The 57,671-nt window shown below is 42.8% G+C and carries 37 protein-coding genes, 4 tRNA genes and 3 rRNA genes; 11 read left to right on the forward strand and 33 right to left on the reverse strand.

Translation table 11 applies throughout. The annotated features are described in order from the left end of the window. Positions 1 to 204: 204 nt before the first annotated feature. From rrf to HXT37_RS00020, 4 genes are all read right to left on the reverse strand, one after another. Positions 205 to 321 (reverse strand): 5S ribosomal RNA (rrf, locus tag HXT37_RS00005). Positions 322 to 500: 179 nt separating this feature from the next. After that, positions 501 to 3,560: ribosomal RNA gene (locus HXT37_RS00010) — 23S ribosomal RNA — on the reverse strand. 378 nt (positions 3,561 to 3,938) lie between these two features. After that, positions 3,939 to 5,465 (reverse strand): 16S ribosomal RNA (locus HXT37_RS00015). The 16S, 23S and 5S rRNA genes sit together here, the layout of an rRNA operon. A gap of 192 nt (positions 5,466 to 5,657) precedes the next feature. Further along, the gene (locus HXT37_RS00020) at positions 5,658 to 5,804 is read right to left on the reverse strand and encodes a hypothetical protein (protein WP_162720529.1); all 147 of its coding nucleotides are present in this window, start codon (positions 5,802 to 5,804) and stop codon (positions 5,658 to 5,660) included. A 425-nt stretch (positions 5,805 to 6,229) separates the two neighbouring features. On the opposite strand from HXT37_RS00020, the gene HXT37_RS00025 reads away from it, so the two are divergent. Next, complete coding sequence (locus HXT37_RS00025) at positions 6,230 to 7,003, forward strand: SIR2 family NAD-dependent protein deacylase (protein WP_119522340.1); 774 nt, start codon at positions 6,230 to 6,232, stop codon at positions 7,001 to 7,003. 25 nt (positions 7,004 to 7,028) lie between these two features. Here HXT37_RS00025 and HXT37_RS00030 read toward each other — a convergent pair whose 3' ends face one another. The 12 genes from HXT37_RS00030 to tgt form a co-directional block, all read right to left on the reverse strand. Further along, positions 7,029 to 8,948: an alpha-glucosidase gene (locus HXT37_RS00030; protein WP_119522341.1), complete on the reverse strand. Its 1,920-nt coding sequence runs from the start codon at positions 8,946 to 8,948 to the stop codon at positions 7,029 to 7,031. A 214-nt stretch (positions 8,949 to 9,162) separates the two neighbouring features. Next, positions 9,163 to 10,131, reverse strand: coding sequence for a ketopantoate reductase family protein (locus HXT37_RS00035; protein ID WP_004109418.1), 969 nt, complete (start codon positions 10,129 to 10,131; stop codon positions 9,163 to 9,165). Positions 10,132 to 10,373: 242 nt separating this feature from the next. Continuing rightward, a complete protein-coding gene (locus tag HXT37_RS00040) occupies positions 10,374 to 11,420 on the reverse strand; it encodes a ribokinase (RefSeq protein ID WP_004109420.1) in 1,047 nt (348 codons plus the stop codon). A gap of 46 nt (positions 11,421 to 11,466) precedes the next feature. Continuing rightward, positions 11,467 to 11,862 carry a D-ribose pyranase gene (gene rbsD / locus HXT37_RS00045; RefSeq protein WP_004109421.1) on the reverse strand — a complete coding sequence of 132 codons (396 nt, stop codon included), beginning with the start codon at positions 11,860 to 11,862 and terminating at the stop codon, positions 11,467 to 11,469. A 295-nt stretch (positions 11,863 to 12,157) separates the two neighbouring features. Beyond that, positions 12,158 to 13,096 (reverse strand): D-ribose ABC transporter substrate-binding protein, encoded by a 939-nt coding sequence (locus HXT37_RS00050; RefSeq protein ID WP_410309431.1) that lies wholly within the window; start codon positions 13,094 to 13,096, stop codon positions 12,158 to 12,160. Positions 13,097 to 13,359: 263 nt separating this feature from the next. Further along, positions 13,360 to 14,361: an ABC transporter permease gene (locus HXT37_RS00055; protein ID WP_004109423.1), complete on the reverse strand. Its 1,002-nt coding sequence runs from the start codon at positions 14,359 to 14,361 to the stop codon at positions 13,360 to 13,362. 171 nt (positions 14,362 to 14,532) lie between these two features. Next, the gene (locus HXT37_RS00060) at positions 14,533 to 16,026 is read right to left on the reverse strand and encodes a sugar ABC transporter ATP-binding protein (protein ID WP_033888531.1); all 1,494 of its coding nucleotides are present in this window, start codon (positions 16,024 to 16,026) and stop codon (positions 14,533 to 14,535) included. A gap of 216 nt (positions 16,027 to 16,242) precedes the next feature. Further along, positions 16,243 to 17,253 (reverse strand): LacI family DNA-binding transcriptional regulator, encoded by a 1,011-nt coding sequence (locus HXT37_RS00065; RefSeq protein ID WP_421779508.1) that lies wholly within the window; start codon positions 17,251 to 17,253, stop codon positions 16,243 to 16,245. 389 nt (positions 17,254 to 17,642) lie between these two features. Continuing rightward, complete coding sequence (locus tag HXT37_RS00070) at positions 17,643 to 18,104, reverse strand: nucleoside deaminase (protein WP_064622043.1); 462 nt, start codon at positions 18,102 to 18,104, stop codon at positions 17,643 to 17,645. 74 nt (positions 18,105 to 18,178) lie between these two features. Next, entirely contained in the window at positions 18,179 to 18,949 is a 771-nt protein-coding gene (locus HXT37_RS00075) for an alpha/beta hydrolase (RefSeq protein ID WP_004109429.1), read from the reverse strand. A 146-nt stretch (positions 18,950 to 19,095) separates the two neighbouring features. After that, positions 19,096 to 19,178, reverse strand: a tRNA-Leu gene (locus HXT37_RS00080). Positions 19,179 to 19,253: 75 nt separating this feature from the next. Next, positions 19,254 to 20,579, reverse strand: a complete 1,326-nt coding sequence (tgt, locus tag HXT37_RS00085) for a tRNA guanosine(34) transglycosylase Tgt (protein ID WP_004109431.1) — start codon at positions 20,577 to 20,579, stop codon at positions 19,254 to 19,256. 185 nt (positions 20,580 to 20,764) lie between these two features. On the opposite strand from tgt, the gene HXT37_RS00090 reads away from it, so the two are divergent. Continuing rightward, the gene (locus tag HXT37_RS00090; RefSeq protein ID WP_421779510.1) at positions 20,765 to 22,558 is read left to right on the forward strand and encodes a S1C family serine protease; all 1,794 of its coding nucleotides are present in this window, start codon (positions 20,765 to 20,767) and stop codon (positions 22,556 to 22,558) included. Between the two features lie 135 nt (positions 22,559 to 22,693). On the opposite strand, the gene HXT37_RS00095 is transcribed toward HXT37_RS00090, so the two are convergent. Both HXT37_RS00095 and rlmB read right to left on the reverse strand, forming a co-directional pair. Further along, a complete protein-coding gene (locus HXT37_RS00095; protein WP_415705437.1) occupies positions 22,694 to 24,499 on the reverse strand; it encodes an ABC transporter ATP-binding protein in 1,806 nt (601 codons plus the stop codon). A 130-nt stretch (positions 24,500 to 24,629) separates the two neighbouring features. Further along, complete coding sequence (rlmB, locus tag HXT37_RS00100) at positions 24,630 to 25,625, reverse strand: 23S rRNA (guanosine(2251)-2'-O)-methyltransferase RlmB (RefSeq protein ID WP_064621762.1); 996 nt, start codon at positions 25,623 to 25,625, stop codon at positions 24,630 to 24,632. Positions 25,626 to 25,851: 226 nt separating this feature from the next. On the opposite strand from rlmB, the gene HXT37_RS00105 reads away from it, so the two are divergent. The 6 genes from HXT37_RS00105 (at position 25,852) to trpB (ending at position 34,328) form a co-directional block, all read left to right on the forward strand. Continuing rightward, complete coding sequence (locus HXT37_RS00105; protein WP_421779512.1) at positions 25,852 to 28,842, forward strand: cation-translocating P-type ATPase; 2,991 nt, start codon at positions 25,852 to 25,854, stop codon at positions 28,840 to 28,842. A gap of 298 nt (positions 28,843 to 29,140) precedes the next feature. Then, complete coding sequence (locus tag HXT37_RS00110) at positions 29,141 to 30,127, forward strand: DNA adenine methylase (RefSeq protein WP_102703278.1); 987 nt, start codon at positions 29,141 to 29,143, stop codon at positions 30,125 to 30,127. A gap of 90 nt (positions 30,128 to 30,217) precedes the next feature. Then, the gene (locus HXT37_RS00115; RefSeq protein WP_180963727.1) at positions 30,218 to 31,096 is read left to right on the forward strand and encodes a type II restriction endonuclease; all 879 of its coding nucleotides are present in this window, start codon (positions 30,218 to 30,220) and stop codon (positions 31,094 to 31,096) included. Next, entirely contained in the window at positions 31,093 to 31,842 is a 750-nt protein-coding gene (locus HXT37_RS00120; RefSeq protein WP_421779514.1) for a TRM11 family SAM-dependent methyltransferase, read from the forward strand. Before HXT37_RS00115 ends, HXT37_RS00120 begins: the two co-directional genes overlap by 4 nt. Positions 31,843 to 31,978: 136 nt before the next feature. Continuing rightward, positions 31,979 to 32,560: a dCTP deaminase gene (gene dcd / locus HXT37_RS00125; RefSeq protein ID WP_004109442.1), complete on the forward strand. Its 582-nt coding sequence runs from the start codon at positions 31,979 to 31,981 to the stop codon at positions 32,558 to 32,560. A 574-nt stretch (positions 32,561 to 33,134) separates the two neighbouring features. Further along, the gene (trpB, locus tag HXT37_RS00130; protein WP_004109446.1) at positions 33,135 to 34,328 is read left to right on the forward strand and encodes a tryptophan synthase subunit beta; all 1,194 of its coding nucleotides are present in this window, start codon (positions 33,135 to 33,137) and stop codon (positions 34,326 to 34,328) included. 178 nt (positions 34,329 to 34,506) lie between these two features. On the opposite strand, the gene HXT37_RS00135 is transcribed toward trpB, so the two are convergent. The 3 genes from HXT37_RS00135 to ahpC form a co-directional block, all read right to left on the reverse strand. Further along, positions 34,507 to 35,409, reverse strand: coding sequence for a LysR substrate-binding domain-containing protein (locus HXT37_RS00135; RefSeq protein ID WP_004109449.1), 903 nt, complete (start codon positions 35,407 to 35,409; stop codon positions 34,507 to 34,509). Between the two features lie 40 nt (positions 35,410 to 35,449). After that, positions 35,450 to 37,123, reverse strand: coding sequence for an alkyl hydroperoxide reductase subunit F (gene ahpF / locus HXT37_RS00140; RefSeq protein WP_102155589.1), 1,674 nt, complete (start codon positions 37,121 to 37,123; stop codon positions 35,450 to 35,452). A gap of 127 nt (positions 37,124 to 37,250) precedes the next feature. Further along, on the reverse strand, positions 37,251 to 37,814 hold the full coding sequence (gene ahpC / locus HXT37_RS00145) for an alkyl hydroperoxide reductase subunit C (RefSeq protein ID WP_004119771.1): 564 nt from the start codon (positions 37,812 to 37,814) through the stop codon (positions 37,251 to 37,253). 353 nt (positions 37,815 to 38,167) lie between these two features. On the opposite strand from ahpC, the gene HXT37_RS00150 reads away from it, so the two are divergent. Then, entirely contained in the window at positions 38,168 to 39,346 is a 1,179-nt protein-coding gene (locus tag HXT37_RS00150; protein ID WP_248893031.1) for a lipase family protein, read from the forward strand. 346 nt (positions 39,347 to 39,692) lie between these two features. Then, positions 39,693 to 42,362 (forward strand): Rib/alpha-like domain-containing protein, encoded by a 2,670-nt coding sequence (locus tag HXT37_RS00155; protein ID WP_421779518.1) that lies wholly within the window; start codon positions 39,693 to 39,695, stop codon positions 42,360 to 42,362. A 68-nt stretch (positions 42,363 to 42,430) separates the two neighbouring features. Here the strand turns inward: HXT37_RS00155 and HXT37_RS00160 are convergent. The 12 genes from HXT37_RS00160 to HXT37_RS00215 form a co-directional block, all read right to left on the reverse strand. Beyond that, positions 42,431 to 42,504, reverse strand: a tRNA-Gly gene (locus HXT37_RS00160). A 131-nt stretch (positions 42,505 to 42,635) separates the two neighbouring features. After that, complete coding sequence (locus tag HXT37_RS00165) at positions 42,636 to 43,514, reverse strand: M48 family metalloprotease (RefSeq protein WP_076002503.1); 879 nt, start codon at positions 43,512 to 43,514, stop codon at positions 42,636 to 42,638. A gap of 105 nt (positions 43,515 to 43,619) precedes the next feature. After that, the gene (locus HXT37_RS00170; RefSeq protein WP_174182707.1) at positions 43,620 to 45,098 is read right to left on the reverse strand and encodes an FAD-dependent oxidoreductase; all 1,479 of its coding nucleotides are present in this window, start codon (positions 45,096 to 45,098) and stop codon (positions 43,620 to 43,622) included. A gap of 308 nt (positions 45,099 to 45,406) precedes the next feature. Then, entirely contained in the window at positions 45,407 to 47,638 is a 2,232-nt protein-coding gene (locus tag HXT37_RS00175; RefSeq protein ID WP_421779520.1) for a heavy metal translocating P-type ATPase, read from the reverse strand. 275 nt (positions 47,639 to 47,913) lie between these two features. Further along, a tRNA-Ala gene (locus tag HXT37_RS00180) sits at positions 47,914 to 47,986 on the reverse strand. 27 nt (positions 47,987 to 48,013) lie between these two features. Continuing rightward, positions 48,014 to 48,087, reverse strand: a tRNA-Ile gene (locus HXT37_RS00185). Between the two features lie 126 nt (positions 48,088 to 48,213). After that, on the reverse strand, positions 48,214 to 48,693 hold the full coding sequence (locus tag HXT37_RS00190) for a Dps family protein (protein ID WP_012913682.1): 480 nt from the start codon (positions 48,691 to 48,693) through the stop codon (positions 48,214 to 48,216). Between the two features lie 57 nt (positions 48,694 to 48,750). After that, positions 48,751 to 50,046 carry a hemolysin family protein gene (locus tag HXT37_RS00195; protein WP_012913683.1) on the reverse strand — a complete coding sequence of 432 codons (1,296 nt, stop codon included), beginning with the start codon at positions 50,044 to 50,046 and terminating at the stop codon, positions 48,751 to 48,753. Positions 50,047 to 50,122: 76 nt separating this feature from the next. Next, positions 50,123 to 50,893: a TIGR03943 family putative permease subunit gene (locus HXT37_RS00200; protein WP_421779522.1), complete on the reverse strand. Its 771-nt coding sequence runs from the start codon at positions 50,891 to 50,893 to the stop codon at positions 50,123 to 50,125. Next, a complete protein-coding gene (locus tag HXT37_RS00205) occupies positions 50,890 to 51,993 on the reverse strand; it encodes a permease (protein ID WP_102155580.1) in 1,104 nt (367 codons plus the stop codon). Before HXT37_RS00205 ends, HXT37_RS00200 begins: the two co-directional genes overlap by 4 nt. Before the next feature lie 55 nt (positions 51,994 to 52,048). Next, the gene (locus tag HXT37_RS00210; RefSeq protein ID WP_421779524.1) at positions 52,049 to 52,708 is read right to left on the reverse strand and encodes a carbonic anhydrase; all 660 of its coding nucleotides are present in this window, start codon (positions 52,706 to 52,708) and stop codon (positions 52,049 to 52,051) included. 228 nt (positions 52,709 to 52,936) lie between these two features. After that, positions 52,937 to 55,693 carry a phosphoenolpyruvate carboxylase gene (locus HXT37_RS00215; protein ID WP_415692854.1) on the reverse strand — a complete coding sequence of 919 codons (2,757 nt, stop codon included), beginning with the start codon at positions 55,691 to 55,693 and terminating at the stop codon, positions 52,937 to 52,939. Between the two features lie 206 nt (positions 55,694 to 55,899). On the opposite strand from HXT37_RS00215, the gene HXT37_RS00220 reads away from it, so the two are divergent. After that, positions 55,900 to 57,621, forward strand: a complete 1,722-nt coding sequence (locus tag HXT37_RS00220) for a threonine/serine ThrE exporter family protein (protein ID WP_076002508.1) — start codon at positions 55,900 to 55,902, stop codon at positions 57,619 to 57,621. The last annotated feature ends 50 nt before the right edge of the window (positions 57,622 to 57,671 follow it).

Genomic DNA, 57,671 nt, shown 5'->3' on the forward strand with positions numbered 1-57,671 from the left:
ACGACCTGCTTGAGCGCAGCATTGCGCGCGCGAAAGCAATTCGGAGCGTGAGCTTGCTCAGACGGAAAGTCCAGTGGACTTTCCGTGCAAGCTCAGCAGTGAGCGCTTATAGCGTGAGCGTTGTCCAGAGTTTGGAGGATTACAAAAACAGTAGTATACGAAAATAAAAAAAGCGGGGAGTGAAAACTCCCCGCTAGAAAAATAATGCGGCAGCGTGCTAGTCTCCCACACCCTATCGAGTGCAGTACCCTCGCCGTGTCAGGCCTTAGCTTCCGGGTTCGGAATGGGACCGGGCGTCTCACCTGAGCCATGACCACCGCAAAACTAGATTATACACTCACGAGCTGTGAGTGGCAACACGTGGCGGTTTGGGAACCGGACATGAACGCGAATAAAAACTCTCTTACCAACTGATCGTTAAGCAAAACATTCAGTACTCATTAACGCTAGAAGAATAATACTCATAAGGAACTCACCCTCCCCACTAGTAAAAGTGAGGAAGAATGTCACCATCGCCCGTTAGTACTAGTCAGCTCCACCCCTTACAGGGCTTCCACATCTAGCCTATCAACCACGTGTTCTACATGGGGGCTCACACACTAAAGTGCAAGGAATGCTTATCTTGGAGCAGGCTTCCCGCTTAGATGCTTTCAGCGGTTATCCCTTCCGAACGTAGCTAACCGGCAGCGCCACTGGCGTGACGACCGGCATACCAGAGGTTCGTCCACCCAGGTCCTCTCGTACTATGGGCAGGTCTCCTCAACATTCCAACGAGCGCAGAGGATAGAGACCAAACTGTCTCACGACGTTCTGAACCCAGCTCGCGTGCCGCTTTAATCGGCGAACAGCCGAACCCTTGGGACCTGCTCCAGCCCCAGGATGCGACGAGCCGACATCGAGGTGCCAAACCATCCCGTCGATATGGACTCTTGGGAATGATCAGCCTGTTATCCCCGGGGTACCTTTTATCCGTTGAGCGATGCCACGTCCGTACGCCGGCACCGGATCACTATCTCCGACTTTCGTCCCTGCTCGACCCGTCAGTCTCACAGTCAAGCCCGCTTGTGCGATTACACTCAACACCCGATTGCCAACCGGGCTGAGCGGACCATTGAGCGCCTCCGTTACTCTTTAGGAGGCAACCGCCCCAGTTAAACTACCCGCCAGGCACTGTCCCTGACACGGATAACGTGTCGAGGTTAGACGCCAGATATGGAAAGAGCGGTATTTCACCTGTCGACTCCACGCAAGCTAGCGCCCACGCTTCACAGCCTCCCGCCTATGCTACACGATCCACACCTAACGACAATACCAAGGTATAGTAAAGGTCCCGGGGTCTTTTCGTCCTTCTGCGCTTAACGAGCATCTTTACTCGTACTGCAATTTCGCCGGGCTCCTGGCCGAGACAGTGGGGAAGTCGTTACGCCATTCGTGCAGGTCGGAACTTACCCGACAAGGAATTTCGCTACCTTAGGATGGTTATAGTTACCACCGCCGTTTACCGGGGCTTAAATTCACCGCTTCACCGAAGCTAACGGATCCTCTTAACCTTCCGGCACCGGGCAGGCGTCAGAGCGTATACAGCGGCTTACGCCTTCGCACGCTCCTGTGTTTTTGGTAAACAGTCGCTACCCCCTAGCTTGTGCCACCCCCAACAGCTCCGCTTGTAAAAAACATCACCATCAGGGGTCTCCCTTATGCCGAAGGCACGGGAGTAATTTGCCGAGTTCCTTGGCCAGGATTCGCCCGATCGCTTCGGTATACTCTACCAGACCACCAGTGTCGGTTTAGGGTACGAGCGGAATCACACCTCACGTTGAAGCTTTTCTTGGCAAGCAGGATCACCGGAATCAGCCTTACAGCCTACCCATCACGCCTCAGCTTTAACATCCCCCGGATTTACCTAGGAGACAGCCCACACGCTTAGCCACGGAAAACCACCTCCGCAGCCGGCTACCTACCCGCGTCACTCCCACGCTAACCTACTACCGATACAGTCCCAACACAAACCAGCCAACAACCCCGAAAGGCAATCAACCAGCAAATGAAGGTTAGTACTCTCAGATTCAGTTCGAACGGTGTAACACCGGTACGGGAATATCAACCCGTTCATCCATTCGACTACGCCTGTCGGCCTCGCCTTAGGACTCGACTCACCCGGGGACGACGAACGTGGCCCCGGAACCCTTAGTCATTCAGCGGACGGGATTCACACCCGTCTCTCGCTACTCATGTCTGCATTCTCACTCCTGTAAAGTCCACGACAAGTTCACACTGCCGCTTCACCCCATACAGGACGCTCTCCTACCCCGCATGAAACAAATCATGCAGCCGCGTCTTCGGTGGCGTGCTTAAGCCCCGCTACATTGTCGGCGCGGAACCACTAGACCAGTGAGCTGTTACGCACTCTTTCAAGGATGGCTGCTTCTGAGCCAACCTCCTGGCTGTCTATGCGACTCCACATCCTTTCCCACTTAGCACGCGCTTCGGGACCTTAGACGACGATCAGGGCTGTTTCCCTTTTGACGACGGAGCTTATCCCCCGCCGACTCACTGCCGTGATAAACCTAACAGGTATTCGGAGTTTGGCTGCTATTGGTACCCGGTATGGGCCCGCAAGCATCCAGTAGCTCTACCCCCTGTAAGCAATAACACGACGCTGCACCTAAATGCATTTCGGAGAGAACCAGCTATCACGGAATTTGATTGGCCTTTCACCCCTAACCCCAAGTCATCCCCCCAGTTTTCAACCTAGGTGGGTTCGGTCCTCCACACGGTCTTACCCGCGCTTCAACCTGCTCAGGGCTAGATCATCCCGCTTCGGGTCCAGGACATGCGACTCAAACGCCTTTTAAAACTCGCTTTCGCTACGGCTCCCCCACCCGGGTTAGCCTCGCCACATACCACTGACTCGCAGACTCATTTTTCGATAGGCACGCCGTCACCCCACAAAGAAGGCTCCGACGGATTGTAAGCGCACGGTTTCAGGAACTATTTCACTCCCCTCCCGGGGTGCTTTTCACCTTTCCCTCACGGTACTAGTACACTATCGGTCAGACAGGAATACTTAGGCTTACCCAACGGTCTGGGCAGATTCACGCGGGATTCCACGAGTCCCGCGCTACTTGGGAATAAACATAAAGAGACATCGCACGACAAGCTACGGGGCCATCACCCTCTACGGCTGGGAATTCAATCCCATTCACCTAGCACGACATTTTATCACTCTCCTCAACCCCGTCAGAGGCTGAACAGTCCATCCCACGACCCCGAATGCGCAACACCTGACGGCTATCACACGCACCCGGTTTAGCCTGATCCGCTTTCGCTCGCCACTACTCACGGAGTATCCTTTCCTGCAGGTACTGAGATGTTTCACTTCCCTGCGTACCCCCCACAAAAACTGTGGTGACCACTCATAACAGTGGCCGGGTCTCCCCATTCGGAAATCCTCGGATCAAAGCCCACTCGGCAGCTCCCCGAGGCATATCGCAGCCCGTCACGTCCTTCATCGGTCCTGTCTACCAAGGCATCCACCATACGCCCTTACCAGTGACAAACACTAAAGTAAGAACCCATCAGCAAAATTCTCTAGACAAAAAATCATCACACTAAACGATCACAAAACGATCAAGCGACTCCAACAAAAGGAGCCGGTTGAAATTGATAAAAGCAAAAAAATCGAAACAAAAAAGTTTCGTATTTTACTCGCGTCCACTATCCAGTTCTCAAACCACCACAACACCACAAAACCCAAGCCAAACACTCAAAAGCATCAACCTGAAATCCTGTGAGTCAAGGACCGCAACCCCAAACAAAAAAGGGGGGTGGCAATCCGGGAACCCAAAAGCATGCCCAACAAACTCATCAAAAACGTTAACTATTGTTTTCCACACCAGTAACCACACTCAAACCGAGCGTGCACAAAAACTCCGTAGAAAGGAGGTGATCCAGCCGCACCTTCCGGTACGGCTACCTTGTTACGACTTAGTCCCAATCACGAGCCTCACCTTAGACGGCTCCATCCCAAAAGGGTTAGGCCACCGGCTTCGGGTGCTGCCCACTTTCATGACTTGACGGGCGGTGTGTACAAGGCCCGGGAACGCATTCACCGCGACGTTGCTGATTCGCGATTACTAGCGACTCCGCCTTCACGTAGTCGAGTTGCAGACTACGATCCGAACTGAGACCGGTTTTAAGGGATCCGCTCCATGTCACCATGTCGCATCCCGTTGTACCGGCCATTGTAGCATGCGTGAAGCCCTGGACGTAAGGGGCATGATGATCTGACGTCATCCCCACCTTCCTCCGAGTTAACCCCGGCGGTCCCCCGTGAGTTCCCGGCATAACCCGCTGGCAACACAGGGCGAGGGTTGCGCTCGTTGCGGGACTTAACCCAACATCTCACGACACGAGCTGACGACGACCATGCACCACCTGTGAACCTGCCCCGAAGGGAAACCACATCTCTGCAGTCGACAGGCACATGTCAAGCCCAGGTAAGGTTCTTCGCGTTGCATCGAATTAATCCGCATGCTCCGCCGCTTGTGCGGGCCCCCGTCAATTTCTTTGAGTTTTAGCCTTGCGGCCGTACTCCCCAGGCGGGACGCTTAACGCGTTAGCTCCGACACGGAACCCGTGGAATGGGCCCCACATCCAGCGTCCACCGTTTACGGCGTGGACTACCAGGGTATCTAATCCTGTTCGCTCCCCACGCTTTCGCTTCTCAGCGTCAGTAACAGCCCAGAGACCTGCCTTCGCCATTGGTGTTCTTCCCGATATCTACACATTCCACCGTTACACCGGGAATTCCAGTCTCCCCTACTGCACTCTAGCCCGCCCGTACCCGGCGCAGACCCACCGTTAAGCGATGGGCTTTCACACCAGACGCGACGAACCGCCTACAAGCTCTTTACGCCCAATAATTCCGGATAACGCTTGCGCCCTACGTATTACCGCGGCTGCTGGCACGTAGTTAGCCGGCGCTTATTCGAAAGGTACACTCACCCGAAAGCTTGCTCCCAATCAAAAGCGGTTTACAACCCGAAGGCCTTCATCCCGCACGCGGCGTCGCTGCGTCAGGGTTTCCCCCATTGCGCAATATTCCCCACTGCTGCCTCCCGTAGGAGTCTGGGCCGTATCTCAGTCCCAATGTGGCCGTCCGCCCTCTCAGGCCGGCTACCCGTCGAAGCCTAGGTGGGCCATTACCCCGCCTACAAGCTGATAGGACGCGACCCCATCCCATGCCACTAAACACTTTCCCAACAAGACATGCGTCAAGTTGGAGCATCCAGCATTACCACCCGTTTCCAAGAGCTATTCTGGAGCATGGGGCAGGTTGGTCACGCATTACTCACCCGTTCGCCACTCTCACCAACCAGCAAGCTGGTCAGATCCCGTTCGACTTGCATGTGTTAAGCACGCCGCCAGCGTTCATCCTGAGCCAGAATCGAACCCTCCACGAAAAACTTCAATGAAGAGCCAACAAAAGGCTCCAATATTAAAAAGAAAAAGACGAGACATTCTTTAAGGAAAGAACATCCCAACAAAAAACCTCACCACCATTTAACCATCTCTCAGGCACCCTGCAATCTGCAAGGCAGGCAATGAACTGGCAATAATTAACTAATAAGTAGTACAGACACGCTCTTGAGTTCTCAAACCACCACCACACCAGCCGGCCCATCAACCTCAACCGAGGAGAACCAGCCGCGCTGAGCAGCAAGAGATAAACTTACACCAACCCACGCTAAAACGCAAACCCACCAAAAACAAACACCCCAAAACCATTGAAAACAAGCCAAAACACCGGCGTGTCGAAAACCACGAAAAAACACCAAAAAACCAACACAAAACCAGGAACAATAATCAAAACCAACAAAAAATAATCAAGAATAGCCCCAAAAACATCAAAACCGGGAGTGTCGCACCGCCATACTCCAAACAAAACAGCAAAAAACGCAATTAATACAGAATCAACGCGAAAAATACACAATAAAAACAGAAAAAATGAGATATACGATTAGATATACACAAAAATATATGAGTGCGATATATGGAATACATACGGAATAAGAAATACCTATATAAATAGATACTTATTAAATAAACTTTTATAAAGCATACAAAGCACATAAAAACACAAAAAGCGTAAAGCGCATAAAAAAAGAAAAATAAGAAAATAAGAATAGGGTATTAACAGACATTAAATAAAAGAAGGAGCAGAAGAATGAGCGACAAGCAATCGAGCAATAAAGCACACCACATTGTTGTGCTCACAGGCGCAGGAATCTCCACAAGCGCAGGCATTCCCGACTTTCGCGGTCCAGATGGAGTTTGGACTAAGCACCCAGAGCAAATGAACGTTTATGACATAGACGCATTTTTAAGCAGTAAAGAGGAACGCGTCTACTCTTGGCGCTGGCAAAAAGAGTCTCCCGTTTGGAACGCACAGCCGGGGACTGCGCACAAAGCACTTGTAAAACTCGAGAAGGCAGGAATGCTCGACCTTATAGCCACCCAAAACTTTGATGCGCTTCACGAAAAAGCTGGCAATAACCCAAATATTATAGTGAACTTGCATGGAAGCATCGGAACTTCGCACTGCATGAGCTGCCACGCGAGCTATAAAACTGCCGATATTATGGCAGATTTAGATGAGCACCCGGATCCGCATTGCAGACGCACTCTGCCGTACCGCAGCAATATGCCTTGTAACGGTCTCATAAAAACAGACGTTGTTTATTTTGGAGAAGCGCTTCCAGAAGGTGCTATGGAACGCAGTGCGCAAGCAATAGTTAAAGCGGACGAGCTGTGGGTTATTGGTTCCACGCTGGAAGTATTTCCAGCTGCCAGCCTCGTGCCGTTAGCTGCGCGCGCTGGAGTGCCGATTACGATAATGAACCTGGGCTCTACGCAATACGACTATTTGGCAGAGCGTATTATTCGCGAAGATATTGCGAAAGCTCTGCCAAAGTTAGTAGACGAAACTATTGCAAAGTGATTATTGCAAATTAATGCTATTAAAACTATTGCAAAGTAACAGCTATACCTTCCCAAGGCGCAAGCGTACCGTTTTTAAGCGATGTAAGCGCGTGATTCACGTCGTAGGTTGTAACCATTACGTCACGCCCCACAAAAGCGTTAGAGGCGCGATTTTGCAATAATTGCGCGCTCTGCGTAGGGATAGGCACAGTTGAGTCAGTCATATTAACCATTACGAGCATGCGTTCTGTAGATTCCGCGGAATTTGCAGCAGATTCCGCAGCAGTCTCTGCAGAATCTTCCTGCTTTTCGCAACCAGATTTAAGCTCGCGCACAAAAGCATACACGCACTCGTCATCTGCATCAACCAAATCCCAAGAACCAGCAGAAACAATCGTCTCCGAATGACGAAGCGCAATCAAATACTTATAGAAAGCGTAAACGGAATCTGAATCTTCCATCTGCTCTGCTGCGTTAATATCCACATAATTAGGATTCACACTAATCCACGGCTCTGCGTTATTTACCGACTGAACATTAAAAGGCATGAATCCCGCGTATTTAGAAGCATTCCACTGCATTGGAGTTCGAGAATTGTCGCGGCCGCGCTTTGCGAGCGCATCCATCATCGACTCAGCAGACTGAATATGCGCTTTTTCTACGCGCTGCTTAAACATATTCAACGCTTCCAAATCGCGATACTGCTCGAGACGCGTAAAGTGCGCGTTAGTCATACCAATTTCCTCGCCTTGGTACACGTAAGGCGTGCCGCGGTGCATGTGAAGAAGCATGGCAATCGCCTTAGCAGAGCGCACGCGCATCTCCTCGCTAGCCTCACTACCCCAGCGAGAAAGCGCACGCGGCTGATCGTGATTATTAAAGAACAGGCTCGCCCAACCAGCATCCACTACCGCTTGTTGCTGCTCTGCCATCACGCTCTTTAATGCCGTAAGCTTTAGCGGCACAGGATTCCACTTAGTACCGTTTTCGCAATCGATATCCACATGATTGAACAGGAATAACATGTCAAGTTCGCTGTGAGCAGGGTCAGTAATATAAGTATTACGGTGCGGAGAAATTCCCGGAGCCTCGCCAACAGTAAGATAACCTTCGCGACCGTCGAAAACTTCTGCACGCATCTCGCGCAAGAATTCGTCTAAACGAGGACCGTCCGAGCAGAACGGGAATGGCGAAGAATAGCCGTCAGCACCAGCTGGCAAATCTTCAATTTGGCAGCCATCTTCACCCGGCAAACGACCTTCAGAATCAACATGCTTGGAAATTTGCGTAATCACATCCATGCGGAAGCCATCAATTCCGCGATCCATCCACCAATTCATCATCTTGTACACGGCAGCGCGAACCGCGGGATTTTCCCAATTCAAATCTGGCTGCTTTGGCGAATACTGGTGAAGGAAGTATTCTCCGCGCTTCGGATCGTAAGTCCACGCGGAACCGCCGAAATACGAACCCCACTTATTCGGCTCCGCACCCGGCTCACCAGGCACACAACCTTCACGCGCAGGCCTCCACCAATACCAATCAGCGTAATCACTAGAAGCATCTCTTGAAGCCTGGAACCAAGCGTGCTCGTCAGAAGTGTGATTTACTACTAAATCCATCACGACTTTAAGACCGCGCTCGTGAGCTCCAGCCAGCAGCTCGTCCATATCTTCCAAAGTTCCGAAAAGCGGATCAATATCTTGATAGTCGGAAATATCGTAACCGTTATCGTCTTGTGGGGACTTGTAAACAGGGCTGAGCCAGAGCACGTCAACGCCTAAATCAGCCAAGTAATCAAGGCGAGAAGTAATTCCCTTCAAATCTCCAATGCCGTCACCGTTTGTGTCCTGGAAGCTTCGCGGATAAATCTGATACACTACTGCATTCGCCCACCAAGGGTTTGGAGTAGCGCCGTTCGTACGCACGGATTCTGGCAAGTTTGCTCTGTCAAAAGTAGTCATTTAATCCCCATTAATTTACATTGATAAGTATTTTTATTGCAGTTTTATTTATTACAAATAATTCTATTTACTTAATAATATTTATGATTTTAGACTCTAAACTTTATCATCATACTAGATGTTACGCGCGGATAATAAAAAGCGGCCCGCAGTAAAAACCGCGAGCCGCGCCTCCTTCTCATTCATTGCAAGAGCTATAGGGATACTCTCTAAATTATTGCTGATTATGAAGTTTGAACGCGAGTTCTGCCAAATGAACTCCATGCGTTAAGAATTCGTGAGTGCGGCAAACGTAATCATTTTCGCGACCGAGCTTTGCTATGTAACCATTAATGTAATCGACTTCAGTCTTTCGTCCGCGACTCATATCTTGGTACATAGAAGGATAGTGCAGAGGATTTGCAACGCGACTTACGTAATCGATAGCCTCTAGCTCCTGCTGACGCGTATTAACCATACGAATTCCGGCACGCTCGCACACGTCGTACGCTTCGTTAATAAGCTGTTGAGCCATATCCATAGCCCCAGGGTACGAAATAAACTGACCCATTTGAATCTGATACATTGTGCACAAAGTGTTAACTACGGAATTGAAAACTACCTTCGCCATGCACGTACCCTTGAAATCTTCCGTAATAGTAGGATTCAATCCGGCAGCTTTAAAGTCGTCTCGCATAGCAAGCTCAACGTCACTCACCTGCTCGTTCAACGCGCACATATTCATAGTTCCAACGCCAACTTTACCAATAAAATCAACGTCGCCTGGACCGTTCAAAACGGTTGCAATCATGGCAGTTCCGCCGTAAATATGATCATCCGGGAAGTACTGCTGCAACTTTTCAAAATGACCCCAGCCATTCATAGCAGCAAACACAACCTGATGCTCTTTAAACAAATGCTTACAACGCTCCAACATTTCCGCAAGCTGCATTTGCTTCATAAACACAATCCACACGTCTGGATCGCCGTCATAATCTTCAGGCGTATACATATTAATCGGTACCAAATGACGGTTTTCATGGTCACGGCTCACCATTACGCCGCCTTGCTCGCGAACTTTATTCACATTCTCATCCCAGGCATCAATGAAATCAACATGAATGCCAGCCGTTTCCTGCAACAAAACGCCATAGCGATATCCCATAGCTCCCGAACCGATCATTGCATATTTCATGCCACTCATAGTGACACCTCCTTTTAGGTAAAAATGTGCTTAGGCGAAATTCGTGCATACATGAAAATTCGTCGAAGCGACTGTAAATATAGTAAAAAGCAGTAAGGCTGATTGTAGTGACTAAAATCAGCCAACTGCTTTTTGGTTTTTATAGCATATTACACAGTTTTAGAAGAATGTCAAAATTCTGCGCATCGGCAAGGCGCGAACGTCAACTGAATATACTTACAATTTATGCATGCATCACCTACTTACAAGTGAAAAAATTGACGAATTTGAGCAACTGTACCGTAAGAAGCTTGTGCACCAAAACCAGTAGCAGCATATGCAGCTACATAAGAAGCGAGTGACGCTGCATCAACCAACCGCATATCCACAGACAAACACGCAAGCACAGTACCCATAAAAGCATCGCCACAACCCGTAGTATCAACGGCATTGACATGCTGAGCCATAATTCGATGCACCGAATTATCAGCATAATCCAAAACCATAGACCCACGTGAGCCAAGTGTTACTATTGCCTCATTAAAGCCAAACTCATGCATTGCATGAAGCGTATGCTTCCAATCAAATGAATCCCAATCACCGCTATCTGGTTCTGAAATATGCAATAGCTGTGCCATTTCATGCTCATTGACCAGTAAGATATCTGCAGATCGTATAAGATCTTGCGGTAATGTATCCAAAAAAGGCGAATTATTAAGCAAAACTTTTACGCCATGCTCATGCGCTAAGCGAGCGCACATCGTAACCGATTCTAATGGACTTTCCAAGCAAAGCCCTAATACTTTTGCATTAGTAATAGCAGCTTGCACAGATGGCGACTGAATATAATCAATATCAACTTGCGAGTTAGACCCAGGCGCATAAACAATAGTATTTTCGCCACTTTGCGCATCCACTGTAATCACTGTTGCGCCACTGTTGCAATTGGGTACATGACGTACATACGTCGTATCAACACCAGATTCTCGCAAAGCACCAGTAAGAAAATCAGCATTAGCATCATCACCTACAGCACCGAACATACATACGTGCGCACCAAGCTTTGCAGCAGATACTGCCTGATTACCTGACTTACCTCCAGGCAGTATTCGTATTTCGTTACCTTTAATGGTCTCACCAGGCATAGGAAGACGATTAGCAACAATAGTATAATCCGCATTCATAGAACCAACTATCGCTACAGTAGGCATCTTCATATTTCGTAACGCAGGCAATGTCTCATGTTGCAAAGCCACGTTAACAGGCTGAATGACTTTAATCTTTTCTAAACTCTCTAACGAGTCAAGCATATGATAACTACACATAATTCTCCCTAAATATTGCGCAAAACAAAGCTTAGAATGGAACGCCACAACGCAGCAACACGTTAGAATACGGAGTAGTCTCACCCGTTCGAATCACGAATTTAGCTTGCGAAACAAGAGCCTTAAACCCTCGTTCGCCATCATGCGGCACATAAGTCAATGGCACACCAAGCAAATCCTTGATCCATGTTTCTGGAACATCATCACAAGCTTCTTCCGCCATAATACCAGACTCAAGAACAAGATCATCCTTTATTGACGCAAGCACATCAGGAAATCGCGGTATTCCAAAAACCAAAGCTAAATCAATAACTTCTACGCCCGCTGGGACAGGCAAGCCACAGTCAGAAACAACAAATTGATCCTTATGCCTCAATTTTGCAATAGCAGCTGCTAATTGTGCGTTCAAAATACCATGAGTTAACATAATTCACCCCATATCGTGGCTCATGAAAGTGACATCAACAATGATCATCACCTTCATAACAAGTGCGCCACCACGAACATATATGATAAAAAATCTTATTAAGAAAACAATGGCGTTGAGAACACTAAAGCATACGGTATTAATAAATTTTACTGTTGCGATTATTTTCACGAAAGCATCATGAATGCTCTCAACACCATATAAATTTTGCATTAGCTATATTAATCCATAAAACTACTCAACATAAACTTTAATGTTTATATACAGAATTACATAGTTTTATGCAAAATATGTATTACTCAAAATCACCCACATTCTTTACTGTCACTGTTTTCACAGTAATTGGTTCAGTCTTTGGAACACTTTGCCCTTTAATAGCTTTTACAGCAGCAGCAACGGCAGAACGACCAAGTTCCTTTGGCTGCTGAGCAATTGTTCCAGCCATTGCGCCGGCCTTAATAGCTTTCATACCGTCAGCAGTGCCATCGAAACCGACTACTTTAATTTCTTTACCAGCTTTAGCTCCTAATGCTTGAATGGCACCTAATGCCATCTCGTCATTTTCGGCGTAAATGCCGGTTGCATTCGGGTGCGATTGCAACAAATTAGTAGCCACATTTAATGCTTCAGCACGGTCAAAGTTAGCAGTTTGTTCTGCTACAACTTTAATATTTGAATATTTCTTAATACGATCTTTGAATCCTTTGCCACGGTCGCGAGTAGAAGCCGCTCCAGGAATACCTTGCAAAATCAAAACTTCACCCTTTTCGCCCATACTATTAGCTAGCGTGTCAGCAGCCTGAGCACCACCAGCAACGTTATCGGAAGCAATATGCGAAGTAACTTTTTCACCAGTTACAGAACGGTCAACAGAAATCACAGGCAAGTTCGCGCTTAGCAACGGGGCAACTGCAGGACCAGCAGCATCAGAATCTACAGGGTTAATAATAACAACTTTTGCACCTTGTGATTGAGCATTCTGCGCTTGATCCTGCTGCTTTGCAGAATCATTCTGAGCGTCGGAAACTTGCAAATCAACACCAAGTTTCTTTGCTTCAGCTTGGGCACCATCACGCAAATCCACAAAGAACGGATTGTTCAAAGTAGAAACTAGCAATGCGACTTTATCGCCACCATTAGTACTACCACATGCACTCATGCTGACAATAAGTGCAGATGCTGCTGCAACCGCGCAAGCAATCTTTACGCCTCGACGCATAATTGGATAATTCATCATATCTCCTTTGATTATTGCCCTGTGCTACCGCAAGTTTTAGTTCGATAAATCCACAATGTTGCAGTGACATAAGGCTGATGTTTCACCATCTCTTTACCTTATTGTTACGTAGTTTTGAGTTATAAAGTTCAGTTATAATATTCCAAATCGTCTCAATTCTTGCTGAAAATATTGATTACTCGCCACTTACGAATCAACATTTGCAAGATTCACCTCCTTCCTACGAGAAGATCAAGTTTATAAAAAGTATTAATTTGCTGTCAGTGCGTATCTTCCTTGCGGCGCAAAGTGTCAAGGCTCACAGCAAAGGCAATAACCAAACCAATAACTACTTGCTGCCAGAAGGAGGAAACATTCAAAATATTCAAGCCATTACGAATTACAGCCAGCAAAATTGCTCCTACGAAAGTGCCAGAAATCTTACCTTTACCGCCCGAAAGCGAAGCACCACCGATAACAACAGAAGCAATAGCATCCATTTCATAGCCAGCGGCAGCCTGAGGCTGAGCGGAATGTAAACGACCGGCAATAACTAAACCAGCGATGGCAGCGAAAATACCGGAAAAAACAAACACCATAATTTGCGTTTTATGAATATTGATACCAGAAAGGCGAGAAGCCTCCATATTTCCACCAACAGCATACATAGAACGACCAGTAGTGGTGAAGTTCAGTATTACTGCAGCAATAACACCCATGATAATCATCATCACAATTGGCATTGGAATACCTAATATCTTGGCACCAAAGAAATTCACCATGCCAGAAGTGGAAATAGGACGACCGTCTGAAACAACAAGGGTAAGTCCACGCGCAACAGACATCATTGCCAATGTAGCAATAAACGACGGTAACTTAAGAAAAGCGTTTGCAACACCTGAAATAAGACCAAAAAGCGCACCGGTTACTATGCCTACAACAACAGTTAACACTGGTGGCAAACCCATAGAAACGCCTGTATACGCAACCAACATACTAGAAATTGCAGCCACCGCACCTACTGACAAATCAATACCAGCGGACACGATAACAAAGGTTTGACCGAATGCCAAAATAGCAACTGTCGCAGCTTGAATACCCACATTGAGAATATTCACACTTGTCAAAAATGCTGGCGTGGCGCACGAAAGCGCAGCACACAAGATAATCAAGCCGATAAGAGCGCCATTGCGTGATGCAAACTTTTTCGCTGCAGGCAAAAATCCTTTATCAACTGCACCGTATCCCAAATGCTCAGATTTTGCACTACTCGTAGCAGCCATAATTTATACTCCTTTAACAAATTTTGCTATAACTCACTGCACTGCTGTGTGCAATAAATTGTTGTATGCAAGTTTTACGTTTGATTGGTAACTTTAATTTTTAAGATTTCAATATGGCTCATGTATCAGTTTCATATTGAAAGCAGTAAGGTTTTACTCATTCCTGTATGCTCAAATACCAGATGTATTAAGGTGAGTCACTGCAAGTTCCATCACACTTTCCTGCGTAGCCTCGCTTGCAGCTAATTCACCGCTGATTCTGCCGTTCGACATCACCAATACGCGATCTGACATGCCAAGCACTTCAGGCAAATCTGAGGATGCCATCAGCACAGCACCTCCATTTTCTACGATACTGTTAATCAACTCGTAAATTTCTACACGAGCACCAACATCAACACCACGAGTAGGCTCATCCAGCAATAGCACTTTCACGTTCGCCATAGACCATTTGCCGAACACGATTTTTTGTTGATTACCGCCAGATAGCGAACCAGCGAGTTGATCAATGTTTGCCATACGAATACGCAATTTTTTTGCAGTTTCTTCCTCGCGAGTACGCTGCCCTTTCAAATCCGCAAATCCTGCATGTGCTGTAGGAACTAATGTAGAAATTCCCAAATTTTCTGCAACAGATGCTTCAAGAATCAACCCTTGTACTCGACGATCTTCTGGGACTAAACCAAGACCAGCTGCGATGCTTCCTGCAATATTCGCTTTTGCAATAGATTTACCATCAACAGTTATTGAACCTGAATCATAACTATCTGCACCAAATATTGCACGAAGAACTTCGGTACGACCAGCACCTACCAAACCTGCAAGACCCACAACTTCGCCAGCATGAACGCTGAAGGATACATTTTCTAACGTACCTTTTCGCGTTAAGCCTTCTACTTTTAGCAGCTCTTTGCCTTGACTACGTTTGCCATGAGGGAATTGATTTGTAATATCACGACCTACCATGAGTTTTACAAGTTCCTTCTCAGGAACTTGCGCATCAACAGTATCGACGTATTTGCCATCGCGAAGTACGGTTACAACATCACCAATACGCGCAATTTCATCTAAATGATGAGAAATAAACACCATTCCAACATTTTTGGATTTTAAATCTTCCATAATGTTAAATAACTGTTCACATTCTGGTTTTGTTAGAGCAGCTGTTGGTTCATCAAGAATAAGGATAGATGCATGCTGCATAAGTGCTTTGGCTATTTCTACCATCTGTTGACGAGCTACACCAAGTTGTCCCATTGGCTTATTGACATCTTCATCTAAACCGATAACTTGCAATGCAGATTCCGCACGAGCACGCATCGTCGCGCGACTAACAAAACCAGCTTTCGTAGGAAGCATACCAAGGAACAAATTTTCCATAATAGAAAGTTCTGGCACCAAATTTAACTCTTGGTGAATCACAGCAATGCCCAATTTGCGAGCAGTATCCACATTAGGAATTCGCGCTGTTTCACCATTGATCTCAATATGACCTTTATCTGGCTGATAAATGCCGCTCATCATCTTAATAACTGTTGACTTGCCCGCACCATTTTCACCAAGGAGAACATGCACTTCACCTGGTTTTACTGTTACAGACACATTGTCAACTACCGTAGAATTACCGAATATTTTCGATACTCCTACTAGCGATAGTTCCGTCATGTCTTACCTCTTTCTTCGCTACAGCACCACTGCTGCCACGAAAATGCAATAAATTACGCTACATTACGCTTGTACTTTGGATGAGAATTATGCCGCAATGTGCATGCAAAAACGTAACAACAACGGTACGCTCAGGTGATTGCTGCACACGCTTACAAAGTCACGGTACAAAAATCAATAACAATAGTGTCAAGCTATAGAATAACAGCCTTACAGCTACGCATTTCCTAACGATTCACGCGGAATATACATAGTTTCTACTCGCTGCGATTGAACATCAACATTATGTTCTAACATATCCAAAAAAAGTGCAGCACTAGTACGACCAATGCGCTGAACTTGTTGCGAAATAGTAGAAATACGCGGCGTTGCTAAGCGGAATATTTCAACATCATCAAACGAGATAAGTGAAATGTCACTGCCTATCACTAATCCTTCACGAGCCATTACATCCATCACTCGCAGCGCATCTGGCGAATAACCGACAATAAGTGCTTTTACACCAACGCTAATCATGCGATGCAACACGCTAGCGCATGAGGATTGTTCAAATCCCGTAGATTCTACAAATACATGTTCTTCGCCAAATATCTCCGAAGCCACTGTACGAAATACTTGTTCACGTTCTTGCAGTGACGGTGAAGCGATAATTGGACCCGACACGTAGCCAACTGAGCAAAAACCATGTTGTTTAACATCCAATAATGCTTCACGAATACCTTGCTCTGGATCCGAATCCAAAACTGGCACATGCGTCAAATCGCCAGTCCGAGACTCCACATGTCGATCCATAAACATAAGTGGAAGATGCTGCTCCATCAACATTCTCATAGCATCAGTTTCCTCACCTTGAGGCACAATAATCGCACCATCAATGCGTTGAGAAAGAATACTTGTAATGAATGAATCTTGACGAGCTGCACTCTCAGAAGATGTTCCAATAAACGCACAATAGCCGGCATCAAACAACGAGTCTTGCACAGTATACGCAAGCTCAGCAAAATACGCATTGCGTATATCTGGCACAAGTAGCCCCACTGTCTTAGTACGAGATGACCGCATCGCCTGAGCGCGAGAATCTGGTATATAACCTAGTTCCGCAACTGCACGCTCAACTTTCGCCTTAGTGTTTGCCGATATACGACCCGTATTATTCAATGCGCGAGAAACAGTTGATACTGATATACCAGCACGTTGCGCAACATCGCGAATCGTAATGTACGACATGACACCTCCAGCTCATCTCTTATGCTCAACCAGTGTTAACAATTTTGCACTGTTATCGATATGTTTTGATTTTAGCTTGTACTCCATGTTTTATACTACGTTTTTCCATATACTCCTCTCGTTGGAGAAAAACAGCACTATGCAACCATGCATAAGAGCCTCTGTGCAATCTTATTCTCAATGAGCAGCTTCATCAGCGCTGAATAGAATCCGCAATTGAGATAACGTTCCCACAATTGTCGGTTTCTTCAACTTACCTCATGCGGTAACGTTACCGCAACTATAACATTTTGCTAGAATGAACACAAGGGGAACACGCTAAAAATTACTTTTCATGCACTGCGTTATCTTGAATTAAACGCAACATTAAAAAATAATGCAACACTTATCTAACGTTGATGCGCAAAAAAGTTTCGCAAGGGTTGAGCACACTCAGATTCGCATACTGAACCAATGACTTCCGGACGTGAGCCAACATGAGGATCTCGCAAAATATCCCATACAGAACCACACGCACCAAGTTTGGCATCCCACGCCCCGAAAATCACGCGTTTAAGGCGCGTTTGCAGCACAGCTCCAGCACACATAGGGCAAGGTTCAAGAGTTACTACCAGAGTACAGTCAGATAGATTCCAAGATTTACGCGAGGTAGCAGCATCTTTCATAGCAAGCACTTCAGCATGAGCCAAAGGATCAGCGCTCTGCTCTCGCATATTTGCGCCTTTGCCAATAATATTACCGCTACCATCAAGCACAACTGCTCCAACTGGGACTTCGCCTGCAGAAGCAGACTCTCGAGCCAAATTCAAGGCTTGATTCATTGCAAATACTATCTCATCGCGCATATTCATGAAATCACTTTACAAATTAATTTACAGATTAAGAAAAAACAAAATCGAATAAATTTACATAAATCTAAGTAAATTTACATAAGCCCAGAAGAAATATCGTGAGTTACGAACCACTTGCGAATATCGCCAATTTCGTTCATATCAACAGCGTGATCCAACCCGCGATAACGACGTTCTTCAAGCCAAGTGTGCTCCTCAAGCCACGCTGCAGCAGCCGAGAATTCGTAAGGAGGAATCACGCCATCCTCTAATCCGTAGCCGAAAAATACAGGAGTATTACGCTCAGCTAAATCGTTATCTTGTAATGCGATTTCTTCCGAGGAAGCAGGAACACTAGGCGCTATGAACCCGGAAAGCGAAACGGCCGCACGGTAGCGCGAAGGATTCAAACGCAAAACGTGCACCGCGAGCGCAGCGCCTTGCGAAAAACCAAATGGCACAATGTCGCGATTCGCTGGAATATTTTCATGCACCCATTCGTCAATTGCTACAGCAGCAGCATACATATCGTAATCTAAATCTTCTCGCTGCGGCACAGCATCGTGGAACCAACTGTAAGCGCCTTCTGCCAGCTTAAGTGGAGCACGTAAAGCGATTGCATCATTATATGGTGCAACTACTCGCAACAAATCCAATAAATCTTCCTCGTTAGAACCCCAACCGTGAAGGAGCAAAAGCAGCGGATGCGTTGGATGAGCTGAAGCATTCCCTTGCGAATACTGTGCATTCATAACTTTTAAAGGCTCACCAAAACGACCCGGCACAACGTGAGATTCGCGACCAATATGTGGATCGTAAGAATTGTCACCTACATTATTGATATTTAGTTCATCGTTAGTGTTCATTACATCACCGTCGCTTGTAATAAATAAAAGTTTGTACAATACTCGCACTTTTTTGCATTGCAGTTGCAATATAGTTGCCTTATATTTGCACAAAAGGCCAGAATAGTAAGAGGCAAAGCCCTTGCAATTCCAGCCTTTTTAACTAGTGCGAACGGCGGGACTTGAACCCGCACGAGCATACGCTCACTGCCACCTGAAGACAGCGCGTCTACCATTCCGCCACGTTCGCATACAAAGTGCAAGGCTATCATATTTAACATAAATTCGCAATATTTAACCTAGCATTTTGCGCTCAAAACTACTCTCAGCCTTTAGAACCGTTTTCGTAATAGTGTGCAAGAGTCTCATCGCGGAACTCTTCAAAATATCCGCCGTCAATAGAAGCTCGAATATCGTCGAGCAGCTTCACAAAGAAACGCTCATTATGAATGGTTGCAAGCGTAAATCCATTCATTTCACTAGCGCGCAACAAATGATCCACATACATTCTGGAATAATGCGTGCAAGTGTAGCAATCGCAGCCTTCTTCAAGCGGACGCTGATCATGCTTAAACTCTGCACGTTTTACGTTGTAGCGACCATGACGAGTAAAAATTGCTCCGTTTCTTCCGCAGCGAGCTGGAGCCACGCAGTCGAAAGTATCTCCGCCGTTTTCAACGCAAGCAAAAATATCATCCACGGCTGCAATACCAAGCACGTGGCGTGGGCGATTTTCCGGCATAGCATCGCAAATCCAAGCGCAAGTATCACCAATAATTCGCTTCTCAATAGCGCCACCAATGCCTACGCCATCAAAATCTAAAGAAGCAATCTGCTCGGCCGCATGCCTACGCAAATCCTCATAATTAGCACCCTGCACAACGCCATACAATGCTTGATACGGCTTGCCTACACGCTCCTCGGTTAAACGCTGATGCTCTGCAACACAACGCTTTGCCCAGCGGAAAGTGCGCTCTACAGATTCCTCTTGATATCGGCGAGTATTCATCAAAGTAGTAAGCTCGTCGAAAGAAAACATAATATCCGCGCCCAGCTTATGCTGGATTCCCATAGAAATTTCAGCACTAAAACGGTGCTTAGCTCCGTTAAGAGGAGACTTAAAAGTTACGCCATCCTCGTCAACAAAAGCCATACGCTCCTTACCGGCTGCAATAACATCATCCGACTTCATGCCAGTAACGTCCATTGCAAGGGTCTTCTTAAAACCAGCACCCAAAGAAAGAACCTGAAAACCGCCAGAATCCGTAAAGGTTGGCTTATCCCAGTTCATAAACTTTCCCAATCCGCCAGCTTCGTCAAGAACATCCGCGCCAGGACGTTCGTACAAATGAAAAGCGTTTGAAAGCATGCACTGAGCGCCCAAATCCTTAATGCTTTCTGGCAACACTGCCTTCATTGCAGCTTGCGTTGCAACAGGTACAAATGCTGGGGTCTGAATATCTCCGTGAGGCGTGTGAATTACGCCGGTGCGCCCATAGCGAGCACCGTCACGACCTTTACCTTCAGCAGTATTGGAAAGTCGCGTTTTAGTTGTAAACGAAAATTCTTTGCGGTCACCAGGCTTCCCAGGCTCAGCTCCGCGTGGATGTTCAAGAAGACTTGTCATAGCATTTACTTTATTAGAAGGCATGACGAGTATAAATAAAAAACACACACAATTTATATTTTTCTGTGACAATATCCAAATTAATTTGCAAAATTTATGAAATTTACAAGGCAAATTATTTAAAAAATTATAAAAAAACATACTATCTCTTACATAGATAATGGCATGGTTTATTATGGTGTGTTAAGAGTCTTTTGTAAGGAGGATGAATGGCTGACGATATGTATGGTGCAAATCAGCAGGAATCCAATGAAACTGCAAATAATGGATATTACGAGCAGCAGGAACAACCGACGCAACCAGCACAACCAACGCAAACAACGCAACCAGCACAAACATATAGCCCAGCTCCTGAATTCGGAGCTTACGGCCCAACAAATAACGAAAATGAAGTTGGTACAAACACTACACAGTATCCAGCTAACAATTACGCCGTAAACCAAAATAACGATGCGGATAATACAAATATCAACAATGCTCCTACGCAATACATTGGATCACAAAATTACTACGGAAATAATAATTTTAACGGCTTCGGAAATCCGTATAATTACGGCACAGACAATAATTCTTACCCAAATAATGAAGTTGGCAATCAAACACCAGCGCAACAGAATTTTAACAATAATGCAAGTAACGAAGAAAATGAAAATATAGCAAAAACAAGCATTATTAGCACAAATGCAGCAAATACAAACGACACAAACAAAAAAGGTAACAAAAGAAAAACAAAAAGCTCTTCGTCAACTGCTTTTGTTGCCATTTTATCCTCCGCAATTTCTGCAATAGTTTGCGTAGTTGTAGTTCTATTTGTAATCTCGCAAGGTCTTATTTCAATTCCACAAAGCGGCTCTTTCGCAAACATCGGCTCTCATTCTTCTGGCCCTGGGACCGCAGTAGTTAAAGGCGGACAATCTCCGGATTGGCAAGGAGTTGCAAAAAATGTTTCCGGAGCCGTTGTTTCTATACAAACTCGTTTAGAGAAAGGCATGGGGAAGGGTTCTGGAGCAATTATTGATTCAAAAGGTTATGTTGTAACAAACAATCACGTAATTGCTAATGCAAAAGAAATTCAAGTAACCCTTTCTAATGGTCAAATTTATTCAGCTACATTAGTCGGAGCAGATAAAACTACTGATTTGGCAGTACTTAAATTAGACAATTCACCAAATAATTTAAAGACAGTCCAATTTGCAGATTCTAATCTGCTTTCCGTTGGCGAACCGGTTATGGCAATCGGAAATCCGCTTGGATATGACGATACAGCTACCACAGGCATTGTTTCGGCTTTAAATCGTCCAGTATCAGTTATGGACGACCAAAGCCGCTCTGAAATTGTAACTAATGCAGTACAAATTGATGCAGCTATTAATCCAGGAAATTCAGGCGGCCCAACTTTTAACGCTGCCGGAAAGGTCATAGGTATTAATTCTTCTATTGCAGCGACATCAGCTCAAGGGGAGACTACAGGATCTATCGGCATCGGCTTTGCAATTCCAGCAAATCTGGTGAAACGAGTAGTTACAGAAATTATTAAGAATGGTTCTGTAAAGCACGTAGCACTAGGGATCATGATTAAAAGCACAGCAGTTGAGTCCGAAGGAATTACTCGCGGAGGAGCTCAAATTGTTTCTGTCAATCAAGGAAGCCCTGCTGAAAAAGCCGGACTCAAAGCCAATGACACTATTGTTGCCTTTGACGATAAGCCTGTATCCAATAATTACGCACTCCTCGGGTATGTGAGAGCAACAGCGTTCAATCAAAAAGCTACGCTCACAATAGTTCGTAACGGCAACACACTTAAGTTGCAAGTTACATTCAACCAAGAAGAAACTGCTGTTAATGGCACAAATAAGCAAGAAAAGAAATTAAAGAAAAACCAAAAGAAGCCTAGTAAAAAACGCGGAAGTAACTCGTACGATGGTGACGATGACGATTTACAACAACGTGGAGATGACGATGGTGACGATGGTGGAATATTTGATCCATTCGGTTTCTGGTAAATAAAACCGAATGTTTTACTATTAAAAAGTAAGACGCTGTAATAAAAATGCCCCTAAATAAGTTAGTTAACTTACGCAGGGGCATTTTCATAATGTAATTAAATATATTTAAATATAATTATATAAATGCGCTAATTATTTTTTGCGCTCATATACAATAATTCTTCCTTCTGAGACTCCTGCTTTCCAAGATGATTTTGTTTTAGCAATAGTATGCTCAGTATAATGGTCGATATTGTAGTTTAAATACACAAAATAATACCAAGGCTTATCTGATTCTGTGACAAAGAATTTAGGTTCTTTCTTTGCTTTGCAAGCACCCATTTCATTTGATGCCTGTTCTTGAGATGGCTGCTCATTTGTAATAAACGAGCTATTCTTATAACTGCAATCAATAAGATTCTTCGAGAAATAAGGATTTGCTGTAATAAGCTGCCACGAATATTGATGAATATCTTCAAATTCAGGAACAATAACATTACCTTGTTTATCCGTTTTTTCATCTTGATGTAGCCAAGACGTTACGAATCGCATGTTTTCAGCATGATTTTGCTTAATAAATTGCGCAAGTGCGCGCGAACCTGAATAGTCGAATCGAATATCGTTAACGCAAGAATACCCGTTCCAAATCAAGCTTGGGGATAATAAAACAACAATAATAATGCCAGCAATAACTTTGCTTCCGGCAGATTTACTTGCAGATTTACTATTGCTATTTTCAGCTTTATTTGCAGCTTTGAACAACCTAAAAATAATCGCCGGAATATCTTTAGATTCCAGTGGCTTACGCGCAATACACATCCAAAGTTGAGATACGAAGAATGCAAAAACGATTCCTGCGTGATGCAAAGTGAAATATTGCGTGGCAATTGCCGCAAAAGTCAAGTAAGGAAGTATCAAAGAAACAAGCATGCCTCTTCGATAAGCGATTCTTACAGCGAAAGACCATATTAAAATCGAAATAATAACGCAAATAATCGCGGAAGGTACGCTTAGCATAAGTCTACGTAAAGAAACATCGTCGGCAAATTGAGTGAACATACTTTCTGATGGCATAACGAAAATAAATGACAAGAATTGCGTAAGAGGAGAATTTCCGTCGAATGTTTCACGCGATGCGAAAGCGTTAGCAGCAGGCCAAATGCAAATAATGCTTGCAATTCCAACTAAAGCAAGGATTATCCAGCTTACTAATCTGTTAGTGTTAGAGACTATTTCAGCGAAAGCTTTTTTAATTCCTGCAGATTTTACAACTCTCCAAATCCACGCAAAAGCAAAACCTGCTGCTAAAGCAATGCCATACGCGCTGATTGCACATAAAAGTACAAGACTTAAAGCGAGTTTCCAAGTATCAGAAGACTTAGAATCAGATTGTTTCCAATAATGCGCAACCATGAACAAAGCCGCGCAAAGAAGAGCATACGGGCGTGAAGTAACGCCATATTGGAAGCACAAAAAATACGTAAACGGAAGCAAAAACACAGCCAATTTACTAAAAGGCGCGCGAAAAATAAGCCAGCCACCCAAAAGCGCAGTGCATAGAAGTTGCACGCCTTTAAGACCAATTTCGTATGGAACTCCTGTTTTTGCAGGTATGGAAAGAAGCAAAGTCCAAAGCGGCGGATGGCCTTCATAATGTGGGCGAAGAGTTAACAAATCAGCAAACGAAGAATCGCGTGCAATAAGCCAACTTTGAGCTTCATCAAACCAAGGCTCGTGGAAGCACATAACTGCTACGACGACAGATAGGTATGCAATAAAAATAAGTGAACGAGCATTCTTTACGAACCATAATTTATTTGTTGTTTTTAAAGTTTTTGTCACATTTAAAGTTTTTTTTGTTTTTGACGTACTTGTGTTCGTATTTGTACCTGTATTTGTAACAGTATTTTCGTTCATAAGTGTTTTATTTTCTTCTATAGTATTTTCGCTAATATGCATATTTCTATTTAATTATTTCTTTCAAAATTGCGTAAGTACTAAACTTCAGCAAATCCAAAGCCCCAACCAAATAAAATCACGCTAACACCGTAACAATACAGTGCAAGCGTGATTTTAAAGTTTGAAAATTTCAGTTTTGATTCAATGCAGCCAAACGACGAGCGTTAGCAACAGCGTACAAACTGATGCCTGCTGCAACAGAAGCGTTAAGAGATTCAACCGCGCTAGAAATTGGGATTCCAGCAATAGCATCGCACGCTTCTCTCGTAAGGCGACTCATGCCCTTACCTTCAGAGCCGAGCACAACAACTAACGGATCAGTTTCAAAGCCAGTTTCTCCAACAAGCTTATCGCCGCCGCCATCAAGACCAATTGCATACCATCCGCGCTCTCGCAAACCTTGAATTGCCTTATTTAAATTAACAACTCTAGCAACTGGCAAATGAGCTGCAGCACCAGCAGAAACCTTCCAAGCAGCAGCAGTTACGGAAGCACTTCTGCGCTCAGGCAAAATCACACCATTAGCACCGAAAGCTGCTGCAGAACGAATAACAGCACCCAAATTTTGAGGATCCGTAACGCCATCCAAAGCAATAAACAATGGTCGAGCATTAATGCGAGCAGAATCTGAATCAGCAGCTTCCATTGCGCGCGCCTTCTTTTCCGCTCGTTCAACCAATTCTTGCAAAGAGTGATACTGGTAAGGCTGAACTTTCAAAATAATGCCCTGATGATTCGTACTATGCGCAATACGATCCATTTCAAGGCGATCCGCTTCAAGCAAACGCAAACCCTGCATGCCTGCTAACTTCACGATTTCGCGCGTGCGATCGTCATGCTCAATGCGATTAGCCACATACAATTGAGTGCTTGGAACTCCAACTCTTAACGCCTCTAAAGCAGCATTGCGACCAATTACTAACTCATCTGAATCACTACCAAGCTTATCCACTCTGCGGCGCGCAGCCAAACGCGGATCTGCAAATGTGCGCTTAATAGCAGCTTTCTTAGCAAAATAAGCTTTGTGATACACGCGATCTTCAGCCTTCGGAGTAGGACCTTTTCCGCGCAAAGCATTGCGATGTTTTCCACCCGACCCCTTGGTCGGCCCTTTTTTCGTAGTCATACTCCTATTCTCACATGCCCCCAAGGCATTGTTTAATAGCTTTCTGAAGCTGGCAAAGTCTGCTGATTCTAAGCTCGGCGCGTTGTATGGCATAATAGAACGGTACTTAATTGTTGCAAACTATTGCAATATTCCACAACCGCGCAATAGTTACAATACGAAGCGCTAAAAATAGCGTTAGCATTGCGATTATTGACTACTCCGCGGCACTCCCAAGGGGGAAGATATGGTTGATCACGCTCTTGATCAATCCAATAAAACAGCTGACTCTTCAGCTAATAGCAAAGATCCATCATTGTGCGATGTTCAGCAAGTAGCTAAATCACTTAACGTAGATATTACATGCGGTTTAAGCTCTGAGGAAGCTGCAAAAAGACTTAATCAATTCGGTCCAAATGCACTTGCTGCTGCTCCTAAAATTCCAGCATGGAAACGGTTCCTTGATCAATTTAAAGATCCGCTCGTTTACTTGCTTATTGCAGCAACTATTATTTCTGCAATTGCGTGGTTTGTTGAGCGCGCACAACATAAAGGAAACAGCGGTGGAGAGATTCTGCCGTTTGATTCAATCGTAATTATCATTATTTTGATTGCAAACGCAGTGCTTGGCTACATTCAAGAGTCGCGAGCAGAAGAAGCAGTCGAAGCTTTAGCTAGAATGAGTGCTCCGCAAACTTCAGTTTTGCGCGATGGTAGCGTGGTGCGCATTAATACTGCAGAAGTTGTGCCAGGCGATATCTTAGTGCTTGGCGAAGGAGATGCCGTGTCTGCAGACGGTCGACTTATAGCAGCGGCTTCATTACGCGTAGCTGAGGCAAGTCTTACAGGCGAATCTGTTGCAGTAAGCAAACGTCCGAATACGCTTTCGTCTGCAAAAGCTTTAGGCGATCGCACAAATATGGTTTTCAACGGAACTGCTGTTACGCAAGGAACCGGTCGCGCTGTAGTCACCTCTACAGGTATGCGCACACAAGTTGGCAAAATCGCGGATATGCTTTCAAAATCAGATGACGAAGCAACACCTCTCGAGAAAGAAATGGTACACGTTTCTAAAGTTCTTGGAATTGCGGTGTGCATTATTGCAGCTGTTGTTCTTGCTTCCATGTGGCTGATTGAAGGCTTCCACAGTATTCAAGATATTATTGATTCTCTGCTGCTTTCTGTTTCCCTAGCTGTTGCTGCTGTTCCAGAAGGTTTAGCTGCGATTTTGACAGTAGTTCTTGCGCTTGGCGTGCAACGAATGGTGAAGCATCATGCTGTTGTAAAAAAGCTTTCATCCGTGGAAACACTTGGTTCTGCTTCTGTTATTTGCTCCGATAAAACAGGCACCTTAACTCGAAACGAGATGACTGTTGAACGCGTAGTAACACCTAGCGGCGAAGTTCAGCTTACAGGAAGTGGTTACAAGCCTGAAGGACGCATGATATTAATTGGTTCTGCGGACGCAGATTTAGCAGTACCGCAAAATCTTGCTACAGAAGTATTAGGCGCGTTAGGCTCCGGATGTTTGGCTAACGACGGCGATTTACATTATGACGAAACTACTAAAAGTTGGCAGCCAGTTGGAGACCCTACAGAAGTTTCGCTAGTAGTAGCAGCTCGTAAAACAAAAGCGGACAAACGTTACGCTCATTTGACTCGAGTTGCGGAAGTACCTTTTACTTCTGAACGCAAACGTATGTCTGTTGTTGTTAAAGATGGTTCGGATTCTGGAAATCTGATTGTTTGCGCTAAGGGCGCTCCGGACGTGTTGCTTTCTTATTGCACGCGTATTGCAGTAGCTGGTGCCGTGCGTCCGCTTACTGACGGCGATCGCGAAGATATTTTAGCAACTGTTGAACGTCTTTCTGGAGAAGCCTACCGCACGCTTGGAATGGCTTATAGGCCGCTTGGAGTCGATAGTCTTTCAAAAGTTGATGGCATAGTTTCTAACGCTGCAGGTCAAATCGCGGACGTTGCGGAACAAAGTGACGTACTAGAATCTGATTTGATTTGGAATGGCATGGTTGGAATTATTGATCCTCCGCGAATTGAAGTTCGAGATAGTGTAGCTCAAGCTCATCGCGCTGGAATCCGCACTGTTATGATTACAGGCGACCATCCTCTTACGGCTACGCGTATTGCTCGAGATCTTGGGATTATTGGAAAAGATGAGCATGCACTTACAGGCGACGAACTTGACGAATTGCTTTCACGCAACGACGATAATATTGCTTTTGATGAAGCTATCAGTAAAACTAGCGTGTACGCGCGAGTAGCCCCTGAGCACAAGTTAGCTATCGTTTCTTCGCTTCAACGTCAAGGAAACATTGTTGCTATGACTGGTGACGGCGTAAACGATGCTCCAGCCGTAAAGTCTGCCGATATTGGCGTTGCTATGGGCATTACTGGTACAGAAGTAACTAAAGAGTCTGCCAAGATGATTTTGGCTGACGATAACTTCTCTACAATTGTTGCAGCAGTGCGCGAAGGTCGCGGAATTTTCGACAATATTCGTAAATTCTTGCGATACTTGCTCAGTTCTAACGTTGGCGAAGTCTGTACTGTTTTCGGCGGCGTTGTTTTCGCTGGCGCACTGGGAATTACACAGCCAAACTCTGTTGGCGTAACTTTGCCTTTGCTTGCAACTCAGCTTTTGTGGATTAACTTGCTTACGGATGCAGCTCCTGCACTCGCGATGGGCGTTGATCCGCAAACTGACGACGTAATGGATCGAAAGCCTCGAAAGCTTACCGATAGCGTTATTGACCGACGAATGTGGGGAGATATTGTATTTATCGGCATAATCATGGCTGCTATTACGTTAATCGGTATGGATATGCATTTGGCAGGTGGATTCTTTACGGACCGTTCTGTTGGAATTATGGATCACGCTGCTCAGCTTACTCACGCTCGCACAATGGGCTTCACAATTCTTGTGTTTGCGCAAATGCTGAATGCGTTAGCATCTCGTTCAGACTCACAAAGCGTATTTGTAGGCTTATTTGCAAATCGTTGGCTTTGGGGTGCTATAGCAGTTTCTGTTGTGCTCCAGTTGGCTGTAATTTACATACCGTTCTTGAATGAACCATTTGGCACTGTTCCTTTGAGCGTAACGGAATGGTTCGAGTGCCTCGGTCTTTCAATGGTCGTGTTAATTGCTTCCGAATTGCGTAAATGCGTGCTTCGTTTCATTGCAAAACGTAAAGCAGCAAACGCCTTAACTATTGCCGCTTAATAAAATACATTATTAAGCTGTTTTACAAATACGCGGTACAGTACGTAGTTTTCTTACATAACCTACGTTTCTGTGCCGCGTTTTGTGTTTTTATTGTTTTCATATTTCTTTATAAACTACAGATATAAAAACTAAAGTTATCCACAATTTTTATATTTTATTGATATTGAAACATTTACTTATAAAGTAATATTCAACAATTGAATTTAAAGGGAAATATTTTTACATAAAACATATTCTATTGTGAAATATCTGATATAGGGAAAATAAAACGTATGCTTTTGGGGGAGAAACAATTATGAGTGTTGGAAATAAGCTAAATCTTATTTGTAAAGCTGATAGTACAATAGTTGAACAAGGGAAATTGAATATATTAGGCTTGGAGAATTTGATTAAAGTGGCACAACTAAAACCTTTTTTGAAGTGGGCCGGTGGGAAAAGTCAACTTCTTAATGAAATTAAGAAGTACTATAGATTTACAAATTCAGAAGTTACCAAGTATGCAGAACCATTTATTGGCGGCGGAGCTGTGCTATTTGATATTTTAAGCCTGTACGATTTACAAGAAGTGTACATAAGCGACATTAACGCTGATCTTATTAATACTTATAAAGTAATTCGAGATAATATCGAGGAGCTGATTATTTCTCTTAAAAAGTTATCAAACGAATTTTTGCCATTAAATACGCCTGCACGCAAGGAATATTACTTAAGTAAGCGAGAATTATTTAATTCTATCGGTTCTGGAGATTCGTCAGAAAATACCCTAAAAGCAGCACTAATGATTTTCCTTAATAAAACTTGCTTTAATGGATTATTTAGAGTGAATAAAAAAGGACATTTTAATGTCCCAATGGGTATGTACAAAAATCCGCTAATTTGCGACGAAGATAATTTAAGGGCGATTTCTAAAAAATTGCAAAATGTAACAATCGTGTGCGGAGATTACAAGGAATCAGCCGATTTTATTGATGAGCATACTTTTGTTTACTTTGATCCACCATACAGACCAATTACAAAAACAGCGAATTTTACAGCATATACAAGCCAATCTTTTGATGATAAAAATCAGGTAGAGCTTGCTAATTTTGTATCTCTTTTAGATAAAAAAGGCGCGAAAATAGTTGTTAGCAATTCAGATCCAAAAAATACTAATTACGCAGATAACTTCTTTGACGAAATTTACTCTTCATGCTCTATTAAACGCGTTGACGCTACCAGGATGATTAACAGCAAATCGGAAGGTCGCGGAAAAATAAAAGAACTATTGATATCGAATTTCTAGTTAATTTTGTTGAACAATAATTTGGTTCATAAAAGTAATTGCGCTTACGGAAATAATCGTTATCACAAGAAATAGTTATGGAGAAACATTATGGAACGAAATTTTAACAATTGGCTTTCAACATTTCGCGAAAGCATTGCAACATATGATTTTTATGTAGATTTTCACAAAGTCTACTCTAATGTTGATTCAATAAAAGTTGAATTAAATATATTGAATTCACTTATTGGTTCACAAAATATCGAAAAAGATTTTGACGGATTACTAGTTAAATATCCAGAAGTAATAAAGTGTGTGCCAATACTTTTGGCTGTTAGATCCTACGAAATATACTGCCAAGATAATAGTGAAAATAATACTTTTTATTTTGATCCTAAAAGATTCAGTTCATTATCACAACTTGAACGCGAAAAATATAAATACTTTATGCGTAAAACTGGATTATTTGAGCTTTTACAGCATCATATTGTTACAAATCTAGTTGATTATGTCACGGGTATTGAAACAGGTCTTGATTCTAATGGAAGAAAGAATCGAGGCGGTCATCTTATGGAAGATCTTGTGGAAAGCTTCATACAATCTGCAGGATTCGTAAAAAATGAAAATTATTTTAAAGAAATGTATATTCATGAAATTTCTGATAAATGGAATGTCGATCTTTCATCAATTTCAAATCAAGGAAAAATGGAAAAACGATTTGATTTTATTGTAAAAACAGACAGAACAGTGTACGGGATAGAGACAAATTTCTACAGCACAGGAGGAAGCAAACTAAATGAAACTTCTAGAAGCTATAAAACACTCGCACTAGAAAGCAAAGATATAAAAGGCTTTACATTCGTATGGTTTACAGACGGCAAGGGGTGGGAAAGCGCGCGTAATAATCTTGAAGAAACCTTTGATGTCATGCCAAATCTTTACAACATTTACGATATGGAACATAACATTATGAAGGAGATTTTTAGGTGACTCAGAATCATATAGCGCGCTGGGAACCAGATGATTTTGAACTGGGAATGACCACTCACTGGTCATTCCCGAACAGAGGAAACTGGGCTACTCATGACGCAAAGTGGCGCGGGAACTGGTCGCCTTATGTTGTTAGGAATCTTCTTTTGAGATACTCTTCAGAAAACGATTTAGTACTAGATCAATTCGTTGGCGGAGGCACAACACTTGTGGAAGCAAAGTTGCTTAACAGGAATATCATCGGTGTGGATGTTAATGATTTAGCGCTTAATAGGTGCAACGAAAAAGTAGATTTTGAACACGAAGGAGCTAACGGAAAGGTTTTCATTAAAAAAGGAGACGCTAGAAATCTAGATTTTCTAGATAATGAAAGCATTGATTTTGTCTGCACTCACCCACCATATGCAAATATAATTAAATATAGCGAATGCATTCCAGATGATTTATCGCTTTTGGACATTAATCCATTTTTAGACGAAATGAAAAAAGTAGCATCTGAAAGCTATAGAGTTCTAAAGTCTGGGAAGTTTTGTGCGATATTGATGGGAGACACAAGGCGAAAAGGTTGCATGATACCTATGTCGTTTGAAGTAATGAAAATATTTCAAAATGTAGGATTTACGCTCAAAGAAATAATCATTAAGGAACAGCATAACTGTAAAGCAACTGGGTATTGGAAGACAAATAGTATCAAGTATAATTTTTTGCTGATTGCTCATGAATATTTATTTGTTTTCAGGAAATAGCTTGCAGAATACTCACAGACCGCGGCACGCGCTACAATTGTGCGTATTGTATTTTTCGCGCAAAATAGCAATAAATATTTCGTGCGAACAATGAAGTTACTGATGTATAAGCTTTATTGCAAGGAGATTTGACGTCATGCTGTTGTCTGATCACGACATTCTCAAAGCTCATGATGAGGGTCATATTGATTTGACCCCATGGACCCCGGAAATGGTACAGCCTGCGTCGATTGACGTGCGCCTCGACCGTTTTTTCCGCTTATTTAACAACCATGCTTACACGTATGTTGATCCTGCAGAAAATCAGGGTGAACTTACAGAACAGTTCGAGGTAGCTCCTGACGAGCCATGGATTCTTCATCCTGGAGAGTTCGCACTCGGCGCTACGTGGGAGTATGTAAAACTTGACGCTACTATTGCTGCACGTTTGGAAGGCAAAAGCTCGCTTGGTCGTCTTGGTATTTTGACACATTCCACAGCTGGCTTCATTGATCCAGGTTTTGAAGGTCATATTACTTTGGAGCTTTCAAACGTTAGCACTTTGCCAGTTAAACTTTGGCCTGGCATGAAGATTGGTCAAATGTGTTTCTTCCAGTTAAGCTCACCATGTGAAAACCCATACGGTTCAGCCGTTAACGGATCGCACTATCAAGGTCAGCGCGGTCCAACTCCATCACGTTCGTATGAGCATTTCTATCGCGCTGATTTAAGCGAATAATATTTTTAGAAAAATGATTCCGTTTTTAGAAAAGTAATTCCTAAAATAGCAAGATTTAGAAGAAAAGTAGATAATTCTCAGGTAATTATCAGTTAGCGTTACTGTTCTGCTCAGAATAGTGTGATTATATAATATTGTCGACAAAAAGGCAGGTGCAGAGCACCTAAAACTTATTCTTTTCTTCTCTCCTTTATTTCCCCGGCGCATAGACGCCGGGGTTAAATTTTTTCTGCACGAAACGCCGAATTAACACTAAAAGGTTGACATTGTCACAGCTAAGGCTAAACTTGTGCAACAAGATTGGAGGTTGATGAACATGAATACTCGTTTCTGGCGCAGCTGGCGTAGTTAAAAGCGAGTTCACATATCGGTGTGGGCTTGCTGATTTTAAACAATCAACGGGGCTATGCCGGATTCATCATCAACATTATTTGAGCTGAATGGCATATAAGCTGCCATCCAGCTTTTTGTTATCTGAGCACACGCCCTTCAAATTTACAAAATAATCGACATAAAAATAATAAAGAACAAACTTAATGCCGATTTCCTCGGCACGCACAAGAAGGGCAAAATTATGGTAAACGCAGTTGAACAAAACATGTATTACGGTGAATTTGGCGGACAGTACGTACCAGATATGATTCGTCCAGCACTCGACGCAGTAGCAGCAGCTTACTTACAATACAAAGACGATCCAGAGTTCCGCAATGAATTAGCTGGATTATTAAAAGATTACGACGGTCGCGAAACACCTTTATACTATGCTGAATCTTTCACAAAATATTTAGGCGGCGCAAAAGTATATTTAAAGCGCGAAGATTTAAACCATCTCGGCGCTCACAAAATGAATAATGTTCTCGGACAAATTTTACTCGCTCAACGCATGGGTAAAAAGCGCATTATCGCTGAAACCGGAGCCGGTCAGCATGGCGTTGCCACTGCTGCTGCAGCAGCACGATTCGGCATGGAATGCGAAATTTTTATGGGCGCACTTGATTGCGAACGCCAAAAACTTAACGTTTTTAGAATGACTTTGCTCGGTGCAAAAGTTCATGCTGTTCAAGAAGGCACAAAAACTTTAAAAGATGCTGTAACTGCAGCATTTATGGATTATGCACAGCACTTGGATGATACCTTCTACATCGTTGGCTCCGCAGTGGGACCTTACCCTTATCCACAAATGGTTCGCGATTTTCAAAGCGTTATTAGCAAAGAGTCGAGAAGGCAAATCCTAGAAAAGGAAGGCAGATTGCCGAATGCTGTAATTGCTTGCATTGGTGGCGGTTCTAATGCAATTGGTTCTTTTGCAGCATATATTGATGATCTGTCTGTACGATTGATTGGTGCTGAAGGCGCAGGTAAAGGCGCTGATACTCCTCAAAATGCTGCTACTATGACGAATGGAAAAGTTGGCATTACGGATGGCATGAAAACTTATGTTCTTATGGATGATGACGGTAACGAGCTTCCAGCCTACTCTATTTCTGCGGGATTGGATTACCCTGGAGTCGGCCCAGAACACTCATATTTAAAGGATTCTGGTCGCGCAGAATACTACGCAATCACTGATGATGAAGCAGTTCAAGCTTTTCGCGCACTTTCTAGAGTTGAAGGAATCATCCCAGCTTTGGAAAGCTCACATGCAATAGCACAAGCTATGAAGATGGTTCCAAAGATGAGTAAGGATGACATTGTTTTAGTAACAGTTTCCGGCCGTGGAGATAAGGATGTGAATCAAGTAGCACGCTATCTTGGAATTGAATTATAAATCATTAATTTAGCAACAAATAAAACACAGCAAATAAAACGAGGCAGATAATTCTCAAAATAAAGTGAGAATAAAAAGTAAGAGAAGAAGAACATGGCACTTCTGTAGCTAACATAGCATACAGAAGTGCCTATTTTTATTTTTATTTTTATTTTTATTTTTAAGCAGAATATCCCACTTATTTTTTATGCAAATCAGAGCATGCTGAACTAATTATTGTGCACAATCCTTCCATAATTTTGTCTACTGGAGAAGCTGCGCGCCAATTCAAATATAACGATCGATAAGGTTTAGGATTCTTAAACTCACGCAACATCAAACCAACTGGTTGCACAATTGGAGGTACAGTTGCAAGACGCGGCAATAATGTCACATCTTTGCTACCTACAACCATATATCGCAAAGTTTCTAACGACGTTGCCCTAAATTCTGATTGCTTCGCCCCCACTTTTTGGCATACATCGAGCATGCTTCTACGCATACAATGCCCATCTTCTAGTAAAAGCACTTTCTGAGTAGACAAATCTGAAAGTTCAATTGGTTTACTCTCGTGTCCTAGCAAAGAATTTGTAGAAGTCGCAAGAAGAAAATCTTCGTCAAAAACATGACACACTTTTATTGAAGGCGCATTCAAACTTTCGCTTAATATAACTGCGTCGACTTGACCACTATCTAGCAAATCAATAAGTTTCGCTGATTTTTCTTCTATAAAACGAATAGTAAGTTTTGGTTTTAAACGCCTGAGTGCAGGCATAATTCTTGGAAGTAAGTATGGTCCTAACGTTGGGAACACACCCAAAACTACTGTAGATGACCATGGATCTTCTGAGCGTCTTGCAGCTTGTCGAATACGTGACATATCTGCCTGAATACGTTTAGCGTAATAAACCACTTCCCTCCCAGCAGGAGTTAAGATTTGTTTCCCGGGAGTGCGCTCAATAAGTTCTACGTCTAAAGTCTCTTCAAGTTTTTTAATTTGCGTTGAAAGAGTAGGCTGAGAGACGCGCATACGAACAGCCGCCTTGGTAAAGCTTCCTTCTTGTGCAAAAGCTATTAGATATTCTAACGCTCTAATATTCATAAGACGCCCCCATTGTTTATTGCATAATAAATTTTATAAATTATTTATTTTGCGGGCTGCGGATAAGATAGTCAAATGCAGATAACGCAGCATTGGCTCCAGAACCATACGCTGTAACAATCTGCTTATACGGTTCGTCTGAACAATCTCCAGCAGCAAAAACACCCGGAGTATCAGTGCATCCAGCGCGATTCGTAATAATTTCTCCTCGATTATTGAGAGAAATATTATTTACAAGCCAACGAGTATTCGGAGCTAAACCAATTTGCACAAAAACCCCATCAGTTTCAACAATATGTTCTCTGTTTTCATCATCGTCTGCTTTATTGCGATCTATGTAACGTATTGCAGTAACTTTACTACCATTACCTTCAATACTACTTACGGCAGCACTTGTAATAACTTCAGTGTTAGGTAATTTATGCAAAGCATTAAGCAATACTTGATCCGCTTTAAGTACATCCATGAACTCAACCACCGTCACATGTTTTGCAACTCCTGCTAAATCGATAGCAGCTTCAACGCCAGAATTTCCGCCGCCAACAACGACAACATTCTTATCTTTGAAAAGTGGACCGTCGCAATGAGGGCAGAATGATACGCCTCTATTCCTATACTCATCTTCTCCTGGAATACCCAACGTACGCCAAGTCGCACCAGTTGCAATAATCACTGCACGCGCTTTCAAAGATCCACCAGAACGCGCATGAATAGTATGCAACCCATATGGTTCCTTAGATAAATCGAGCGAGTCTGCCCAATCAGGAGTAAATACGTCAATATCGTATTGCGAAATATGCTTAGTTAAATCTGCTGCTAGTTGAGAACCAGTCGTATGCGTTTGGGAAATATGATTTTCAATACTTTCAGTTTCTACAACCTGTCCGCCACGATGATCCATAATCATAGCTGTACGCAAACCCTTACGAGCAGTGTAAATTGCGGCAGCAGAAGCAGCAGGACCGCCGCCAGCAATAACAATATCGTATGGATTTTGCGAATTCATTTTTTCTGCGAGCGCAACATTTGCCGAAGAAACGCTATTACCATTATTGCCATTCTCATTTTGCTCAACAGATTTTTCTTGTTCTGCGAGCACAGATACAAGTTCGTCAATTCCTGCCCGTCCGGAGGAAATAAGTTTGCCATTTTCAAAAACTGCTGGCACGCTCATTACACCGAGTTTATCTACTTCTTCACGGAAAGCGCTACCTTCAACTACAGTATGCTGGATTTTAGGGTTAATAATAGAAATGGTGTTAAGCGATTGCACAACTTCTGGGCAATTCAGGCAAATTACCGACATGTATGTTGTCACATTGTGTGAACCAAGCTTTAGTATTGCATCGCGTTGCTCATCACTAATTTTTGGCGCATAGCCACTTACTTGTAGAAGTGCTAGTACTAAAGAGCTGAATTCGTGCCCTAAAGGCAATCCCGCAAAACTAACCGATACAGTAGATTCTCCATTTACTGGATTATCTAGTTTTCTACGCAATTCAAAGCTTGGCTTACGCTTTACATTGCTAATTTCATTATTATTTACTTCAGAAATACTGATTTTGTCACTTTGCTGAGATACTTCTTCCAGTAAGGATTTAACTTTTTGAGATGTTTCAGAATTATCAACGTAAGAAATGATTTCTATTTTAGATACCATCTTTTTTAGTAATTCTGAAAGCTGAGCAGTTAATGATGCATTCAACAAAGACATAATTTACTTCCTTCGGTAATTTTAGTCACAAGTAAAAATAAGCGAATGCGTAGGAAACTATGAACGTAGCTCCCTACGCATTGAGAATATTCTTTAAAAAAGATTCTTTAATATTTAATTGCAAAAATCAGATTTTGCCGACTAAATCGATAGAAGGTTCCAAGGTTTCTTCGCCCTGCTCCCATTTTGCTGGGCAAACTTCGCCTGGGTGCGCTGCAATATACTGTGCTGCTTTAACTTTACGAAGGAGCTCGTCGGCGTTACGACCAATTCCGTCTGCGGTCATCTCAAAGAACTGAATCATACCTTGCGGATCTACGAGGAACGTAGCACGGTGAGCTAAACCGGATTCTTGATTCCAAGCGTCAAAATTACGCGAAAGAGCTCCAGAAGGATCACCCAACATAGTGTACTTTACTTTTGCAATTGCTTCAGAATCGTCATGCCATGCTTTGTGTACAAAATGTGTATCCGTAGAAACTGAGTAAACTTCGACGCCTAGCTTTTGCAATTCCTCATAGTGGTTTGCAAGATCTTCCAATTCAGTTGGGCATACGAATGAAAAATCAGCTGGATAGAAGAAGAAAATTGCCCATTTGCCAAGAACATCAGTATCGCTTACTTCAACAAATTCGCCATTCTTATAACCATTTACTTTGAATGGAAGAATATGTGTGTTCATTAAACTCATATCATTCTCCTAAATAGGTCATTTGCGCCTTCGTTGCGCTTTTATTTTCATTATTAAGAATAGATTATGGCTATTGATAATTCTAGTTATATAGATGTTTTCTATGGCTCTTATACACATCGTCAATGATTTTAGTAAACAAAAAGGAGCAACAACATTTATTTAGAAGTATGGACTTTTGTTTATGTAGACTATACAATTGACGAATTGTGTAGAATAGCAATTGTGGCGGCAAAATAAATTTCGATTAATTTATATAACGCACGTAGTTAACAAAGAGGTGCTACAAATCGTAAACAGTCGTCCTATACATTTGTTGACTACAAAACTAAACAAAAATATAGGAGGATACTATGAAACGCAATGCAGTAACAGGGTTCTTAACTAGTCTATGCATGCTCTTGAGCCTATCTGCTTTCGCAACGCCAGCAATGGCAACAACCGCAGATAATTATGCAAAAACTCCACTTACTGCTGAAACAGCTAAACAAATCGCAAATGGAACTATAGGCTTAGATTTACCTGGGGCTTTGGATATGTCTTTATATCACAAGAAGCCTCTTGATCCGCAAGCTGATTTAGATGGTGACGGCTTAACTAATAGCCAGGAAATTTACACTTACACTAAAGACGGTAAGACTTATTATGGGTACAATTCTCACCCTATGATGAACGATGCCGATGGCGATGGTATTCCAGATAATCAAGACAGCAATCCTCGCAGGTGGGATATTAGTCCCCGAGACATGGCTTTATTCTCTGAACTTTCTTATCGAGATGATAATTACATAAATAAGGTACTCGATTACACTAAACCGCTTCACAACATTTACAAAAATCGCAATGAGTACCGCCTTATGCACAACGAGCTCGCGCCATTCTGGAAAGTCAAGGAAACATACCACAAAAGGGGAGGATTTGATGCTATTTTGTTTGAAAATGTAAGTCCATACCCATTCTTAGAACAAGGCACTGTTCAAGTACTAGCAATTCGTGGAACTTCCCAATTTAATGATTACGATGATGATTTTGCAATAGCTGTAGGTCATAACCCAGATCAAGCTAAAGATGTTGAGCAGTTGATTGAGCGTTATGGTCGCGAAAATACTGTTAGCAATTTGTATATTACCGGACATTCCCTCGGAGGATATCTTGCACAGCGTGCTTTAATTCGCGCTAAAGGCAAAGGCTACAACTGGATTAAGAAAATTTACACATTCAATTCACCACAAATTTGGGGAAATATTTTCAACCGTTGGTTACGTACCGCCGCCAATACTGGCAATAAGCTCACTCGAGAAGGTTACGCTGTTCATTACAAAGTAGACAACGACAAGGTTATTCGTTCTGTTGGCAATTTTGCTGGAGCTATAAGCGTCGGCAATTCTGCGCAAGGACATAGCTCTCGAAGCTATCTTGAGGCTCGTATGAACAATTTCCCAGGTTTCACCGTAGGTACTAGAGGAGATATTTCTGGCACTGGACGTTGGATGGAAGAACTTAACAACTTCTACGATGTTCGCACGTTCTAATTATTGCTAATTAATGATTATTAATTAGCACCAGCAATAGATAGCTATCTCGTGTAATTTATTAACAATAAGCTAAGCGCTGATTTACCAATGATTCATTAATATCACAAGTAGCTCAGCGCTTTTTCTATATCAATTAATCTAATGAAATTCTTTTCTATTACACCGCATAAGCTTAAGTATTAACTTTTGGTACTTATTAAAATTATCTGATTCAACTAGATACAATTTTATAAAGTTGTTAAAACTGATAGAATCAACAAGTTGAGCTAAATCTGTTGCGCTGCTCGCAAAAATATTTTCAAAATAAAGTAGAAGTCTGTACAAAAAAGTAAGGAATAGCAGTATGAGAAAAGTAAGTACCATTCACACAATTAGTGGAATTGTATTAACTTTTGGTTTGATCATTTCATCGCTGGTTTACATACCTTCGTTAGCAACAACCGCAGCGGCAGAAGAAACGTCACCAGTGCACATACCTCTTACCGCACAAACCGCTCACGACATTTCTACTGGTCGAATTCGTTTGGAAAATAATCAGATTGACTCATTGCTATATCACAAGCCCGAGCTAGATCCAAATGCAGATAGCGACGGCGACGGTCTGAAGAACAGCGAAGAACTTTACACTTACGTGAAAGACGGAAGAACATATTACGGATATAATTCACATCCGCTTATTAAGGACACCGACGGCGATGGCTTAGACGACAAAAACGATAACAATCCTCGCAGGTGGGATATTAGTCCCCGAGACATGGCGCTGTTTATGGAACTTGTGTACAGGGATGACGATTATGTCAAAAAAGTACTTGACTATTCAAAACCACTCACTGACATTTACAAAAATCGCAATGAGTACCGCCTTATGCACAACGAGCTCGCGCCATTCTGGAAAGTCAAGGAAACATACCATTATAGGGGTGGATTTGATGCCATATTGTTTGAAAATGTAAATCCTGCGTATCCATTTATTGAGCAAAACGGCGTGCAAGTTCTCGGAATCCGCGGAACTGAAGGCAGCGCTGACGTATGGAATGACGTATTGCTTGGAACTGGCTCAAACCCAGGCCAAGCTGCTGATATAGATAAATTAATTGATGAATATAAACAAAAGAACACTGTAAGCAATTTATATGTTACAGGTCACTCTTTAGGCGGATACTTAGCACAAAGAGCCTTAATTCGAGCTAAAAGCAGCGGTGCCATTTTTAACATTAAAGCTTATACTTTTAACGCCCCAAGGATTAAAGGAAATATATTCAACAAATGGCTTTGGGAAACATCTAATTTTGGCGATAAACTAACTAAAGAAGGTTATGCCGTTCACTACAAAGTGGATAACGATAAAGTAATAGGACCAATAGGAAACCTTAACGGCGCAATAAGCATAGGAAAATCTGGAGAAGGTCACGGATCTCGTAGTTACTTTGAGCCTAGAATGGATAGTTTCAAAGGATTCACAGTTGGCGAACGCAATAAAATTGAAGGAACCGGTCGCAAAATTGATGCACTCGACGGATTAGTTAACGAACCAGTTATTAAAACTGACGAACAAGCTTTCGAACCTAAAATTACGAATATTGACATTATGGAAAATGATCCATTGCCAAAAGGCACAACAATAAAGCATCTTCTTAATCCTAACGATATACCGCAAGGCTCTACCATTACAGACATTACAGAATACGACAAAATTGACACTTCTCAATGCGGCAACTACGAAGGAAAAATACTACTCGTACTATCTGGTAGAATATTAGAAACTATTATAGTTCCAATAACTATTCATAAACGATTGGCTAATATCGAGGAACTTCCAAATGTTACTGCTGAATCCGGCAAGAAAATAGAAGTCAAAAAAGACAATAAAATCCCCGATAATTTCGACTTCAAACCATATTTAAAAAACTTACCAGAAAACAGCACAGTACAAGTTGTAAAACAACCAAACACAACAAACACTGGAGAAACAACATTTATTGTAGAAATAACCTTTGCAAACAAAGCAAAACAGAAAGTAACTCTTAAAGCTCACGTTGTAGAAATCATTCCAGCAACACCACTAAACCCAGCTAAAAAGAGTATTACGTGGTTCGAGTTAATTCCTGCAAAGAAATCAACACCATGGGTCGAGCTAACACCAGCGACGCCAGTGACACCAACTCCAACACCAACTCCCGTACCTCCGACACCTGTACCACCAACACCGGAACCAACGCCTGCGCCTAAACCAGAGTCACAACCTGTTCCACCAACACCAGAATCTCATTCTGACAACAGTGAACACTCTAGCAATGGCGAACCTGATAAGTCTGCAAATAGCACAACCCCACAGACTAATAAGTTCGATCAAGACCATAAGGAAATTCCAAGCATGGGATTTCCCGAACCAACACATCCTTCCAAAACTCTACAAACTCCTGCAGTTAGTAACGATTCTATGCGCGAAAACCACATAGAGCTTAACGCAAACTCAGAATCACACACATTACAGCAACAGATTCCATCAGCACCAAAGAGTATTGCAGATTTACTTCCAGCGTTGTGCAACACTCTCACCGTCGGGAATAATAACATTGCTTATGCGGGAAAAAATAACCATATCACTGTTACAGTAAATGCAACATCAGAATTCATGCGCAGATTACAACTAGAAAAAGCAGTAAAAGCTTATGCCTACATATATTCCAACCCTAAACTTCTTTATAGCGCAAATGGAATGAAATATGTAACAGTTCACATTAATGAATATGGCAGAATTGTATTCGACGTAGTTATCCCAGAAGAATATAAAGGCAATCATACGATTGTCCTTATTGACGAAAACGGTAAACAAGTTGCGTGGACGAATACTTTAGTAAAGAAAGACCCTCATTTACACAAACAATCCACAATAGCCAATAATGCACTCCCTCGTACTGGAATACAAATAATTCCAATTGTACTTAGCGTTGCATTAATGCTGTTTGCTAGCACAATCGTGACAATTGCAAGAAAAAGAAAGTTTAACTAACGCGTAAGTTGTAGTTTTTATACATCCAATGTACAAAAACTACAACTTATACAATTTTACAATCTGAATGGAGCGGATGACGGGAGTCGAACCCGCCTCTGAAGCTTGGGAAGCTTCCATTCTACCGATGAACTACATCCGCATGCTGTAACTTAAAAGCAAACTAGTTTCAACAACCATCTAAGGGTATCATGCACAGCTTACCGCTTCAATATTTAGGAATCAGTTTATGAACTCAATAAACAAGACAAGCAAGTTCAACAAACAAAATATTCATGCAGCAATGCTCATTAAACGCCCAATCCTATCCTGAACAGTAGGACGCGCAGTACACAAACGCACAAGCGCAGGAGCGTTATTATTCCATGGACAAATAATCATCAAAGAAGCAACAGCCTGCAATCCAGCAGTAGATTTCATCTCGTGAAGCTGCATGCCGTAAGTAATTTTATTAAGTGCGGAAGCAAGCGCAGCAAAATCTCCAGTAATTTCACTACTTCCCTTATCTGCGTCAAATTCACGCGAACCAGGAATAATTGCATTGATAATAACAGAAGCAATAGGAGCGAATAAAATATTCAAAAACTTACCAATAAATTTGCAATACTTGCGAATATCACGACGATATGTATCACCGACATAAACAAGCCAAGAACCAACGTACGTTAATACTGTTGCTGTAGCAGTAGCCAGCGAAGAAGCGAGAATATCATGATTATAAATATGAGTTAATTCATGACCAATAACACTACGTAACTCGCGCTCGTTAAGAATATTAATCAAACCACGAGTACAACATATACTCGCATGACGCTCACTTCTACCAGTTGCAAAAGCATTAGGACTTTCGTAGGGAGAAACCATTACTCGCGGCATAGGTTTACCAATTCGAGCAGACAAATCTCTGACCATTGCGTAAAGCACAGGCTCTTCTTCTTCACTAACCTCTGTAGCATGCATAGCAATAATCGCAAGCTTACTTGAGCACCAATAAGCAAAAACACTAAATGCAATACCAGGAATAATGAACCATATTAGTGAAGACAGATGCGAGCCAGTAAGAACCCAACATAAGGCAAGAAAAAGCCACACAACAACAAAAAATAGTGCGGCTTTTAAGCTGCCATAGTGTATTCTCAAGCCTTTCAACATATGAGCTATCTTAATAATGCGAACTTAAATTTTTCTGAATATATACTGCGTATTTACTAACTACAAACTTAAATACTAAGTGATATTTTCAGTTTATTTAGGGCATTATTTGCTACCTAAAGCAATATTTACAAGTTCAGAAGCTGAAACAACTTTCTTTCGAGTTCTCTGCTCATTGGCTCCAAGTTCACGCTCATAAGAGTCAACTCGCTTCCAACCGGCGTAATCAATTGGTTTAATGCCCTTTTCTGCCAATAATTTATCTATAGAATTTTCATCGCGATCAGGTGCGATTCGCCCAGCATTGCCAGCTTTAGATAAATCTTCAAGCATATTATTAACAATCAAAAGAGCATCAGATTTTGTAGAGCCGATTAATCCTACCGGCCCACGCTTAGCCCAGCCAGTTGCATACAATCGCTCACGAACTTCGCCATTTTCTACAGACTCCACTAAGCGCCCATCAATATTTGCAAGCAAAGTACGCTTTTCGTCGTAAGCAATACCTGCAACTTCTGCAGGATGGTAGCCAATGGCATGGTATACAGCTTGAACGGCGTATTCCTCGAACTCTCCAGTACGAGTCATTTTGCCATCGGCGCTTGTAGTCGTGCGCTCAACTCGTATTGCCTTCACATGTCCATCTTCACCAAGAATTTCTACCGGCGCACAGTTGAAGTGGATAATATAGCGTTTGTTGGCTGGCTTCCCCTCAAAATCAACGTTTCCGCCATCTTCCATATCTTCAGCCATATCGCGAATAGCGAAAAGCTCCTCAACCATTTGACGCGTGAGCTTATCGTTACCGGCTACTTCAATAGTCTCATCGTCAAGTTCAAAATCATCTTCGTTAATAATTATTTGCACACCCTGTAACTTTTCCATTTCACGCAATTCTTGCACTGAGAATTTCGCTTGAGCTACACCTCGTCGAATAAATAGATGTAAAGTTTGAGTGCGATTTTGTTTCAATCCTTCATACACATCGTCTGGAATATCCGTATGAGCGCGCAAATAATCAGGATCTCGTAAAAGCTCACGAGCAACATCCATTGCCACATTTCCGCCACCAATAACAGCTACTTCCTTGGCTTCAAGCGGCCATTCTCGATTGCTAGTTGGGTATCCATCGTACCATTCTACGAATTTTGCAGCTCCGTACACTCCGTCTAAATCGGCACCTGGAACTCCTCGAAGAGGCCTATCTTTCACAGCACCCGTTGCAAATAACACAGCATCATATCTATGAAGTAAATCTTCTAATGCAATATCTTTACCAAATTCAACATTTGCATAAAGATGAATATTTGGATTATCAAGCGTCTTTTCAAGCGCATCCGCAATAAATTTGATACTTGGATGGTCAGGAGCTACTCCGTAACGCACTAAGCCGAAAGGCACTGGCAATTTTTCAAAAAGATCAATGCGAGCGCTAGAGCCTAATCCCAATTCTTCTCCACGCTTTGCAATCTGACGTAAGAAGATATCGGAAGAGTACACTCCTGCAGGGCCTGCTCCTATTACAGCAATACGCAGTTGAGATGTTTCTCGTGAAATATTTTCGCTTAAATTATTTTTTTTCATTATTATCCCCATATTGAGCTGTATTATACGGCACTTTTCGCCGTTTTCGCGCTATTTAGCGCGGCCTACAAGCATAGGTTGCCTCAATCACTCAGCAGCGTAACTGTAAAGCGTTTATATGTAATTCTTCGCCAGAAATAAGTTACGTACAAGCTTGAGTCGTTACCGTTTGCAGCTAACTCGTATGCTTTCATAATTAGACTAGCGCATTACTTCGTCTTACAACATGCTCAAACGATAAAATACTCAAACGAATATTATTAAAGGTGTCGTAATGAATATCGTAAAAATATTGCCAAAAAATATTTTTATTTTCGTCCGCGCAATGCTGTTAAAGCCCACATAATAGCAACAACATCAATTGCTTCTTGCATCATTGCGCCAATAACTGCTGGAATAAAACCGAAAGCCGCAAAAATCATACTTATAATTGCTAATCCAATGCCCATCAATACTGACTGAACCATAACGCGTTTAGTATGTTTTGCTACTCTTATTGCGCTTGCAACAGAAGAAATATCGTTGTTCATAATAACTACCTGTGCGCATTCAGATGCTGCCGTATCTGTGCCATCCGTTACTGCTACGCCAATATCGGCAGCTGCAAGCACTGGAGCATCGTTTACACCATCTCCAACCATCATTGTTACAGTTGAATTTTGCTTATTTTTATACGCATTGTAATTATGTTTTTTTACATGCGCTAATTTATCTTGCGGAAGTAAATCTGCATATATTGTTTCAATTCCAACACTTTTACCAATTGTTGTTGCAGCTTGCAAACTATCGCCAGTAAGAATAGATATTGAGCGCGCACCAAGTGTACACAATGCGTCAATGGTTGATTTCGCGTTATCGCGCGGCACGTCTTTTAATACGATTCTTCCTACCAGCACGCCGTCAAAAGACACGTAGGTTGCCATTTCGTCTGCTGCAAGAGATTTGCCTATAGTTTGATTCGCGTTTTGCTCTGTAACGTACTTGCGTCTGCCTACACGTACTAAAATACCGTCTACAACGCCCTGAATACCCTGACCTGCAGTTTCTTTAACACTGTGCACTACAGGGTATTCTCGCACGCTAGGAAGCTGCGGAACCGACGATGGGTGAGCATTTTCCCACAAGCTTGCTCCCGCTTTAGCAATACCACCTGCAAGTATGTGCTGAGAATACGTCTCTAGAACACCTGCGAGCATTACAATACGATCAGCCTTCTGCGTAGTATCGATTACGTCTACGTTTACAACTTGCGGCTGTTTTACAGTCAACGTGCCAGTTTTGTCAAAAAATACATCTGTTACACGACTTAATTGCTCAAGCACATCCTGACTTTTAACAACAATTCCAAGTTTCGCTAAACGCCCAGTTCCAGCCATGCACGCAACCGGCACCGCAATAAGCAGCGGGCAAGGAGTTGCCAAAACTAGCACTTGCGCAAATCTAAGAGCATCTCCAGAAAAGCCCCAAGCAAAACCAGCAATTACAAAAGACAAAACAGTAAATGGCACAGATAACATGTCTGCAAATCTAACTACTGCAGCTTTAGAAGACCTAGCAGACTCAACAAGCTGCATGATTTTCTGATACTGCGAGTTTTTAGACAGCTTTGTTACGCGCATAATAAGCACAACTCCACCGTTTACACAGCCTGAAAGCACTGCAGCTCCCGCATAGACTTCTCTAGGAACGGATTCTCCGTTAATAGCACTTGTGTCTAAAATTGCAGAACCGCTTAACAGCTCACCATCAACTGGCACAGTTTCGCCAGGAAGCACAATAATTACGTTTCCAATATTTAATTCATCAACTGGAACCGTTTTGTAACGCTGCAAATTTGAGGAGATTTCGCCGTCTGTAGACGCTTGCAAAAATGAACAAATATTGTGTTTATAGTCGCAATTTTGCTCGCTAATATTAGATTGCTTAGAATTAGCGGCATCTACTTTTCTAAATTCAGCATGCTGGCACAGCACACACGAGCTAGGCTTGCACTGATTTTCACTCAAACATGGCGGTTCGTATGATTCATCATTTGCTTGATTATTATCCATTCCATGCTCAAGGCCTGGCAAAGTCATAAGGTGAGCAGTTTTTGGTGCTGCGCTTACTAAAAGAGATAGATTGCGCTGGGCTTTCATATGCGCAAAATCTTCAATTGCCTCTCCCGTCCAAACCATTACAACAATCAAATAGCTTGCCCAAAACTCACCAATACAAAGCGTTGCAAGTAATGCAACAAAAGCTAGCAAATCAATGCCTAAAGTTCCGCGCAATAAATTTTTAATCATGTTGCGCAAAGAAATAAGGCTGGTATATAAAACGAGAATAGCGATAATAGTTTTCCCGATACTAAGACTTATGGAAATATCGCAACCAAGATTTAAGAAATCAAAGATTTGCTGCGAAAGATTAGATATTTGCTCACAGAAAGTAGTTAATATAGGCAAATTATACGAGTACAAAGCCGCAATAAACGGAAAAGCAAGAATTACGACTGTTAATTGAGGTGCACGACGGCAATATGCTAAAAGTTTACGCATACACTTTCCTTACGCTGATCAGGTTAACCGCTTAAGACGCTGCTAACACACGATTTCACGCCTTGTTAACCCATTGAGAGCAGATTTGATTTAGCTGCACTCAATACACGGCGTAAAGATACTTATGTTTATTTATATGTAATTATTGTACCAATAGGCCTTGATGAGAAGCATTCTCATAAACGCAAGCTTAAACAATAAAAACTAAAGCAAACTCAAAAAATAAATTAATAAACAAAAAGTTCTGATTGAAAAATCAATCAGAACCCTGTTCGTGGAGCTAAGGAGACTCGAACTCCTGACCCTCTGCTTGCAAAGCAGATGCGCTACCAGCTGCGCCATAGCCCCATTTAAAAGAATGATGTCATTCTATCGTGGGCCCGGGAGGACTTGAACCTCCGACCTCATCCTTATCAGGGATGCGCTCTAACCACCTGAGCTACGGGCCCAACTCGTATGCCTAAAACATACAAGTAGTTACATTAGCACAGACACAGAAAATGTCAAACCGCAACACGCCATAAAAAGAAAACAGCGTGTTGCGGTTTGAATCAAAAAAATTAAACAGAGAATAATTAATCAAGATGGCTACGCATGAACCACTGGAACTTTTCCAACTGTTGAACATGATCTTGAATAATATTTGAGCTAACTAAATCAAGCTCATCAAGTTCCGCGATAGCCTTGCGATCGTCTGCAATCATATCGTTATAGTACTCAATAAGTGCTTGCAAATACTCCTTTGTAGACTTGCGACCAGTCAAAGCAAAACGCTTCCATGTGCGAGCTGCAACAACATCGTCTGCGCGGCCAAGTGGAGAGCCACCCAAAGTTGCAATTCGCTCAGCAGTTTCATCCGCCTGCGCCAAAACTTCAGCAACCTGCGGATCAAGCATTTCGTGCACAGCAATAAAATCTGGGCCAGTAACATTCCAATGCGCATGCTTAAGCACCAAAGCAGCCTCCTGCTCGTGGCTTAAACGATTCTGTAAAATGGCAACAGCCTTTTCACTGGCCGCTTCGTCGAGACCTGGCAAAATATGCAACAAAGCCATGTTCTATCCTTCCTTAGGTTTGTTAATACCGTTATTATTCTACTGCTATGGCTTAAACTACGCACGGCGACGCACTTCAATCGTCGCAATACGCCTACCATCAACCGCAGTTACAGTCATATCGTAACCATCCGCATCATGCAAAACAGCTCCAACACTTCCCATTGAGCCAGTATGCGCTAAAAAGTAGCCTGCAACAGTCTCATACGGACCGTCCTCAAGCTCAATGCCGGTAATGTCAGCAAAATCTTCAATGGTCATACCGCCATCAATTTTTGCAACACCATTTACAAAAGCAGTTGTTTTATTCACATTATTTTGCTCAGTTTCACCAGGCAAATCATATTCATCGCGAATATCTCCAACTAGCTCTTCTGTCATGTCCTCGAGCGTAACAATACCGTCAGTTCCACCATATTCATCGATGACAACAGCCAAATGAATACCACGTTTACGAAGAAGTTCCAGGCTCGGCAATAGTTTGGAAGTTCCAGGAAGACTAATTCCTTCGCGAGTTACATCTGCAACAGTTTTTGCATTTGGATCACGCACATCTAGCAAATCACGAACATGCACAAAACCTATAACATCATCAAAATCTTTGCCAATAACAGGGTAGCGAGAATACGGAAGCTCACGAATTTTCGCGGCAGCTTCTTCAAGGCTCAATGAACCATCCAAAAACTCAACATCAGCACGAGGACGCATTACTTCAGCAACAATAGTTTCAGACGCATCAAACACATCATCCAAAATAGTGCGCTCATCTTGACTTAAACGCTTATTGCTATTGACAAGCACGCGCAATTCTTCGTCAGAAACTTCGCTTTCCTTCTCATTAGGATCAAAGCCAAGAATGCGCACAAAACCGTTAGTATTCTTTCCAATAAGCCAAATTAAAGGCTTGCAAATCTTTGAGAAAACATCAACCGCCGGCACAACCGCTCGCGCAATCTGCTCAGCACGCTGCATAGCAATACGTTTTGGAACTAATTCAGAAATAACAATAGAACAGTAAGAAATAACAAGAGTTAGAAAGATTGTTGTAAGTGGACCAGCAACGTGCGAAGAAACACCCCATGAACATACAACCGGCACAACATACGGAGCTAAAGCAGACTCACCAAACGATGCAGAAAGAAAGCCAGAAAGAGTTACTCCAATTTGTAGAGCAGATAGAAAAGTGTTAGGATCGCGGGCAATTTTTGCAACTCTAGCACCACGCGCATCCTGCAATTCCATGCGATCAATTTGCGAACTTCTCAAGCTCACTAAAGCTAATTCGGTTGCCGCAAATACGGAACCAAATAGCAAAAAAATCATAATGAGTAGAATATTAAAACCAATCGCCATACTTGTTATCTTAGTTTACTTCTATGCGATATCAACAATTCTAAAATAATTATCACCATTAACGAAGATAAATTATTTATGGGCGATAAAAATATCCAGTTGGAGCTTGAGCTGTTTGCATTGATATAACGTGCAGCACAACTCCAGGATGCTGATATCCAGGAATGCCAATATTGCCTCTAGAAACGCGTGCACGAACACGCACCCATTCATGATCTTGAATTTCGCCAATATTTGATTTTTCGGCAACTAATCCAAACGGAGACATGTCGAGAATACAGCATGACATAAGCTGACGAGATACCCTAAATTGATTTGCATTCAACGTAGAATCTCTGCTGACAAAACCTGTAAGAGTAATCGCGTATCCATCATATTTTGCAGCATTATGATCGATTTCGTCATACCAGGAGCCGAAATCATCATCATCAACTGTTATCTCATGAGATTTTTCATACAATCCTGGCAAAGGATAATTTTGGCTACGAATAGCAATAGCACGACCGCCAGCATACTGGTCGAATCCATCTACACTAATATTTTGAGCGTAACGCAAAGGAACAATAATAAGTAGCGCAGGAACAACGAAAGCTACAAACATACGCCAAACATCGCGCGAAGAAACAAAAAACCATCCAATCGCAGCACATATAGACAAAATAAATAGCAAAATAGCAGTAATTAACAAATAATAATATGCTCTAGGCGTAGTAAAAAGCGTATATCTACCGCTTAAAGTAACTTTCGCAATTATGACTGCAAAAAATAGCAATAAAATAGCTTCTACCAATTGAGCTAAAGTGATTTTTTTACAAGCATTATGCTCAACACATTTTTGCTTTTTCATGCGATGAACCCCCAAGCCCAGTGAGCTAATAATGACGCTAGGAAGCACGCAAAAGCAATAGTTAATGTTAAGCGCCACACAAATTTACCACGGCAATCCTCAACGAGCATAAGCGTATTCTTTAAATCAAGCATAGGACCAAACAGCAGAAATACTAGCACCGACGACATAGGCAATGATGTTGCTAAACTTCTTGCAATTACAGCATCTGAGCTGGAGCATAGAGAGCTTGCGTACGCAATAGCCATCATTACAGGAATAGCAATGAAAACATTACTCACTTGCACGCGAGAAGCAGGATCAGCTCCGAGCCATGCGCGAATTACAGAAGCAACTATAGTTCCACATACAATAATTGGAATTAATTTTATTAAATCCTGATGTATATGCTGCACATATTTGCGAATTTGCGCAGAAATACTATGCTTTTCAATATTACTTTTTGTGAGATCACTTTCGTTATTCAATTCGCAAGAACAATGTAAAGAAGATTCGCTTTCTACTAAAATTTTCTTACGCAAAATATTGGTTTTCGAAGGGAATATAACAAAACTTAATCCAACTAATAATGCAATACCAACACCTAGAGCAATACGCATAATAGCAACAGCTGGAGCGTCAGAAAACGCATAAAATGTTGCCAATACAGATACTGGATTTACAACAGGAACTGCACATAGAAAAGTTATGGCGCACGGCAATGGTAGTTTTCTTGCAACTAAACGAGAAAACGTTGGAACGACTACACAATCACAAACCGGCATACAGACGCCGGCTAATATGGCAGCCAAGAAACCATTTGCTGTAGATTTTGGAACATGTTTCTCAATAAAATCAGCAGTTACCCAAGTTTCTACTGCAGCAGAAACAAGCACACCTATGAGCGTAAAAGGTATAGCTTGTAGCAACAATCCGGAAACACCTCGAATTGTTGTATCAACGAGAAACCAAGGATGTTGCCCTTGTAAAGCAGGAGCAGCTGCAATAATAAAAGCTACTAAAGGAGCTCCGACAAGCAAGAAAAGATAGTTCGCAGAATTAGCGGAATTTGCAGAATTTGCAGAATTTGCATCAAGCGTATCTTTAGATGATTGATTCATATCTGTAACCTAACAACGTATTAATAATTCTGTTAAAAATGCGACTACATGCTACTTAGCATGAAAGAACCTCTACTAAACCATCACTCATTCTATACCTAGCGCCAACTAGCATAAGGTTATCGTTAAAAGCGGCTTCACGAATAATTTGAGATTTATCGCAAATTTCAGCCAACATATTAGACACGTGAATGCGCTCAATATCGTCCGTGCTCAAGTCTTCTTCAATACCTGCGAGCGCAGCCGGCCCTAAAGAACGAAGCAATATTGACCCGCTAGACTCAATTATTTCGCTTGTTTCATCTTCGCCGTATTTAGAAACCAGCTTTTGCACATTCGGCAAAACGGCTTGTACAGCACCGCAATGCTCGTGTCCAAGAACAACAAGCACTTTTACTCCCAAATCGCTTACAGCGTATTCTAAAGATGCAATTACAGCATCATCAAGCACTTCGCCTGCAGTGCGGACAGAAAAAATATCACCTAAACCAGCACCAAACACAAATTCTGGAGCCACGCGCGAGTCAGCACAGGAAAGAACAACAGCTCCAGGATGCTGACCTTCAATAAGAGATAATCTCGTTTCTTCACTAAGTCCATGGCAATTTAATGAGCCTTCTGCAAACTTACGATTACCAGCTAGCATCGCGCTCCACACAGATGTAGCCAAAAGTGGATCTTCTTTTAAAAGATCTTCTTTGACTGTCTCGTGCATTATTACCTCCTTGTATTGATGCGCTTGCGCAAAGATGACAAATACAAGCTATCAACAAATTTTGAAAAACACTTCGACTTATAAAACATATTCTATCGTTACTGTGTTAAATAGAAAATATGCTATAAAAGCTAACAAAATTTATAAAATATGATTATAAAAAGAAAAGCCAACGCACAGCTAATAAAGCAGTACGAAGGCTTTTCTTAATCACATAAACTTATAAAATCATCCAGTATTCTGCAAGCCTGCAGCAACACCAGAAACAGTGCAAAGAATAAGGTAGATGAACTCTGCCTGTTGGCTTTCGCTAAGCTCTTCTTTGTCTACCTTGTTGCGAAGCTTGTGCAATGCAAGCGACTGGATTACAGACAGCGCGTCAACATAAGGCGAGCGCACGCGGATTGCCTGACCGAGCACGTGACGATGTTGCAAAGGCCACTTGTCGTCAACAATTTGCAAAACCCACTTGCGAGTAAGCTGCATTTCTGAAAGTACTTTATCACTCAAATCTTCGCGATCTCCAAGGCTTAAGTACATGCGAGCAATACGCTCATCCGTTTTAGCCAAAGACATCTCAATATTGTCAATAAAAGTACTAAACAGCGGCCACTCTTCGTAAGCGCGACGCAAAGTTTCCAAATCGCCAAACTTTTCGCAAGCAGTACCCAATCCGTACCATGCTGCTAAGTTAATGCGAGCCTGAGCCCAGGAGAACACCCACGGGATTGTGCGCAAATCATCCAACGACTTCGCACCCAAACCGCGCTTAGCTGGGCGAGAACCGATTGGAAGCAAACCAATCTCACTAAGCGGCGTAACCGTAGAGAACCATGGAGTAAAGTCATCCGTTTGCAGCAAATCAAGGAAACGCTCATGAGCTGCAACATCAAGTTTTGCAGCCATATCCGCATACTTCTTCGTCATATCAGTGTTAGTTTTCTCAACACTTGGCGAAGACTGAAGCAAAGTTGCAGAAGCAACGGATTCAACGTGACGAATAGCAAGAATTGGATTGCCATATCGTGCGAAAATAACTTCGCCCTGCTCAGTAAGCTTGAAGCGGCAGTTGACGGAACCAACTGGCTGAGCAAGCACTGCACGGTTTGCAGGACCGCCACCGCGACCAACAGCACCGCCGCGGCCGTGGAACAGTGTCAAATCAATATCGTGCTTCTTAGCCCACTGAGCAATGCGCTCCTGAGCAGAATGCAAAGCAAGCGTTGCGGAAGTAGGACCAGCATCCTTGGAAGAATCCGAGTAGCCAAGCATAACTTCCATCTTGCGGCCAGTAGCCTTAAGACGAGCTTGCACTTCAGGAATTTTAATAATCTCCTCAAGCACATTTACAGAGTTTTGCAAATCTTCCAACTGCTCAAACAGCGGAATGACGTCGATTGTTGGCGCATCCTGTGGGTGAGCGAAAGCAAGACGATTTAGCTCAAATACGTCACGTACATGCTGAGCAGATTTTGCGAAGGAAATAATATAACGTCGAGCAGCGCGCATACCGTTGCGCTTTTGAATTGCTCCTAAGGCGCGGAACGTATCGAGTACTTCACGAGTCATTGGCTGAAGCGGACCGCGTTCGCCATGCAATCCATGTTCGCGAATATCTTCCAAAGCGCGAGAATGCACGAGAGAATGCTGACGGAATTCCATTTCAACCATGTGGAATCCAAAGGTTTGCGCTTGCCAAATCAAATCCTGCAAAGGACCATATGCAGCACGAGGATCTCCGCCTTCTGCCAAAGAGCGTTGCACAATTTGCAAATCCTCAATGAAATCTTCGCAAGAATGATACATCAAATCCGTATCGCGGCTAATAGTGCGATGCAAACGGTCAGCCATTACCAACATTACTGCACGATGTGGCTCACTATTAGAAACGTCTGAAGCGTTTTCTGTAAGCTGTTCGCTCATTTCGCGCTGACGATTCCATAATTCAAGCAACTCCACGCTTGGAGGAGTTGTGCGAGTTTCCATAGTTAAGCACTTGCCAACTTCGCGCGTGCGATTCTCCAAAGCTGCAAGCACGTGATCGCTAAACTTTCGAGCGACTTGACGGCTCACTTTAGCTGTCACATTAGGATTGCCATCTCGATCTGAACCAATCCAGCTTCCTGGATGGAAGAATGCAGGGCAACGCGGAGGAACTAATCCAGCCTTCTTACCAAGCAGCCAATCGTCAAATCGACGATACACGACTGGAATCGTGTCAAACAAAGTGGCGTCAAAAATGTCAAGAATAGTATCCGCTTCTTCAACCGGAGTCGGCTTCTTTAAAGCAATCGGAGAAGTACGAAGAAGCGCATCAATTTCGTTATAGAGACGACGATAATTTTCGCGCTTATCAGATCCACCTAAACGATGATGTTCGCTTAATAATTGCGAAATTCTGCGAATCTTACCTGCAACGGCTTTACGACGAGCTTCGGTTGGGTGCGCGGTAAATACAGGATGAAACTCAAGCTTTGCAAGCAATTCTTTCGCTTCAGCAGGGCTCATTTCAGTGAGCAACTTGTGATAAGCACAAGTTAGTTCGTTAACTGGATCAACAGGCAATGAATCTTCAACTTCACATTCACGCTGATGAAGTACAGAAACACGATAATTTTCCTCGCACAAATTTGCCAAGTGGAAATATGTTGCGAAAGCACGAGCTAAAAGCTGCGTATCGTGCAAATTCATTCCGTTGAGCCTGCTAACAGCTTTACTTAAGCCATCATCTGCAGTTACTTTTGCGTCTACCATTTGCGCAAAATGAGCCGCACTAGCTTCTACAGCATTCAAACGCACATCGTCGAATACTGCTAATAATTTTTCATCGAATTCGCCAAGAACATCGCGAAGAATATGCAAGCACAAATCCATGTCTTGCTTAAGTGATGCTGGAAGGTCACGCTCCTCTGGGCCTTTTCGCCCTAAACCAGACGTAACAATAGTTGCGTCTGCCGGAGTAACCTGCTGATTTTCTGTTGCCATCAGACCTCCTTACGCCAGACTAAGGTTGCTTGGTCGTCTGACTTCCGCAGCTCCTCCGCGGTTATGTAGGTCAGAAGTTGCAAGCCCACAGCCTTGTTTCCAGCGAGATACCAAGTTAATTGTGAAACTACCACCGGACGTAGTAAAGAATGCTGATTTATCAACAAAATATAACTCGGCAACGGGGTTGCGTATACTAAAAAATTGTGAGTACAGCAGAGAATAATATTGAGAATAATGAATACGACAACAGCATCAACAACTGCGATTGCGATAAGCCTGAAATTCTTTCGACTGGTCATATAGTCGGAAAACCTTCTGGGCGTTTTCATACTCATGCTATTCCACTCGATATGGACGATGTTGAGCGAGATTGGGATAAGCCAGTTACACAAGCAGGAATTGCTGCAAAATCGAGTATTATTATTCGCGTCGGTGCGCTCGGCTTAGGAGCAGGCACAGGAAGCTACCGAGTTCGCGAGCTTATGCACAGAATCGGCGAACCAATGGGTGTACATGTGCGCGCGGACGTGAATCTCACAGATATTGAAGCAACTTGTACTGATAAGCATGAGCGAATTACTGAAGTTGTAGATCTTCCAACCACAGGTGTTAACACTGAGCGCATTTGGCTTCTAGAACATTTTGCAGATTGGTTTAACGTCAAGCTTGGAAACGATTCTTTATATCACTCTAAAGCTGCTGTTTCTAAGGAATTAGTTGACACATTGCAAGCGAGCGACGACGAACATACCATTGTACAAACAGCTAAGCAGTCTGAAGAAAATGCTACTAAAATTGCAAAAAAGAAAGCGTTGCAAGAAGCTATAAAAAAAGAAAAACCACGCGGCATTTTTGCATTACAGCCAGAAAGTGCTTATGCTGAACATTTTTCACACGTAAACACATCCAGTAGTAATGGCGAGCCTAAAAATAATCATCCTCTTACGGTTAGAGAAGTACATGACCGTCTTGATTTGATTAAAAATAGGAAACCGCTATACAAACCGTGGTTTGCTGGTCTTGCTTCGGCAGTTGCTTGCGCATCCTTTGCGTTCTTGCTTGGCGGCGGCATTTACGACATGATTGGTGCTTTTATTGGAGCAGGAATCGGTCACTATATTCGTCGCAGAATGTTTATGAAGCATCTAAACCAGTTTGTAGTTACATTCGTAGCTGTTGCAATAGGTGCACTATCATGCATTGGGGCTTTACGTCTTATTGGCTTCTTTGACCCTAGCGCGCTCAATCATACAACTGCATATATTGGCTCAGTGTTGTTTGTTATTCCTGGATTCCCTCTTATTACAGGCGGTTTAGATATTGCAAAAATTGATTTCCCTTCAGGAATTCAACGACTTTGTTACACAATGGCTATTATTTTGATGGGAACTCTTGCGGGATGGACAGTTGCAAGCCTTGTACATCTCAATCCTCAAGGCTTCCCTCCTCTCGGATTAAATCCTTGGCTTAACGCAGTTCTTCGACTTATTACAGCTTTTGCCGGAGTATGGGGCTTCTCAGTTCTATTTAATTCTCCACAACGAATGTGCTTAGTTGCTGGCGTTATTGGCGCTATTACTGACACATTGCGTTTAACTATGACAGATTTTGGAGTTGCTGCCGAAATTGCAGCTTTCAGCGGTGCTTTATTGGCAGGTTTGCTAGCTTCTGCTTGGAGAACTATCGTTCGTCACGGATTAGCGCCTCAATATTTGGGTTATCCACGAATAGGTCTTACGGTTCCATCTATCGTAATTATGGTTCCTGGACTTTATATGTATCGCGCAATGTTTTATCTTGGTCAATTTCACACGCTTCCAGCGTTAGACTGGACTTTCCGCGCTTTCATGGTAATTATTTGCTTACCTATTGGTCTTGCTGTAGCACGCGTTATTACAGATAAAAGCTGGCGTTACGACGTGTGATGTTCTAAGTTTCAGTTCGTTAATTTTTAACAAAAAGCCGCTTACAAGTT

This window comes from Gardnerella sp. DNF01151 (assembly GCF_049244235.1).
Taxonomy (GTDB): Bacteria; Actinomycetota; Actinomycetes; order Actinomycetales; family Bifidobacteriaceae; genus Bifidobacterium; species Bifidobacterium swidsinskii.

Excerpts from the sequence above, each read along its gene's own strand:
- HXT37_RS00055 (WP_004109423.1), bottom strand. The coding sequence starts at position 14,361 with ATGGCTGCTACGAGTAGTGCAAAATCTGAGCATTTGGGATACGGTGCA.
- HXT37_RS00205 (WP_102155580.1), bottom strand. The coding sequence starts at position 51,993 with ATGAATCAATCATCTAAAGATACGCTTGATGCAAATTCTGCAAATTCT.
- HXT37_RS00050 (WP_410309431.1), bottom strand. The coding sequence starts at position 13,096 with ATGAATTATCCAATTATGCGTCGAGGCGTAAAGATTGCTTGCGCGGTT.
- HXT37_RS00060 (WP_033888531.1), bottom strand. The coding sequence starts at position 16,026 with ATGACGGAACTATCGCTAGTAGGAGTATCGAAAATATTCGGTAATTCT.
- HXT37_RS00090 (WP_421779510.1), top strand. The coding sequence starts at position 20,765 with ATGGCTGACGATATGTATGGTGCAAATCAGCAGGAATCCAATGAAACT.
- HXT37_RS00065 (WP_421779508.1), bottom strand. The coding sequence starts at position 17,253 with ATGTCGTACATTACGATTCGCGATGTTGCGCAACGTGCTGGTATATCA.
- HXT37_RS00175 (WP_421779520.1), bottom strand. The coding sequence starts at position 47,638 with ATGCGTAAACTTTTAGCATATTGCCGTCGTGCACCTCAATTAACAGTC.
- HXT37_RS00150 (WP_248893031.1), top strand. The coding sequence starts at position 38,168 with ATGAAACGCAATGCAGTAACAGGGTTCTTAACTAGTCTATGCATGCTC.
- trpB (WP_004109446.1), top strand. The coding sequence starts at position 33,135 with ATGGTAAACGCAGTTGAACAAAACATGTATTACGGTGAATTTGGCGGA.
- tgt (WP_004109431.1), bottom strand. The coding sequence starts at position 20,579 with ATGCCTTCTAATAAAGTAAATGCTATGACAAGTCTTCTTGAACATCCA.
- HXT37_RS00195 (WP_012913683.1), bottom strand. The coding sequence starts at position 50,046 with ATGGCGATTGGTTTTAATATTCTACTCATTATGATTTTTTTGCTATTT.
- HXT37_RS00200 (WP_421779522.1), bottom strand. The coding sequence starts at position 50,893 with ATGAAAAAGCAAAAATGTGTTGAGCATAATGCTTGTAAAAAAATCACT.
- HXT37_RS00170 (WP_174182707.1), bottom strand. The coding sequence starts at position 45,098 with ATGAAAAAAAATAATTTAAGCGAAAATATTTCACGAGAAACATCTCAA.
- HXT37_RS00190 (WP_012913682.1), bottom strand. The coding sequence starts at position 48,693 with ATGGCTTTGTTGCATATTTTGCCAGGTCTCGACGAAGCGGCCAGTGAA.
- rbsD (WP_004109421.1), bottom strand. The coding sequence starts at position 11,862 with ATGTTAACTCATGGTATTTTGAACGCACAATTAGCAGCTGCTATTGCA.
- HXT37_RS00070 (WP_064622043.1), bottom strand. The coding sequence starts at position 18,104 with ATGAATATGCGCGATGAGATAGTATTTGCAATGAATCAAGCCTTGAAT.
- HXT37_RS00030 (WP_119522341.1), bottom strand. The coding sequence starts at position 8,948 with ATGACTACTTTTGACAGAGCAAACTTGCCAGAATCCGTGCGTACGAAC.
- HXT37_RS00095 (WP_415705437.1), bottom strand. The coding sequence starts at position 24,499 with ATGCATATTAGCGAAAATACTATAGAAGAAAATAAAACACTTATGAAC.
- HXT37_RS00110 (WP_102703278.1), top strand. The coding sequence starts at position 29,141 with ATGAGTGTTGGAAATAAGCTAAATCTTATTTGTAAAGCTGATAGTACA.
- HXT37_RS00075 (WP_004109429.1), bottom strand. The coding sequence starts at position 18,949 with ATGAACACTAACGATGAACTAAATATCAATAATGTAGGTGACAATTCT.
- HXT37_RS00155 (WP_421779518.1), top strand. The coding sequence starts at position 39,693 with ATGAGAAAAGTAAGTACCATTCACACAATTAGTGGAATTGTATTAACT.
- HXT37_RS00215 (WP_415692854.1), bottom strand. The coding sequence starts at position 55,693 with ATGGCAACAGAAAATCAGCAGGTTACTCCGGCAGACGCAACTATTGTT.
- ahpF (WP_102155589.1), bottom strand. The coding sequence starts at position 37,123 with ATGTCTTTGTTGAATGCATCATTAACTGCTCAGCTTTCAGAATTACTA.
- rlmB (WP_064621762.1), bottom strand. The coding sequence starts at position 25,625 with ATGACTACGAAAAAAGGGCCGACCAAGGGGTCGGGTGGAAAACATCGC.
- HXT37_RS00035 (WP_004109418.1), bottom strand. The coding sequence starts at position 10,131 with ATGAGTGGCATGAAATATGCAATGATCGGTTCGGGAGCTATGGGATAT.
- HXT37_RS00165 (WP_076002503.1), bottom strand. The coding sequence starts at position 43,514 with ATGTTGAAAGGCTTGAGAATACACTATGGCAGCTTAAAAGCCGCACTA.
- HXT37_RS00025 (WP_119522340.1), top strand. The coding sequence starts at position 6,230 with ATGAGCGACAAGCAATCGAGCAATAAAGCACACCACATTGTTGTGCTC.
- HXT37_RS00210 (WP_421779524.1), bottom strand. The coding sequence starts at position 52,708 with ATGCACGAGACAGTCAAAGAAGATCTTTTAAAAGAAGATCCACTTTTG.
- HXT37_RS00040 (WP_004109420.1), bottom strand. The coding sequence starts at position 11,420 with ATGCTTGACTCGTTAGAGAGTTTAGAAAAGATTAAAGTCATTCAGCCT.
- HXT37_RS00115 (WP_180963727.1), top strand. The coding sequence starts at position 30,218 with ATGGAACGAAATTTTAACAATTGGCTTTCAACATTTCGCGAAAGCATT.
- HXT37_RS00135 (WP_004109449.1), bottom strand. The coding sequence starts at position 35,409 with ATGAATATTAGAGCGTTAGAATATCTAATAGCTTTTGCACAAGAAGGA.
- dcd (WP_004109442.1), top strand. The coding sequence starts at position 31,979 with ATGCTGTTGTCTGATCACGACATTCTCAAAGCTCATGATGAGGGTCAT.
- HXT37_RS00105 (WP_421779512.1), top strand. The coding sequence starts at position 25,852 with ATGGTTGATCACGCTCTTGATCAATCCAATAAAACAGCTGACTCTTCA.
- ahpC (WP_004119771.1), bottom strand. The coding sequence starts at position 37,814 with ATGAGTTTAATGAACACACATATTCTTCCATTCAAAGTAAATGGTTAT.